This is a genomic window from Stenotrophomonas sp. RIT-551 (assembly GCF_026241915.1).
Lineage (GTDB): Bacteria > Pseudomonadota > Gammaproteobacteria > Xanthomonadales > Xanthomonadaceae > Stenotrophomonas > Stenotrophomonas bentonitica_A.
This window is the reverse complement of the sequence record NZ_JAPJIU010000005.1, coordinates 1-55,866: the sequence shown is the minus strand read 5'-3', so window position 1 is coordinate 55,866 and position 55,866 is coordinate 1. Positions and strand designations below refer to the sequence as shown.

54 protein-coding genes (1 of these 54 only partly in view) are annotated in these 55,866 nt (G+C 67.1%); 24 read left to right on the top strand and 30 right to left on the bottom strand.

Annotated features, from left to right (window positions below; all coding sequences use genetic code 11):
• The 10 genes from ORK51_RS08140 to rsgA all read right to left on the bottom strand — a co-directional run.
• A protein-coding gene (locus ORK51_RS08140) for a T6SS effector phospholipase Tle3 domain-containing protein (RefSeq protein WP_429000645.1) crosses the window boundary here: on the bottom strand, positions 1–459 show its beginning. The gene continues 1,164 nt to the left of window position 1, outside the view; only the first 459 of its 1,623 coding nucleotides appear in the window; its start codon is at positions 457–459; its stop codon lies off the left edge, out of view.
• Positions 460–475: 16 nt separating this feature from the next.
• Positions 476–1,246: a type VI secretion system lipoprotein TssJ gene (tssJ, locus tag ORK51_RS08135; RefSeq protein ID WP_266084701.1), complete on the bottom strand. Its 771-nt coding sequence runs from the start codon at positions 1,244–1,246 to the stop codon at positions 476–478.
• A gap of 70 nt (positions 1,247–1,316) precedes the next feature.
• Positions 1,317–2,603, bottom strand: coding sequence for a type VI secretion system-associated FHA domain protein TagH (gene tagH, locus ORK51_RS08130; protein WP_070425906.1), 1,287 nt, complete (start codon positions 2,601–2,603; stop codon positions 1,317–1,319).
• Entirely contained in the window at positions 2,600–3,622 is a 1,023-nt protein-coding gene (tssG, locus tag ORK51_RS08125) for a type VI secretion system baseplate subunit TssG (RefSeq protein WP_070425907.1), read from the bottom strand. Before tssG ends, tagH begins: the two co-directional genes overlap by 4 nt.
• A complete protein-coding gene (gene tssF / locus ORK51_RS08120) occupies positions 3,586–5,352 on the bottom strand; it encodes a type VI secretion system baseplate subunit TssF (protein WP_070425908.1) in 1,767 nt (588 codons plus the stop codon). The genes tssG and tssF overlap by 37 nt, the downstream gene beginning before the upstream one ends.
• A gap of 6 nt (positions 5,353–5,358) precedes the next feature.
• Positions 5,359–5,787 carry a type VI secretion system baseplate subunit TssE gene (gene tssE, locus ORK51_RS08115; RefSeq protein WP_070425909.1) on the bottom strand — a complete coding sequence of 143 codons (429 nt, stop codon included), beginning with the start codon at positions 5,785–5,787 and terminating at the stop codon, positions 5,359–5,361.
• Positions 5,788–5,799: 12 nt separating this feature from the next.
• Positions 5,800–7,278: a type VI secretion system contractile sheath large subunit gene (gene tssC / locus ORK51_RS08110; protein ID WP_266084700.1), complete on the bottom strand. Its 1,479-nt coding sequence runs from the start codon at positions 7,276–7,278 to the stop codon at positions 5,800–5,802.
• Positions 7,279–7,310: 32 nt separating this feature from the next.
• Positions 7,311–7,823, bottom strand: a complete 513-nt coding sequence (tssB, locus tag ORK51_RS08105; RefSeq protein WP_070425911.1) for a type VI secretion system contractile sheath small subunit — start codon at positions 7,821–7,823, stop codon at positions 7,311–7,313.
• Between the two features lie 549 nt (positions 7,824–8,372).
• Positions 8,373–9,614: a flavohemoglobin expression-modulating QEGLA motif protein gene (locus ORK51_RS08100; protein WP_019183773.1), complete on the bottom strand. Its 1,242-nt coding sequence runs from the start codon at positions 9,612–9,614 to the stop codon at positions 8,373–8,375.
• Between the two features lie 31 nt (positions 9,615–9,645).
• Positions 9,646–10,752, bottom strand: coding sequence for a ribosome small subunit-dependent GTPase A (gene rsgA, locus ORK51_RS08095; protein ID WP_019183772.1), 1,107 nt, complete (start codon positions 10,750–10,752; stop codon positions 9,646–9,648).
• 176 nt (positions 10,753–10,928) lie between these two features.
• Here rsgA and ORK51_RS08090 point away from each other — a divergent pair, with 176 nt between their 5' ends.
• The 5 genes from ORK51_RS08090 (at position 10,929) to ORK51_RS08070 (ending at position 14,323) form a co-directional block, all read left to right on the top strand.
• A complete protein-coding gene (locus ORK51_RS08090; protein ID WP_019183771.1) occupies positions 10,929–12,203 on the top strand; it encodes a pyridoxal phosphate-dependent aminotransferase in 1,275 nt (424 codons plus the stop codon).
• Positions 12,203–12,823, top strand: a complete 621-nt coding sequence (locus ORK51_RS08085) for an SGNH/GDSL hydrolase family protein (RefSeq protein WP_266084699.1) — start codon at positions 12,203–12,205, stop codon at positions 12,821–12,823. Before ORK51_RS08090 ends, ORK51_RS08085 begins: the two co-directional genes overlap by 1 nt.
• 17 nt (positions 12,824–12,840) lie before the next feature.
• The gene (locus ORK51_RS08080) at positions 12,841–13,524 is read left to right on the top strand and encodes a class I SAM-dependent methyltransferase (RefSeq protein WP_266084760.1); all 684 of its coding nucleotides are present in this window, start codon (positions 12,841–12,843) and stop codon (positions 13,522–13,524) included.
• A gap of 68 nt (positions 13,525–13,592) precedes the next feature.
• Positions 13,593–13,964: a hypothetical protein gene (locus tag ORK51_RS08075; protein ID WP_046273503.1), complete on the top strand. Its 372-nt coding sequence runs from the start codon at positions 13,593–13,595 to the stop codon at positions 13,962–13,964.
• A 35-nt stretch (positions 13,965–13,999) separates the two neighbouring features.
• The gene (locus tag ORK51_RS08070) at positions 14,000–14,323 is read left to right on the top strand and encodes a hypothetical protein (protein ID WP_266084698.1); all 324 of its coding nucleotides are present in this window, start codon (positions 14,000–14,002) and stop codon (positions 14,321–14,323) included.
• A 30-nt stretch (positions 14,324–14,353) separates the two neighbouring features.
• Here the strand turns inward: ORK51_RS08070 and ORK51_RS08065 are convergent, their stop codons facing one another.
• The gene (locus tag ORK51_RS08065; RefSeq protein WP_266084697.1) at positions 14,354–15,130 is read right to left on the bottom strand and encodes a polysaccharide deacetylase family protein; all 777 of its coding nucleotides are present in this window, start codon (positions 15,128–15,130) and stop codon (positions 14,354–14,356) included.
• A gap of 58 nt (positions 15,131–15,188) precedes the next feature.
• Here ORK51_RS08065 and grxD point away from each other — a divergent pair, with 58 nt between their 5' ends.
• Positions 15,189–16,115, top strand: a complete 927-nt coding sequence (grxD, locus tag ORK51_RS08060; RefSeq protein WP_046273500.1) for a Grx4 family monothiol glutaredoxin — start codon at positions 15,189–15,191, stop codon at positions 16,113–16,115.
• 76 nt (positions 16,116–16,191) lie between these two features.
• Here the strand turns inward: grxD and ORK51_RS08055 are convergent, their stop codons facing one another.
• From ORK51_RS08055 to ORK51_RS08040, 4 genes are all read right to left on the bottom strand, one after another.
• Positions 16,192–16,731, bottom strand: a complete 540-nt coding sequence (locus ORK51_RS08055; protein ID WP_019183764.1) for a DUF924 family protein — start codon at positions 16,729–16,731, stop codon at positions 16,192–16,194.
• A gap of 52 nt (positions 16,732–16,783) precedes the next feature.
• Entirely contained in the window at positions 16,784–17,560 is a 777-nt protein-coding gene (locus ORK51_RS08050) for an AMP nucleosidase (RefSeq protein WP_266084696.1), read from the bottom strand.
• 66 nt (positions 17,561–17,626) lie between these two features.
• Complete coding sequence (locus tag ORK51_RS08045; protein ID WP_261997277.1) at positions 17,627–18,001, bottom strand: hypothetical protein; 375 nt, start codon at positions 17,999–18,001, stop codon at positions 17,627–17,629.
• 166 nt (positions 18,002–18,167) lie between these two features.
• Positions 18,168–21,749 (bottom strand): autotransporter domain-containing protein, encoded by a 3,582-nt coding sequence (locus ORK51_RS08040; protein WP_266084695.1) that lies wholly within the window; start codon positions 21,747–21,749, stop codon positions 18,168–18,170.
• Between the two features lie 252 nt (positions 21,750–22,001).
• Between ORK51_RS08040 and ORK51_RS08035 the strand changes: the two genes are divergently transcribed.
• From ORK51_RS08035 to ORK51_RS08015, 5 genes are all read left to right on the top strand, one after another.
• Positions 22,002–23,408, top strand: coding sequence for an amidohydrolase (locus ORK51_RS08035; protein WP_070425916.1), 1,407 nt, complete (start codon positions 22,002–22,004; stop codon positions 23,406–23,408).
• Between the two features lie 14 nt (positions 23,409–23,422).
• Entirely contained in the window at positions 23,423–24,685 is a 1,263-nt protein-coding gene (locus ORK51_RS08030; RefSeq protein ID WP_429000643.1) for an amidohydrolase family protein, read from the top strand.
• A gap of 72 nt (positions 24,686–24,757) precedes the next feature.
• The gene (locus ORK51_RS08025; RefSeq protein WP_266084759.1) at positions 24,758–25,390 is read left to right on the top strand and encodes a 2-hydroxychromene-2-carboxylate isomerase; all 633 of its coding nucleotides are present in this window, start codon (positions 24,758–24,760) and stop codon (positions 25,388–25,390) included.
• Positions 25,391–25,480: 90 nt separating this feature from the next.
• The gene (locus tag ORK51_RS08020; RefSeq protein ID WP_046273496.1) at positions 25,481–26,425 is read left to right on the top strand and encodes a DegV family protein; all 945 of its coding nucleotides are present in this window, start codon (positions 25,481–25,483) and stop codon (positions 26,423–26,425) included.
• A gap of 112 nt (positions 26,426–26,537) precedes the next feature.
• Complete coding sequence (locus ORK51_RS08015; RefSeq protein WP_026069862.1) at positions 26,538–26,876, top strand: hypothetical protein; 339 nt, start codon at positions 26,538–26,540, stop codon at positions 26,874–26,876.
• Here ORK51_RS08015 and ORK51_RS08010 read toward each other — a convergent pair.
• From ORK51_RS08010 to ORK51_RS07995, 4 genes are all read right to left on the bottom strand, one after another.
• Entirely contained in the window at positions 26,849–28,354 is a 1,506-nt protein-coding gene (locus ORK51_RS08010; RefSeq protein WP_266084693.1) for an efflux transporter outer membrane subunit, read from the bottom strand. The two genes, ORK51_RS08015 and ORK51_RS08010, sit on opposite strands and share 28 nt — an antisense overlap.
• The gene (locus tag ORK51_RS08005; RefSeq protein WP_266084692.1) at positions 28,351–29,406 is read right to left on the bottom strand and encodes an HlyD family secretion protein; all 1,056 of its coding nucleotides are present in this window, start codon (positions 29,404–29,406) and stop codon (positions 28,351–28,353) included. The genes ORK51_RS08010 and ORK51_RS08005 overlap by 4 nt, the downstream gene beginning before the upstream one ends.
• A 17-nt stretch (positions 29,407–29,423) precedes the next feature.
• Entirely contained in the window at positions 29,424–30,965 is a 1,542-nt protein-coding gene (locus ORK51_RS08000) for an MFS transporter (RefSeq protein ID WP_266084691.1), read from the bottom strand.
• A 180-nt stretch (positions 30,966–31,145) separates the two neighbouring features.
• Positions 31,146–32,060, bottom strand: a complete 915-nt coding sequence (locus ORK51_RS07995) for a LysR family transcriptional regulator (RefSeq protein WP_046273490.1) — start codon at positions 32,058–32,060, stop codon at positions 31,146–31,148.
• Positions 32,061–32,208: 148 nt separating this feature from the next.
• Here ORK51_RS07995 and ORK51_RS07990 point away from each other — a divergent pair, with 148 nt between their 5' ends.
• Positions 32,209–32,655, top strand: coding sequence for a universal stress protein (locus ORK51_RS07990; RefSeq protein WP_266084690.1), 447 nt, complete (start codon positions 32,209–32,211; stop codon positions 32,653–32,655).
• A 120-nt stretch (positions 32,656–32,775) separates the two neighbouring features.
• Here ORK51_RS07990 and fghA read toward each other — a convergent pair whose 3' ends face one another.
• The 5 genes from fghA to ORK51_RS07965 form a co-directional block, all read right to left on the bottom strand.
• Entirely contained in the window at positions 32,776–33,606 is an 831-nt protein-coding gene (gene fghA, locus ORK51_RS07985) for an S-formylglutathione hydrolase (RefSeq protein ID WP_266084689.1), read from the bottom strand.
• Between the two features lie 48 nt (positions 33,607–33,654).
• On the bottom strand, positions 33,655–34,764 hold the full coding sequence (locus ORK51_RS07980) for an S-(hydroxymethyl)glutathione dehydrogenase/class III alcohol dehydrogenase (protein ID WP_019183748.1): 1,110 nt from the start codon (positions 34,762–34,764) through the stop codon (positions 33,655–33,657).
• 55 nt (positions 34,765–34,819) lie between these two features.
• Positions 34,820–35,095, bottom strand: a complete 276-nt coding sequence (locus ORK51_RS07975; protein ID WP_266084688.1) for a metal/formaldehyde-sensitive transcriptional repressor — start codon at positions 35,093–35,095, stop codon at positions 34,820–34,822.
• Positions 35,096–35,180: 85 nt separating this feature from the next.
• The gene (locus ORK51_RS07970; protein WP_266084687.1) at positions 35,181–35,537 is read right to left on the bottom strand and encodes a hypothetical protein; all 357 of its coding nucleotides are present in this window, start codon (positions 35,535–35,537) and stop codon (positions 35,181–35,183) included.
• A 160-nt stretch (positions 35,538–35,697) separates the two neighbouring features.
• A complete protein-coding gene (locus ORK51_RS07965) occupies positions 35,698–36,582 on the bottom strand; it encodes a LysR family transcriptional regulator (protein WP_019183745.1) in 885 nt (294 codons plus the stop codon).
• 106 nt (positions 36,583–36,688) lie between these two features.
• Here ORK51_RS07965 and ORK51_RS07960 point away from each other — a divergent pair, with 106 nt between their 5' ends.
• Positions 36,689–37,747 carry an NAD(P)-dependent alcohol dehydrogenase gene (locus ORK51_RS07960; protein ID WP_070473659.1) on the top strand — a complete coding sequence of 353 codons (1,059 nt, stop codon included), beginning with the start codon at positions 36,689–36,691 and terminating at the stop codon, positions 37,745–37,747.
• Positions 37,748–37,810: 63 nt separating this feature from the next.
• Here the strand turns inward: ORK51_RS07960 and ORK51_RS07955 are convergent, their stop codons facing one another.
• Positions 37,811–39,175 carry a glutamate--cysteine ligase gene (locus ORK51_RS07955; protein WP_046273486.1) on the bottom strand — a complete coding sequence of 455 codons (1,365 nt, stop codon included), beginning with the start codon at positions 39,173–39,175 and terminating at the stop codon, positions 37,811–37,813.
• 207 nt (positions 39,176–39,382) lie between these two features.
• Here ORK51_RS07955 and ORK51_RS07950 point away from each other — a divergent pair, with 207 nt between their 5' ends.
• The 3 genes from ORK51_RS07950 (at position 39,383) to ORK51_RS07940 (ending at position 41,991) form a co-directional block, all read left to right on the top strand.
• The gene (locus tag ORK51_RS07950) at positions 39,383–40,081 is read left to right on the top strand and encodes a VIT1/CCC1 transporter family protein (protein ID WP_266084686.1); all 699 of its coding nucleotides are present in this window, start codon (positions 39,383–39,385) and stop codon (positions 40,079–40,081) included.
• Positions 40,082–40,084: 3 nt separating this feature from the next.
• Complete coding sequence (locus ORK51_RS07945; protein WP_019183741.1) at positions 40,085–40,918, top strand: helix-turn-helix transcriptional regulator; 834 nt, start codon at positions 40,085–40,087, stop codon at positions 40,916–40,918.
• A gap of 95 nt (positions 40,919–41,013) precedes the next feature.
• Positions 41,014–41,991, top strand: a complete 978-nt coding sequence (locus tag ORK51_RS07940; protein ID WP_102789419.1) for an MBL fold metallo-hydrolase — start codon at positions 41,014–41,016, stop codon at positions 41,989–41,991.
• A gap of 153 nt (positions 41,992–42,144) precedes the next feature.
• Here the strand turns inward: ORK51_RS07940 and yihA are convergent, their stop codons facing one another.
• Complete coding sequence (yihA, locus tag ORK51_RS07935) at positions 42,145–42,768, bottom strand: ribosome biogenesis GTP-binding protein YihA/YsxC (protein WP_019183739.1); 624 nt, start codon at positions 42,766–42,768, stop codon at positions 42,145–42,147.
• A 155-nt stretch (positions 42,769–42,923) separates the two neighbouring features.
• Here yihA and ORK51_RS07930 point away from each other — a divergent pair, with 155 nt between their 5' ends.
• The 7 genes from ORK51_RS07930 (at position 42,924) to betA (ending at position 51,538) form a co-directional block, all read left to right on the top strand.
• Entirely contained in the window at positions 42,924–43,721 is a 798-nt protein-coding gene (locus ORK51_RS07930) for a c-type cytochrome (RefSeq protein ID WP_070473673.1), read from the top strand.
• 129 nt (positions 43,722–43,850) lie between these two features.
• Positions 43,851–44,495, top strand: coding sequence for a thiol:disulfide interchange protein DsbA/DsbL (locus ORK51_RS07925; protein ID WP_266084685.1), 645 nt, complete (start codon positions 43,851–43,853; stop codon positions 44,493–44,495).
• Between the two features lie 122 nt (positions 44,496–44,617).
• Positions 44,618–45,445, top strand: coding sequence for a thiol:disulfide interchange protein DsbA/DsbL (locus ORK51_RS07920; protein ID WP_019183736.1), 828 nt, complete (start codon positions 44,618–44,620; stop codon positions 45,443–45,445).
• 50 nt (positions 45,446–45,495) lie between these two features.
• On the top strand, positions 45,496–46,233 hold the full coding sequence (locus ORK51_RS07915) for an endonuclease/exonuclease/phosphatase family protein (protein ID WP_172838073.1): 738 nt from the start codon (positions 45,496–45,498) through the stop codon (positions 46,231–46,233).
• A 122-nt stretch (positions 46,234–46,355) separates the two neighbouring features.
• On the top strand, positions 46,356–48,335 hold the full coding sequence (gene betT, locus ORK51_RS07910; protein WP_019183734.1) for a choline BCCT transporter BetT: 1,980 nt from the start codon (positions 46,356–46,358) through the stop codon (positions 48,333–48,335).
• A gap of 34 nt (positions 48,336–48,369) precedes the next feature.
• Positions 48,370–49,842, top strand: a complete 1,473-nt coding sequence (gene betB, locus ORK51_RS07905; protein ID WP_266084684.1) for a betaine-aldehyde dehydrogenase — start codon at positions 48,370–48,372, stop codon at positions 49,840–49,842.
• Positions 49,843–49,867: 25 nt separating this feature from the next.
• Positions 49,868–51,538, top strand: coding sequence for a choline dehydrogenase (gene betA / locus ORK51_RS07900; RefSeq protein WP_266084683.1), 1,671 nt, complete (start codon positions 49,868–49,870; stop codon positions 51,536–51,538).
• Between the two features lie 164 nt (positions 51,539–51,702).
• On the opposite strand, the gene ORK51_RS07895 is transcribed toward betA, so the two are convergent.
• Positions 51,703–52,581 carry an EamA family transporter gene (locus ORK51_RS07895; RefSeq protein WP_261997290.1) on the bottom strand — a complete coding sequence of 293 codons (879 nt, stop codon included), beginning with the start codon at positions 52,579–52,581 and terminating at the stop codon, positions 51,703–51,705.
• A gap of 72 nt (positions 52,582–52,653) precedes the next feature.
• Here ORK51_RS07895 and ORK51_RS07890 point away from each other — a divergent pair, with 72 nt between their 5' ends.
• Entirely contained in the window at positions 52,654–53,133 is a 480-nt protein-coding gene (locus tag ORK51_RS07890; protein ID WP_266084682.1) for an Lrp/AsnC family transcriptional regulator, read from the top strand.
• Between the two features lie 6 nt (positions 53,134–53,139).
• Here ORK51_RS07890 and ORK51_RS07885 read toward each other — a convergent pair whose 3' ends face one another.
• The 3 genes from ORK51_RS07885 to ORK51_RS07875 all read right to left on the bottom strand — a co-directional run bounded on the left by ORK51_RS07885 (position 53,140) and on the right by ORK51_RS07875 (position 55,646).
• Positions 53,140–54,228: an alpha/beta hydrolase family protein gene (locus tag ORK51_RS07885; protein WP_429000635.1), complete on the bottom strand. Its 1,089-nt coding sequence runs from the start codon at positions 54,226–54,228 to the stop codon at positions 53,140–53,142.
• Positions 54,219–55,070, bottom strand: a complete 852-nt coding sequence (locus ORK51_RS07880) for an AraC family transcriptional regulator (protein WP_266084681.1) — start codon at positions 55,068–55,070, stop codon at positions 54,219–54,221. The genes ORK51_RS07885 and ORK51_RS07880 overlap by 10 nt, the downstream gene beginning before the upstream one ends.
• Positions 55,071–55,166: 96 nt before the next feature.
• Positions 55,167–55,646, bottom strand: a complete 480-nt coding sequence (locus ORK51_RS07875; RefSeq protein WP_266084680.1) for a VOC family protein — start codon at positions 55,644–55,646, stop codon at positions 55,167–55,169.
• Between the last annotated feature and the right edge of the window lie 220 nt (positions 55,647–55,866).

Genomic DNA, 55,866 nt, shown 5'->3' with positions numbered 1-55,866 from the left:
TAGCTTCGGAGCGTTGCCCTCACCCTGCGGGATCCTGAGCGCCCATGTTGGCTTCCAATGCTTGCCCGTCACCACAGCGTTGCCCGAACTGCCTTGGCCTGTCTCGGCCAAGGACTCGAACGCGGGTGTGTGATGTGGCGTCTCGGTCATGAACCGCACGATGCCGGTCAGTGTGTTCAGCCGTGCTTCCACCGTTTCCACTTGACCGCCCAGCGTGAGCTTGTCGGCCATCACCTCGCCCAGACCATAGGGCGGGTGGTTCATTACAAAGGTGTCGATCGGGCGGTCATTGGTTTCCTTGAGCAGTGCGTTGGCCAGCAGCGTGATCAGACAGCCCTGGCTGTGCGCCACCACATTGATCGTGTCGTCCGGGTGCTTGTCACGAATCATCCGCACCAGCATCGCCAGCCGCTGCGCGGCCAGCACCATGTAATTGGCCTTCGCGCCAGACCACTCTATTGCGTGATGACATCGTTCAGTCCTCTCCCTTGATCGTGACGCCGTGCTCGTCGAGCGAGACCAGCAATGGATATCTGCCGCCGGTCGGCTCTATGCGCCATATCGCCTTCCAGTTGACCGAATGAAGGTCCTGGTAGGCAGCCACAACGGCGATGAAGTGCGTGGTCGGCTTGACTGTGTGGAAGCGGACGAATTTGAATTCGTTGGGCCTGAGCACGTACTCGTCGTGGTCCACATAGGTCTTTCCCAAGGCTTTCTCGGGCTTGTCCATCAGCGCATCGGCGTCGGCAGCGAGAAACACCCCGTTGTCCTTGAGTTCGAAGACCTTGACCGCGATCGGGTTGGCTTGTCGGGCCTGCACCGTGGTCGCCGGTGAAACCGCCGGCTCACCGTCCGGCGTGGAGATGCCGTCACGGTATTGGCCCAGCTGCCGCGCGGCGCCGTCGCCCGCGTTGACGATGTGGCTGACCGGCTCCTGCTCCGACTGCCCCCCTCGCACAGCGATGGAGCCCGCGTCGCGCACGTGGCCATGCGTTGCCTCAAACTCACCCCGAAGAGCGTCTGTCGTTGCCTTCAGCTGGCCCAGCAGGCTGCCCAGGTCATCGCTGGACAGGTTCACCCGATATGGCACGCCCGCGTCGTGGCCGGAGAGCGGCTCCTCCTGTGCGAACGCATTGGGATTGACCCCGGCCGATGTCACCAGGCTGAGCGCCACCTGCGAGGGCTGGTCCCTCAGTTCACCCACGGCAATGCTGGGATCCTTGAGCACCTGCAGAGTCTTCTTCATGGCCGTGCAACCGCTCAGACCGATGAACATGGCCGGCAGGAATGCCCATGGCAGCGCACGCTTGAGCACTTCAACCCCCGGCCCGCATCGCGCGGTCGTAGGCCTGGTCGAACACTTCCCAGAACATACGATCGAACCCCTGCTGCCGCGAGGACATCAGCTCGTCGAAGTAGTGCCCGTACATCTCCCAGAGCCAGCCAGCATCCGGCTGGGCATCGGTGCCGCCGGCGTATCGCTGGAAGCGCGTGGTCAGCGCGTCGGGCGAAAATGCAGCCAACAGGGCACCCAGGGCCGCCTTGACGGCGACAGCGCTGGCGTCATTGTGGCGGGCGACCTGTTCAAGGCTCTCGGCGACGGCAGCCTGCGGGGCCAGATGAACCGGACTGCGGGTTCCAGCGAACAGGGCATGCGCGGTATCCGCATAACCCTGCTGCAGGCGCAGGGGGTTGTCCTCGATCGGCTGCAGGGTGCGATTAAGCAGCCCGGTGCCCTGCCCCTCCCTGCGCGTCTGTGCATAAAGGCCGGCAAGGCCTTGGATGGCAGCACGCAACGCACTGCCGGCGTCGTGCAGGACGCGGTGCGCCTGCTCGGAGTCCAGGTGGCCCAGTCCGATTCCCAGGCCCTGTCCAAACGGGATCATGGCCACATGCAGCCCCTCGGCGTGGGTCGCGGGGGAACTTGTGTGTGCATTGTTCATTGCTCGGTCGACTCCATGCGCCGGGGTACCATTGCTGATGACTTCACGGTTGGTGTCTGCCAGGTCGCTCTGCGTGACAGCGCTGCTCGACAAGCCATAGTGCGTGGCGTCCATGGGCGTGCTGAACTTGCGTTGGGCATTGATCCGCCTGACAGCGGCGTCCAGCGCCGCCATCGGCTCGATCGCGTCATGTCGCTGCACAGGCTCCACATCTGCTGGTTCCTGCGTGGACAGCCGCTCGAACTGTGCATCGTGCGTGTTGAGGATTTCGCCAAGGGATTGCTGCCCCAGATGGCGGCCCGGATCGTCGGTCGTGGGTGAGTCATCCCCCAGATTCACGTTGATCCGGTAGGGCCCGATGCGCACGACCTCGCCATGGTTGAGGGCGATGATGACATCCGGCCCGAGCGGGTCCTTTGCGTCGTTGATCCAGGTGGCACCGCCCCGCTGGACGAGGCAGTAGGCACGGTCGACCCAGGCGACCTCCGCGTGGATGGGGGCTACCCGGCCGGCGCTGTCGGCCAGCACCCAGTTGGCCCCACGGCTGCCGATGGTGCCGCCCGCGGCATCGAAAACGTGGATTGGCGTGCTCCCGACATCCAGGAACTCCGGATTGGCCACCACCAGATGGAGCCGTGGCGCAGGTGAGTGAGTAGTCATTGACGTACCTTTATTCTTACGACCGACTCCTGCCTCAACCGGTCGTCATTGCCAAAGAAGGTTGTCCAGCCAAGGTTGGCACCACGGCGGGAGTCCAGTTGCAGACGGGGTATTTCTTCCTGGCGCAGCCCCAACTCCAGGTCGTAGGCCAGTTGGTCGCGGAGAAGAAACTCGACAAGCCGATTCAACGGCAGGAAATGACGGCCGTTGGGCAGGAAATCGCGAAACCGGCGCTGGCTCAGGCCCCGGATGGCGATGACGAAGCTGTGTTCGTAGGTCTTGACCCGGTCGCCGATCATGAAGCTGTCGCCGAGCACGCCTCCCTGTCGCCCCAGGTGCGTCTTCTGCTCTTCGGGAATCTCCACCCGCAGTGGCTGAAACTCCCGGATCTCCACCTGCCCGAGGTCGAAGCAGTGCGCGACGATGCCACCGACCACGGCGGGGGACCGGCTGCGGCTGGCCACCAACCCCGCGTAGGTCAGCAGCCGACTCCACGGGAGCTGGGTCTGGCCACGGAGCTGTTCGTCATTGAGACCAATGAGAGAGAACACGTAGCGCGAGAAGCGGTCGCGTGCGCCATCCTGGAACCTGACGTGGTACCGGTACTTTCGCCAGGCGCGATGCAGCAGGGTGAGCAGGCGGTGGTTGAAAAAATCAAGGAATGCGGCGCGCAGGTCGTTGCCGTGCGCATGGTCACTGGCGACCCGCTCCAGGTAGTGACCCGGCAGGGGCGAATCCACCCCGTGCAGGCCCAGGAAGCTGACGACCAGACGATACGCGTTCTGCGAGCGACCCTCCAAGGCCGACGCGGCAAGCACGTCGGATACCGGAAAGCCGAGGCCGGGATCGCTTTCGAAACGAATCCGCTCGGTGGCCGGGTCGAGGTCAAGGAGGTACTCCAGGTTGTCGCCATGCAACCGGTACAGCTGCTCCACCAGGCTGAAGAACCCGTAGTCCTTTGCGTCGCGCAGCAACGGCAGGGCTAGATCACCGGCTGGTGACCGCGTTGCAGGGTCCATGTGTAGGTCTCGTTGTTGGTGAGGTTCTTGACTTCAAGAAGATGGAACGAGTTGATGCTTGCGTAGAGTCCGAAGAACTGCGAAAGGACGGTTCCGAACAGGTAAAGCTCGCCCTCGCAGAGGAAGGCATCCTGATCGAGCTCCAGCACGGTCTTCAGGCCGCGCACCGGCAGGCCCTTGATCAACGTGTTGACGGGCAGGGTGCGAGCGCCGCGAATGCCCTCGAGGCGCTTTCGGCTGCTGCGTTCAGACTGGATGTCATGCAGCGCTGCGAAATCGTAGGCGCGCAGTACCGCCTTGAGCGGTTCGGTCCCGAGCAGGGACAGATAGTTCAGCGAGAGATTGGAGATCAGGGTCCAGTGCAGGCTCCCGTCGAGTACCGGGCGATAGGGCTGCGTTGGCGGAGTGATGTTTGCGAACGTCAGGTAGGCGGGTGTCTCCTGCGTCGGGATGCACACATCCCCGGCTGCAAGGGCCGCGGGCAGGTCGCGATTGGTGCAGGTCAGATCCACGGAAATGGTTTCCCGCCTGCCGATGAAACTGCTGTCGTCGCTGCGCACGAACGAGATGCGCTGGCGGAGCCCGCCATCGGACGCATCGGCTTCGACGCGGGTGCGGAAGTACAGCGCCGCCCTGCCCTCCGATTTCTCGATCTCATGCTGGAAGGAGTTGAAGTCGTGATATTGGCGGCCCCGTCCGCCGGGATGTGGATTGGCCCCCTGGTCCCAGCCACTGACATGGTCGACACTGAACACTTCATGGGCATGCGGCAGGCCACCAGATGGCCGCAAGGGGTAGTCGCTGTCCTGACCATCCAGGCTCATCGGCTCGGCGTCATGGGCGAACAGGTTGATGGCCGGCACACAGTGAAGCGAGATATCTGCGGTGCGCACCTTGATGTCGGTCGGCATCGGCCGGGTATAGTGGAACTCGATGCGGACGTGCCGACCAATTGCGGCAGGCCAAACCGCTCGCAGCCTGGTCAGGCGGATGAAATAGAACCGGCGCGGAAACGAAAAATACTCCTGCAGCACCCTGTAGCCATCGAAAACGTTGCGCGGATAGGGCAGCAACGCCTCGTCCGCGCCGAACCCGGGGAAACCGACGTCAGCCGACCTCAGCGTGCGCACCTGGTCGCCGACGATGACCCTCACTTCATCCAGATAGCGCGCCGTCCAGAGGTAAAGCGTCAGTGCGGTGTAGTCATCCCCGCTGAGGTGCAGGTCCAACGCATCACAGTCGATTTCGTCCAGCCGCCGGTCCGACAGCGCCTGCAGCTCCAGGCAGACCACGGAGGTTTCACGGGTATGCGCGTCATGGACCGCATCGATGCGTAGCGGATCGATCTTCAGGTCCGTGCAGGTGCGGAACTGGCACGCTACGCCATCCACCGGAACCGAGGCCAGCCGCGCTCCCTGCGGAAGCGTCTGCCGCACGGCGATGGCACGATCAACAGGATCGAAGCGCATGATGGTCATGCTTGGAATGGGGCGCAGGTAATTCGGCCACAACAACTGCAGGAGCGAATGGGTCAGCTCCTCGAAATCGTCTTCCAGTTTGAGCCGCAGCTTGCCGGTAAGGAATGCGAAGCCCTCAAGCAGGCGTTCAACGTCAGGATCGGCGGCCTTCTCGCCCAGGAACCGGGCGAGCTGGGGATTATGGCGCGCGAACTCCTGCCCCTGCAGGCGCAGGAACGTGAGCTCATCGCGGTAGATCCTTCGGAATGGCATGCAGCCTCACGTGACGCGGTAGTGGCGGTTATGCCCGTTCATGACCAGGTCGACCTCGAGAACAGCATCCTTGCTGTCGACCGCCAGGACACAGTCCAGGCGGAAGTTGAGCTCAAGCGGCGCCTGCGGATTGGGGGTGAAGTGCACGTCCCGCACGACGACGCGCGGCTCGTAGGACTGGATGGCGTCGCGGATACCCGAGCTCGTCCGGATCAGCAGCTCTGACGACCCGGCGGTGGCATCGGTGAAGTCCGGCAACCCCACGTCAGGACTGCTCTGTGAGCAACCCTGACGTGTATTGAGCAGCAGTTCGATGTTCCGCTTGATGCTGCGGATCCGCTCCGGCATCTCGTTGTGCGACTGCAGGCTCCGCCGCTGGAGCAGGTCAGGCTCCAGTCGATCAAACAGGCTTCCTTTCCCTGATACCCGGGTCATCTGCGCTCCGTGTCAATCCTTGTCCAGCCGGCCTACAAGCGAGAGCTCGAAATTGGCGCCCATGTACTTGAAGTGCGGTCGCACGGCCATGGACACCTGGTACCAGCCAGGATCGCCTGCAACGTCGCTCACTTCGACCTTTGCCGCCCGGAGCGGACGCCGGCTGCGTACCTCTGCAGGTGGGTTTTCCTGATCGGCGATGTACTGCTTCAGCCAGGTATTGAGCTCCCGCTCAAGGTCCTGGCGTTCTTTCCAGGTGCCGATCTGCTCGCGCTGCAGCACTTTTATGTAGTGCGCCAGACGATTGATGATGAACATGTAGGGGAGCTGGGTACCCAGCTTGTAGTTGGTCTGCGCGTCCTGCCCTTCCCTGGTCTTCGGGAATATTTTGGGCTTCTGCACGGAGTTGGCCGAGAAGAACGCCGCGTTGTCGCTTCCCTTTCGCATGGTCAGCGGGATGAAGCCTTCCTCGGCAATCTCGAACTCCTTGCGGTCGGTGATCAGCACTTCAGTCGGAATCTTGGCCTGCAGCTGACCCAGGGCTTCGTAAAGGTGCACCGGAAGGTCCTCGACTGCGCCACCAGACTGCGGCCCGATGATGTTCGGGCACCAGCGGTATCGGGCGAAGCTGTCGGTGATCCGGCTTGCCATCAGGTAAGCCGCATTGCCCCACAGGTAGCTTTCATGGGTGGCACTGACGCCTTCGCGGTAATTGAACGTGCGCACCGGGTTCTCCAGCGGGTCGTACGGCTGGCGAAGCAGGAAGCGTGGCATTGCCAGGCCAAGGTAGCGTGCGTCTTCGGATTCGCGCAGGGAGCGCCATTTCGCATAGCGCGGTCCCTCGAAGATGTCCTTGACCTCTTTGAGGTTGGGCAGGTCCTGGTAGCTTTCGACGTTGAAGAACTCGTGCCCTGCAGCCGCGATGAACGGCGCGTGCGCCATCGCACCGACCGAGGCTACGTAGTTCAGCAGCTTGATGTCGGGCGCGGACGGGCCGAAGTAGAAATTGCCGATCATTGCAGCAACCGGTTCGCCGCCGAACTGGCCGTACTCGGCCGAGTAGACATGCTTGTACAGGCCGCTCTGCGTGACATCCGAGGCGCCGTCGAAGTCTTCGAGCAGCTCTTCCTTGGTGACATGCAAGAGCTGGATCCTGATGTTCTCGCGGAAGTCGGTGCGATCGACCAGAATCTTCAGGCCCCGCCATGCCGACTCCAGCTTCTGCAGCTCTGGATGATGCAGAACATCATCCATCTGCTTGCCGATCTTCTGGTCAAGTTCGACAATCATCTGGTCGACCAGGCGCTTGTTGACCGGTTCGGACTGCTCATCGCTCTTGAGCATCTCGGCGATGAACTCAGCCACGCCCTTTCTGGCGATCGAATAGCCCTCCTGGGTAGGCTCCATCTTGGTCTGCGCCATGATCTGGTCGAGCAGCCCCGTGCCTGCCACGACCGCTGCGCGGGTCGCACCCTGCTGTTTCGCTTCCATGGATTACTCCTGTACTAGTTGTGCGAAGGGGGTTAAGCCGGGCTGTCTTCCGGTGTGTTCAATGCGATGTCCAGTTCTCTGGCCAGGGTGTCGCGGGCATTCGGGTCGGCCAACAGTTCCTGCAGCTTGCTCCGGAAGGCGGGCACGTTGCCCAACGGGCCCTTCAGCGCAACCAGCGCCTCGCGCAGTTCAAGCAACTTGCGCATCTCCGGCACCTGGCGGGCAATGGCGTCGGGGGCGAAATCCGTGAGCGACGTGAAGCGCAGGTCCACCGCCATGCACGCGTCTTTTTCATCCGAAAGACGGTTTGGCACCTCCACGTTGAGCGAGAGCTCAGCCTTTTCCATGACCGCATCGAACGTATGTTTGTCAATGCAGATGGATTCGCGCTCTTCCAGAGGCTGGTCTTCGCCATGCCCCTTGAAGTCGCCCACGACCACCAGCTTCAGCGGCAGCTCAAGCTCCGCCTTCTGATCACCTGTTGCAGGCACGTACTTGATGCTGATTCGCTCCTTGGGAGCAACAGATCCTTCCTTGCTCGACATTGCGTCTTACCTCGGCGTTGGTGAGATGGTGTGGGTACGGCATCGGCGTGACGCCGGGTCATGCGCGGCGGAACGCTACGATCAGGCGTATGGACAAGTCAGGTTCGAAACTGTGGCTGGGCAGCGCGGAGGCGGCACACACACCGAGCCCGCAGCGCCTCGCGTCGGCGAGGTGATTGACACAATGATGGCGATCTCGTTCGCGCCTCGTCCTCGCATGGTCGTCAACGCTCTTCTTCCTGAGAGATCAAATCGGCAAAGGTCAACCCTTGCCCTCATTTGAATGAGAGATGACTCAAAGTTCAAAGGGCGTTTCCGACATCTGCCACTTCGGTTTACTGGAGAGTGACATCAGGCACGTTTCGACTGAGATTGCGCGCAATGCCGTGCCGTCCTGAGCGCTGTCAGGACAAGGCGTGTTGGCATCGCTCGCGCTGCGACGATGCGGCTGCCCCGCTGGGGAGCACTGGTTACTCCGCCGTGAGCTGGTCCATGCGGATGCGGGTTGGCGAACAGCGAGACCGCCAGCTTGCCGGCCAGCGGCCGGCCCTACTCGGGGGCGAGCTGATCCATGCGGATGCGGTTGGCGAACAGCGAGAAGGCGAGCATGCCGGCCAGCCCATTCGCGCGGCTGACCCAGTGCGGGAGCCAGCGCGGCGGGCGCAGGATGCCCTCTTCGAACAGCGGCGCGAACGCGATCGCATCGGTGAGCGACATCTTGCCGGCAAACAACCAGCGGCAGACCTGCAGGCGGTCTTCGGCCAGCATGTGGCGGAAGAAGGTGTGCACCGAGACCAGCCCACGCAGGTACACGGTGTCCTTGGTGAAGGCTGCGCCGCCGCTCGGCGGCACGCCGCGGAACACGCGCTGGGCCGAGGCAAAGCTCTCTTCGTTGTTCTGCCCCGCCGCGCAGAAATAGCGGAACACCTCGATGAAATCGGCGCCCTCGCGTGCCATCGCGATGGCTTCGGTACGCAGGCTGATGCGCTTGAGGCGCTCGATGTCGATGCTGCCGGTGATCTGTTCGGCGAACGTGGCCAGCCCCTCCTGGGTGGCGGTGACCCGCGGCGAGGACAGCGCCAGGCTGGGCAGGTGCGGCTGCTCGCGTCCGTTGAGTGCGGTCAGCGAGTGCACCAGTGCTTCATGGTGGAACAGCTGCGCGCGGTCGTAGGCGCTGAAGCGGGCACTGGTGCGCAGGCGGATCCGGTTGGGGCCGGCGGCGGCCTTGGAGATCAGCTCCGGATCCAGCTGCACGGTGATGATGCGCGACTCGAAGAACGCATCCAGATCGCTCTGCAACTGCAGCTGCAGCGCAGTGGCCGAGACCGGCACCTGCTCTTCGGGTGCGAGCAGTTCGTGGTCCAGCTCCTGCGCGATCTGGATGAAGTGGCGGGCAGCATCGCGGGTACTGGGTCCATTGCCTGGCAATGGCTGCTCCGGCGCGCCGAACAACTCCACCGAATATCGGTCGACCTCGGCGGTCCCCAGCGATTCGAGCAGTCCGGCGGCCTGGTCCCAGCTGTGCGCCGAGCGCTGCACGTACAGGCCGATGGGATGGTCGGGATCGCATTGGGCGCTGATCGCAGCCAGCCGGTGGCGGGTATCGCTGAAATCGAGCCGGGGGTAGTCGACCTGCGGCAGCACCGGCTGGCCGCGGGCGACGCTGGCCAGGAACGGGGCCTGCAGCGCTGCCGGCCAGCTGGTCAATCCCAGCAGTTTGATCCCGCCCACCGCCTCGACCAGTTGGGCATCGAGCGCGGTGTGGTGGGCAACGTCACGATCCACGGTCATTGGCGTGTCCATGGACGGACAGTAGCAAAAGCTATCGCCGGCCGCCCTTACCGCCCGGGCGCCACTGGGCGCCCTTGCCCACGTGCTTGCGTTCGATCGCCTGCTGCGCCTGGCGCACGGCCAGCTTGGCAGCGGCGGCAGCCACTTCTTCTTTCAGCTTGAAGTAGTTGAGCAGGCGCTCTTCATCCAGCGTGCCGTCCTCGATGGCCGCGCGGATCGCGCAGCCCGGCTCACGCTGGTGGGCGCAGTCGCGGAAACGGCATTGCGCCGACAGGGCTTCCACGTCGGAGAAGCCACCTTCGCTCAGGGCCTCCTCACCGGTCGGCTTGAGTTCGCGCATGCCGGGGGTATCGATCAGGCAGGCGCCGGCCGGCAGCGGGATCAGCGCGCGGTGGGTGGTGGTGTGGCGCCCGCGCGAGTCGTTGACGCGCACATCGGCGGTCTTCATCCGCTCCTCGCCCAGCAGCGTATTGGTCAGGGTCGACTTGCCGGCCCCGGAAGATCCCACCAGCACCACGGTCTGGCCAGCGGCCAGCCACGGCAGCAGGGCCGAGGCACTGGCCGGGTCCTTGCCGTTGATGGCCAGCAGCGGGATGTTCTGCGCGGCCAGTTCTTCCAGCACGTCCAGGGCGTCCTGGCTGTATTCGGTCTGGTCGGCCTTGGTCAGCACCACCACCGGCTGCGCGCCGCCCCCGCCGACCAGCAGCAGGTAGCGTTCGATCCGGCGCGGATTGAAGTCCGCATCCAGGCCACAGACGATGAACACCGTATCGATGTTGGCCGCGATCACCTGCTGGTGGTAATGCTCGCCGGCCGCGCCACGCTTGATCGCGGTGCGCCGCGGCAGCAGGGCCACGATCTTGATCCCCTCCAGCAGCACCCAGTCGCCCACCGCCGCGCGCTCGTGGCTGGGGAAGCGCGGGCGCTGCCACTCCGGCGGCGACTCGGTCTTGATCGCCGCGTCCGGCGCATCGGACACGATGTAGCCGGTGCGATGCTGCTCGATCACCCGGCCCGGGCGCGCCTGCGGGAACTGCTCGAACAGGGCCTGCCAGGCCGGCAGTTCAGGGCCGCCCGGCCAGGGCCAGCCGATGGTCTGCAGGGCACGGTAATCAGTGGGTTCGCTCATCGTGCCCATTCTAAAGGGTGTGGCGGCCGGGCGTCGCCGCGATGGGCCGGCGCCGCGGTGGAGCGGTGGAAATCCTTTCACTTGAAACCGCCTTGCCAGCGCAGGGAATGCGGCCGGAAACGCTTGCCCTGCAACGCAACAATTCCGCTACCATGCGGTTTCCATGCCTGAATGACGGCCCGTTCATGTCCACGCCCCCGCTGAAGCCGCTCGCCACCCGCGAGCGCCTGTCCGAAGTCCGCTACGAGATCCGGGGCGAACTGGCGCGACGAGCGCGGGAGCTGGAGGCCCAGGGCCGCAAGCTGATCAAGCTCAACATCGGCAACCCGGGCAATTTCGGGTTCCGTGCGCCGGAGCACCTGCAGCGCGCGATCGCCGACGACATGGGCCGCACCGATCCCTACACCCACCAGCAGGGCCTGCCGGAGGCGCGCGAAGCCATCGCCGCCGCGTACGCCCGGCGCGGCGCACCCGATGCGCACCCGGACCGGGTATTCATCGGCAATGGCGTCAGCGAGCTGATCGACCTGTCGCTGCGTGCCCTGCTCAACCCGGGCGACGAAGTGCTGGTGCCCTCCCCGGATTACCCGCTGTGGTCGGCGGCGACCATCCTCAACGATGGCCGCCCGGTCTATTACCGCTGCGCGCCGGAGAACGGCTTCCAGCCCGACCCGGTCGAGATCGAGGCCCTGGTCTCCTCGCGCACCCGCGCGATCGTGCTGATCAACCCGAACAACCCCAGCGGCGCCAGCTACTCGCGCGAGCTGCTTGAGCGCATCGTCGCCATCGCGGCCAAGCACAACCTGCTGCTGATGGTCGATGAAATCTACGATCAGATCCTCTACGACGATGCGCAGTTCCATGCCGTCGCGCCGCTGGCCGGCGAGCACCCGTGCATCACCTTCAGCGGCCTGAGCAAGGTGCATCGCGCCTGCGGCTGGCGGGTGGGCTGGGCGATGCTGTCCGGCGCGGCCGAGCGGCTGGGCGAGTTCCGCGCGGCGATGGACCTGCTCAGCGCGCTGCGCCTGTGCGCCAACGTGCCCGGCCAGTACGCCATCGACGCGGCGGTGAACGGGCCGGACACCATCTCGCCGCTGTGCGCGCCCGGTGGCCGCCTGTATGAAACCCGCCGCGCGGTGATCGAGGCCTGCGATGCCAGTGAGCATCTGTCGCTGGTGGCGCCGGCCGGCGCGCTGTATGCGTTCCCGGCGGTGGTCGGTGCGGCGGCACGCAGCTTCGACGACCATGATTTCGCGCTGGAACTGATGAACGAGGAAGGCGTGCTGGTGGTGCCGGGTTCGAGCTTCAACGTGCCCTACCGCCACCACTTCCGCGTGACCCTGCTGCCCGAGCCGGAGGTGATGCGCGATGTGTTCGCACGCATCGACCGCGCCCTGGCACGCCGTGCCGAGGCCAACACCAAGGTGGTGCCGCTCAAGCCGCGCAGCGCGGTGGCCTGATGGGCCTGCCGTATCTGGCGCTGGGCGACTCCTACACGATCGGCGAAGGCGTCGCGCCGGCCGGGCGCTGGCCGACGCAGCTGGCGGCAGCGCTGCGCGACATCGGCGTTGCGGTGGATGATCCGACGATCATCGCCACCACCGGCTGGACCACCGACGAACTTGAAGCCGGCATCGATGCAGGCGCACCGCAGGGGCCGTTCGAGCTGGTGAGCCTGCTGATCGGGGTCAATGATCAATACCGTGGGCGCAGCGTGGACGAGTACCGCCCGCGCTTCACCGCGCTGCTGCAGCGCGCGCTCGCCTTCGCCGGTGACCGTGCCGCGCGGGTGCTGGCGCTCTCGATCCCCGACTGGGGCGTGACCCCGTATGCCGTGGCATCCGGCCGCGACCGCGTGCGGATCGGGCAGGAACTGGATGCCTACAACGCGGCGGCGGCAGCGATCTGCGCCGAGCACGATGTAGCGTTTGTCGACATCACCGACCTGAGCCGCCAATGGGGGGGCGAGACGATGATGCTGGCCGACGATGGCCTGCACCCCTCCGCGGCGATGTACACGCTGTGGCACCAGCGCGCGTTTGAAGTCACGCGCGTGCTGTGGGCGGAGCCGAGCCGCTGAGCGAGGCCACGCTGCCGCTGGCCAGGGAGCAGGCCCGCCGGATCGCCACGGCGTTCCTGCCGGCACAGCGCTTCGGCAACCGCCGCGATTATTACTACAGCCGCGGCAAACTTGGCAGCGATCCGCTGTATCCCGGGGTGCTCGCCGCGCTGGAGGATGCACCTGCCGCGCCCTTGCTGGATATCGGCTGCGGTTTGGGCCTGCTGGCCCACGTGCTGCACCAGCACGGCAGTGCGCTGGCGTACCACGGCCTGGATATCGACGCCGACAAAGTTGCCCGCGCCGAGCGGGCCAGCGCACGCGCCGCGCTGCCGCACGCCCGGTTCACCTGCGTGGATGCCAGCGCCGCCCTGCCCGCACACCACGGCAACGTCGCGCTGCTGGACGTGTTGCAGTACCTGCCTGCCCCGGCCCAGACCCGGTTGCTGCACGAGGCCGCCGCACGCGTGGCGCCCGGTGCGCGGCTGGTGATCCGCACTGTGCTGGCCGACAACAGTGGACGCGATCGCACCACGCGCATCACCGACATGCTCGCGCACCTGGTCGGGTGGATGGGCACGCGGCCACGCCATTACCCCGATGCCGGGAGCCTGCGCGCCCCCCTGGAGCAGGCCGGGCTGCAGCTGCGGATGACACCGCTGTATGGCAACACCCCGTTCAACAACTGGCTGATCGTCGGCGATCGGGCGCGCGTCGCTTGACCGACGTGGCTCGCGCCACCGGCCGCACGCGCGCATACTCGCGCCCCCCTTCCGGCACGGAGCCACCCATGCCTCGACAGACCCGACATTCCGCGCTTGGCATCGCCGCGCTGATCGTCAGTGGCGTGGGCCTGGTGATGCTGCTGCTGAGCATGCATTACGCCCATGCGCCCGAACACGCGGCGATGCGCGAGCTGCCATGGTCGCTGGCCGCACTGCTGGGCAGCAGCGTCGGCCTGGCGATCCTGGCCCTGCTGCTCGGCCTGGGCAGCGTGCTGCAACCCCGCCGGCGCCGCCTGTTCGGCATCATCGCGCTGCTGGTGACCCTGGGCCTGCTGATCGCCCAGCTCTCGCTCGGGGGCTGGATCAGCGACCAGTGGCATGCGTCGCACCCGCCCGCAGGCGCCACGACCCCGACCACGCCCGCCCTGGCCCACTGACACCATCCGTTCCACCGCATCGACAAGGAGCCCTGATGCACACCCCTCATTCCGGCATGGGTATTGCCGCGTTCATTACCGCCGTGTGCGGCGCCGTGTTGATGCTGGGCCTGGTCGTCATCGCCGGCATCATCGAGACCACGACGCCGGGCGGCATGGAAGAAACCTCGATGTCGGCGATCCTGGTCGGTCTTGGCCTGATGCTCACCGCCCTGATGCAGCTGGTGGCCTTCGGCCTGGGCGTGGCCGGTGCAGTGCAGGCGGACCGCCGTCGCGTGTTCGCCGTGCTCGGCCTGGTGTTCTCGATCGGCAGCATGCTCGGCGTGGTGCTGCTGATGGTCATCGGCTCGCTGAGCTGAGCCCGGCCTGCGCCGGTCCCCCGGCTGGCGTCAGTCCGGCAGGCCGGCATGCAGGCCACGCGCCTGCACCGCCTGCAGCACCGCTTCGATGATGGCCAGGTTGTGGCCATGCGCGGCGCCCTCATGCAGCAGCACGATGCTGCCGGGCGCCAGATCACGGGTGATCCGCTCGACCACCTGGCCGGGCGTGCAATCGACACCGTCGAAACCACGGGCGCTCCAGCCGACCCGGGTCAGCTGCCACTGCTTCAATGCAGGGGCCACGAACGGATTGGTCATCCCCACCACCGAGCGATACCAGCGCGGCGGCGTGCCGGCAATCGCGGTGAGGGCCTGCTGGCACTGCGCGATTTCCTCCGCCATGGCCTGCCGCCCCAGCCGCCAGAAGCGGGCCTGGGGGTGGCGGTGGCTGTGGTTGCCCAGGCTGTGCCCGCGGGCCAGCATCGCCTGCACCAGCTCCGGCCGCGCCTGCGCGCGTTCACCGACCAGGAAGAAGGTCGCCTTGGCCTCGTAACGGTCCAGCAGCTCGAGCACCCCCGGGGTTTCTTCCGACGGCCCATCATCGATGGTCAGCCAGACCTTCCGCGCCTGGCCAGGCAGGCGGCTGAGCACCGGGGCATAGAAGCGGCTGTTGGGCAGGAACACCGGCACCATGAACAGGGCATGGGACGCCACCATCAGCGGCAGCCCGCAGCGCCAGCCCCAGGCGACCCAGGCCAGCACCACCAGCACCTGCGACAGCACCAGCCACGGCAGCCAGCGCCAGGGGCGCCGGGGAATGCGATACAACGTTTCCGGTACGGTCATGCCCCATGATGCCATGCCGCGTAGAATAGGCGGTTCGCATATCCGGACCCCGACCGTCATGTCCCTTGATCCCGCCCTGCGCTCGCGCATCGAATCCATTCTCAACGCCAACCGCGTCGTGCTGTTCATGAAGGGTCAGCCGAGCATGCCGCAGTGCGGTTTCTCGGCCAAGGCCGTCGGCGCCCTGCAGGACCTCGGCGTGGAGTTCGACCACGTCAACGTGCTGGCCGACGCGGAGATCCGCGAAGGCATCAAGGCCTACGGCGAGTGGCCGACCATCCCGCAGCTGTACATCGATGGCGAGCTGATCGGTGGCAGCGACATCATCCTGCAGATGGCCGGCAGCGGTGAGCTGAGCAGCGTGCTTGGGCTTGCCGCCCCGGACCGCACCCCGCCGCGCATCACCGTGACTCCGGCCGCGGTGGAAATGCTGCGTGGCGCGCTGGCCGATTCCCCGGGTGCTGCGCTGCAGCTGGGCATCGACGCGCGCTTCCAGCCGAACTTCCAGCTGGCCCCGCACGACGACAACGCGATCGCCGCCGAGTCCAACGGCCTGCGCGTGCAGTTCGACCTGGCCAGCGCCCGTCGCGCCGAAGGCATCACCATCGACTGGGTGGACGACATCCGCGGCAAGGGCCTGGCGATCGACAACCCGAACGCCCCCAAGGCGGTGCAGGAACTGAGCGTGCGCGACGCCGACGACCAGCTGCGTGCCGGCAGCATCACCGTGGTCGACGTGCGCCCGGCCGACGAGCGTGCGATCGCGGCGATCAACGCCCCGTTCGAAACGTTCGACGGCGACAACCGCGCCCGCCTGGAAGCCCTGCCCAAGGACACCGCGCTGGCCTTCCTGTGCCATCACGGTGGCCGCAGCGCACAGGCCGCCGAGCAGTTCCGTGCCCTGGGCTTCACCAAGGTGTCCAACATCACCGGCGGCATCGATGCCTGGTCGAACGAGGTGGACAACGGCGTGCCGAAGTACTGATCTTCAGCACGTCACTGCACAGAAAAACGCCGGCAATGCCGGCGTTTTTTGTGCGTGGCGCCCGGGCGTCCATCGGTTACCCCGCAAACCCGCCTTCGGCCAGGTAATCCAGTTCCTCCGGCGTCGGCATCCGGCCCAGCACCGCATTGCGATGCGGAAAGCGGCCGAACCGGCGGATGATGTCGCGGTGCAGTTCGGCGTACTGCAGGTATTCCTTGTCGCCGAGCGCATCGAACATCGCCACCGAGCGTTCCTGGTCCTGCGGATCCTCGGAGTGCTCGAACGGCAGATAGATGAAGGCCCGCAGCTTGGGCACCAGCTGCAGGTCCAGGCCTTCTTCCACCGCGCGCATGGCGTAATGACGCGCCAGGCCATCGGTGGCGTAGGAATGGGCCGTATCGCGGAAGCAGTTGCGCGGGAACTGGTCGAGCAGGATCATCAGTGCCAGCGCGCCATCGGCACTGCTGAGCCAATGCTCGCGGGCACGCCGGGCGGCGGCGAAATGCGCGTCCTGGAACTGCTGGCGAAACCGCGCATCGAACGCGTCATCGCGCGCGAACCACTTCTGCGGTCCGGCGTCGCGCCAGAACTCCACTACTTGTGCCGCCACGTCCATTCACTACCCCTGTGGATGGCCCGCCCCAAGACGCCCATCCGTTCCATTGCCGTTACTCGTCAAAACGCAGGTGGCGGACCGACTTGCCATTGCGCCGTATCAGCTTAAGTGCCTCGATACCGATCTGGATATGGTTCTCGACGAACTGTGAGCTGACCTTGGCATCGGAGACCTCGGTCTTCACGCCGTCGGGAATCATCGGCTGGTCGGACACCAACAGCAAGGCCCCGATCGGGATGTGGTTGGCAAAGCCGGCGGCGAACAGGGTTGCCGTCTCCATGTCGATGGCCATGCAGCGCATCACCCGCAGCTTTTCCTTGAAGGCTTCATCGTGCTCCCAGACCCGGCGGTTGGTCGTGTAGACGGTCCCGGTCCAGTAGTCGTGGCCGAGGTCGCGGACCATGGTCGAGACCGCCCGCTGGAGGGCAAAGGCCGGCAGGGCCGGGACTTCCGGTGGCAGGTAATCGCTGGAGGTGCCCTCGCCACGGATCGCGGCGATCGGCAGGATCAGGTCACCCAGCTGGTTCTTGCGCTTGAGCCCGCCGCACTTGCCCAGGAACAATACGGCCTTGGGCATCACCGCCGACAGCAGGTCCATGATGATGGCCGCGTTGGGGCTGCCCATGCCGAAGTTGATCAGGGTGATGTCGTCACTGGTGACGCTGGCCATCGGCCGGTCCGCACCCTGGGTGGGCGCCCCGGTGAGCTGGGAAAAGGTATGCAGGTAGCCACCGAAGTTGGTCAGCAGGATGTGCTGGCCGAAGTGTTCCAACGGCACGCCGGTGTAGCGCGGCAGCCAGTTTTCAACGATGTCCTGCTTGGTTTTCATGATGGATCCAACGAACGACAGGCGACAATTCTGCGAGACCCGCCGCGTGGCGTCGAGGGTGGGCACTCAATCCGGGTGGTCGATCCCATCGGCCTTGCCGTGGAGGATGAGCGAGGCCAGCGAAAGAAGGGCGGCGGGTATGGCCAGCAGCAGGACCAGCGCCATGGGCGCACCAAAGCCCCACAGCGACGCCGCAAAGGCGATGGAGGACATGCCAACCAACAGAAAGGGGTACTGGATCCGCTTGATGGCCAGGTAGCTGGCAGTGCACGACAACAGGGAGAGGGCGGCGAGGACGATGCGCACCTCGTTGGGTAGCCCGCTGGGCGAATGCTCCACGAAGCCGGCCACCAGCATCAGGCCAGACGCGAAGGCCAGCAGGACCAGCACCAGGTAGTAGTGCCTGGCATGCCTGCGATCAAAGCCTTCGGTTACCTTCATCGGCACCTCCTTGTGACTGTCCGGTTCTCTGCGGGCGCGGGTTGCCCGCCTGCTTAAACCTTCCACCTTGGATGACAGCGGCGCAAGTGGCGATCGCGACCTGGCGGCCGTGGGCAAGAAAAAGGCGGCCCATGGCCGCCTTTTCCCGTTTACCGGTACCGCTAGATCAGAACTGCACGGACCAGCGCGCGGTGACGCTGCGGTCGCGGGCGTCGTCACCGAAGGTGCCGTTGTAGCCCAGCTCCAGCTGGTTGCGCGGGCTCAACCAGGCCGACAGGCCCAGCTCGGCGACCACGGCGTTGTCGGCAATCGCCGCACCGCTGACCGCGAAGCTGTTGCCGCCGGTCCAGGCCAGATCGGCGACCTGGCTGCGGTCGCCGGAGGCACGGCGGTAGCCGACGCCACCGCGGACATGCAGCCAGCTTTCCTGCTGCCACGAGGTCTTCAGGCCCTTGTCGAACCGAACGCCGGCGGTCGCCACGTTGGTGCGGGTGTCGGCGACCTGGCCGTGCAGTGCCGCAGCCCCCCCCTGCTCGGTGATGCCGTCCACATCCACCTCGACCCGGGCGAACTGCAGGTACGGCTCCAGCCCGGCCTCGCGACCACCGAAGCGGTACGCGCCCTCGATGAAGCCCTGGCGGGTGGTGGCGTCGTACTTGGCCGACAGCGCGTCCTGGTAGCCGGCAAACGTCAGCTGACGCTTGCTGTCCACGTCATGACGGGAATAGCCCAGGCCGGCGCGCAGGCCAAATGCCCCCCACTGGTTGCCCACGTAGGCACCGAAGTGGGTGTTGTCGATCTCCGACCGGGCGCCGCGACCCGCGGCCTGCTTGATGTCGGTACGGCCGGTACCGACCAGCCCACCGACCTGCCAGCCACCACCGAACACATGATCGGCACCGACCAGCAGCCCGTTGCTGTTGGAATCGGTGCGCGCAGCGTTGGCATCGCCGTCGAGCTTGCCGCTGCCCCCGATCGCCTGCACCCATGCACCACCGGCAGCCTCATCCGCGGCACCCGGCGAACGCACGCCGACCGCACGGCTCAGGGCCGCATCACGCAGGTAGCGGCTGCTTTCCACCAGCGCCATCGGCGTGGCGGCGTGGAGTTCACCACTCAGCGCATCCAGTGCTGCACCGACCTGGGCCGGGAACAGCTGGGTCAGCGGCCTGGGCAGGCCCTGGTTGATGGCCAGGCCATCGGCGCTGGTGGCCACGGCGATCTGGTTCGGCGTGACCGCAGCGCTGGCCAGCGCGTTGCCGCGGGCGACGTCGATGCGCAGCCCATTGGCGCTGTAGCCCAGGCTGAACTTCAGGAACGGCGAGAAGGCCGAGAAGTCGGTCGTGGCGAACTGACCGTTGATGCCACCGGCGGCCTGCAGGAAGTTGAACTGCTCGCCGAGGTAGTACACGCCGGCCTCCGGCAGCGCCTTCAGCGTGCCGCCCAGCGTAGCCGTACCGGTGACACGCAGCAGATCGCTGCGGCTGCCCGGCGCCAGCTCGGCCTGGTAGATGCCGGTGGCGGTCTGCACGTAATCGCCGTTGACGGTCAGCGTGCCGATCGAGTTGCCCGGGGCGATGATGCCTTCCACGCGGGTGCTGCCCAGCGTGCCGACGCCCTTCAAGGTGCCCTTGGCACCGACCACCGTCGCGCCATCCTGCTGCACGCCGTTGAAGGACACGGTGCCGGCGGTGACGAACAGATCCGAGCCGTCCAGCAGGGCCCCGGCATTGACGCGGGTGGCGCCCGCAGAGGTCAGCGAGCTGTCGACCAGCCGGCCATTGAGCACAAAGCTGCCGCCGCTGCCGACCGTGGTGTCGCCCGCCTGCTGCAGGCCGTTGAAGGTGACCGAGCCGCCGGTCACGTTGAGTGCCGAGCCATCGAGCACGCCCGTGGTGGAGATCACGCTGCTGCCCCCCAGGCTGTTGAGCGTGGTGGACACCAGGCTGCCGTTGAGCAGGAACTGGCCGCCCTGCACATCGACCGAAGCGGTCAGTGCATTGGCACCGTCCAGTTCCAGCACGCCGTCGCGCACGATGGCGCCGTTGAAGCTGTTGTCACCGCTCAGGCGCAGCCAGCCGATGCCGGACTTGGTCAGCTTGCCCGGGCCGCCGATGTCATTGGTCCAGTCGTCCCACGCATCGCCTTCCCACACCTTCAGGCCACCGGCCTTCTGGTTCATGACCACGTCGGTGTCCACGCGCAGCAGGCCGTAGCCTTCGATGGCGGTCTTCAGATCGACCATGCCCCAGCCGTAGATCGCGTCGACGCCGGGCGCGCCCAGGTCGCGTGCCGTGGTCAACAACACATCGCGTACCTGTGCGTTGTCCAGGTACGGGAAGCGCTCCATCAGCAGACCGAGCGCACCGGTGATGTGCGGTGCCGCCATCGATGTGCCGGTCTTGTAGCCGTAGGTGTATTCAGGACTTTCGCTTTCGATGAGAAAACGCAGGTAATCCTCGGTCAGCTCCATGCGACCGTTGATCTCGCCGGCCACGATCGTGCTGGCGATGTTGGTGCCCGGTGCGGACAGGCACCAGTTGGCCGAAGCACCGCAGATGCTGGAACTGGCATCAATGACGTAGTCCGTTTCCCCTGCGGTGGGGAGGCGGACATTCGCGACGGCCAGCCAGTACGGCTCGATCTCCGGGTTCCAGCGCGGCAATGCCGCCGTGATGCCGGCCATCCCCCCGGCCGAGTTGCCTGCCGACCACACCTGGATCAGCTTGGAACCCGGTGCACCCTCGGTATCACCGTAAATGCTGCCGTAAACACCATAGTCCGCGCCGATCGCTGCGTACTGCGCGTCCAGACTGGCCACCGTGGCATGGCGGGTCGAGATACCCCAACTGTGATTGAGCACGCGCACGCCCTGTGCCTCGGCCTGTGCATACATGTCCAGCGTTGCTGCATCGTCCGGGTCAGTGCGATACAGCGCACGCGGCCGGTAGAAGTTGTCAGGATCCAGGCGCCACTCGTAATACGTGTCGCCAAAGACGCGGGCAGCGGTCAGGTTGGCGCCAAAGGCCACGCCATGCATCCCGGTGCCATCGCGGTTGGCGCCAACGGTACCCAACACGTGCGTGCCATGGTCGGCGTAGCTGAAACCGTACGGCTGGCCCGCCGCGATCAGTCGATCAGCAAGCGCTGGAGGCACACCGGGACCCAGACCGTAGTAGTTGTACCCGGGCTGGTCGCCGCGGGTACTGCCGCAGGCGCCTTCGCCCGCCACGATGCTCGGGTCGGCGCAGCCGCCGTTGCCGATGGAGATGCTGGAGGTGTTGCGTCCGGCGAATTCGTCGTGGGCAAGGGCAGAGCCCGAATCGAACACGCCCAAACGCACGCCCTGACCGGTAAGGCCGCGCGCATACGCGTAATCGGCCCCCATCGCGGCCAGACCCCAGTCGGCATTGAACTCATCGCTATGCCAGCTTTCCACATCACCCGGCTTGCCCAGAATGGGGCCGGCGGCCTCGGCGCTGGTGCGCGGGCTCGTGAAGGAAACGGTCTGGTCGTTGGCGCCGGTCGGCGCAACAAAGATCGCCGCCAGCGAAGCGCTGTGCAGGTCACGCGCGAACGCGACGGACTGCTCTGCGCGCTGCTGCTGGTAACGCTGCAGGACATCGGTGGTGGGGCTGGCCAGCGCCGGAACGGCGATGGCGGCAAGCAGGGTGCCGGTGATGGCCGAGGCCAGCAGGGACGGCGAAGGACGGCGGGACGCCGCGCGGGACAGGGAGTGCAGGGTCATGTACTGAGAACTTCCTTGATCTGGTTCGAGTGTCGGAATCTGGAACGGGAGGATCAGCAATGCTTCTGGAACCGGCATCGATCACGCCGATGCCGACCTGAGCGTAACCGAAAAATTCATGGAAAGTTCACAATTGTTTCTGATAACGATGCTAGATCCCATTTGATAAAAATATGCAAAAGGTCACTTGGCAAGGCGCCCCGCTCCCGGCTAGCGTCGGGTCATTGTGTCCATGCGGCTTCGGGGAGAACCATGCAGAAGTTGTTGAGCGTCGGCGTTGGCCTGGCGTTGATGTCGATCGTGTCCGCGCCGGCGCCCGCCGCGTCGCGTTTCCTCCAAGATCCCTACCCCAGCACCTATGCGCCGATCGCCTCGGCGCCGGTGTTGATCAGCAATGCCACTGTGCTCACCGGCACCGGCGTGCGCCTGGACAACGCCGATGTGCTGCTGCGCGACGGCCGCATCGCGGCGGTGGGTACCGGCCTGACGGCACCGGCCGATGCGGTGCGTGTCGATGGCCAGGGCAAGTGGGTCACGCCGGGCATCATCGATGTGCACTCGCACCTGGGCGTGTATCCCAGCCCGGGCGTCAGCGCGCACAGCGACGGCAACGAGATGACTGCCCCGGTCACCGCCAACGTCTGGGCCGAGCACTCGGTGTGGCCGCAGGATCCGGGCTTCGCCGCGGCACTGGCCGGTGGCGTGACCTCGATGCAGGTACTGCCCGGCTCGGCCAACCTGGTCGGCGGCCGCGGCGTGACCTTGAAGAACGTACCCGCGACGACCTACCAGTCCATGAAGTTCCCCGGTGCGCCGTGGGGCCTGAAGATGGCCTGCGGCGAGAACCCCAAGCGTGTCTACGGTGGCAAGGGCACCGCCCCGGGCACGCGCATGGGCAATGTCGCCGGTTACCGTGCAGCCTTCATCGATGCCAGCGAGTACATCGCCAAGAACACCCCGAAACAGCCGAAGAAGAAGCGCTGGTTCAGCGGTGACGACAAGGGCGACAGTGCCGGCGACAGCGGCGGCAAGCGCGACCTCAAGCTGGATACGCTGGCCGGCGCGATCCAGGGCGATATCCGCGTGCACATCCACTGCTACCGCGCCGATGAGATGGCCACGATGCTGGATCTCTCCAAGGAGTTCGGCTTCAAGATCGCCGCCTTCCATCACGCGGTGGAGGCCTACAAGCTGGCCGACCGGCTCGCCGAGGAAGGCGTGTGCGGTGCGCTGTGGGCCGACTGGTGGGGCTTCAAGATGGAAGCCTTCGATGGCATCCAGGAGAACATCGCGCTGGTCGACCGCCCGGCCAACAGCTGCGCGATCGTGCATTCCGATTCGCCCGAGGGCATCCAGCGCTTGAACCAGGAGGCGGCCAAGGTGATCGCCAACGCACGTCGTGCCGGCATCGAGATCGCCCCGGAGCGGGCCATGATGTGGCTGACCTCCAACGCAGCGCGCTCGCTCGGCGTGGAGACGCAGACCGGCAGCCTGGAGGCCGGCAAGATGGGCGATGTGGTGGTGTGGAACGGCAGTCCTTTCAGCTCCTATGCGCTGGCCGAGAAAGTCTACGTGGATGGCCACCAGGTCTATGACCGCCAGGACGTGAGGCGGCAGCCGCTGTCGGACTTCATGCTTGGCCAGGAGGCGCGCCCATGAGCCGCCGCGTCCCGATGCGCCTGCTGCCGCGCGCACTGCTGTTGCTTGCCGGTGCCTGCGCCGCCCCCGCATTGTTCGCGCAGGATCTGCTGATCCGCAATGCCACCGTGCATACCGCCGCCGCACGCGGCAGCCTGGAGCACAGCGACGTGCTGGTCCAGGGCGGCGTGATCCGCGCCGTCGGTCCGGGCCTGTCGGCGCCGGCCGGCGTGGCCGTGGTCGAAGCGGCAGGCAGGCCGCTCACTCCGGCGCTGTTCGGCGGCATCACCGATATCGGCATCGAAGAAGTCTCCGGCGAGTCAGCCACGGTGGACAGCACGCTGAAACTGGACGACCAGCCGCTGCGCCCGGAATTCGACGTGACCCTGGCCTTCAATCCGGACTCGGTGCTGATCCCGGTCGCGCGGCTGGACGGCATCGGCTTCACCCTGCTCGGGGCGAATACCGGCGGCGGCTTCATCGCCGGCCAGGGCGGGGTGGTGCGGCTGGACGGCAGTGCCGATCCGGTCGGCCCGCAGGCGTTATTCATTCGTCTCGGCGCGTCCGGTGCGGAGCTGACCGGCACCTCGCGCGCCGCGCAGTGGATGCTGCTGGAGCAGATGGTCAGCGAAGCACGGGGCCGCGTTCCGGCCGATTCGCCGCATGCCCTGCTGACACCGGCCGGGCGCGCCACGCTGGCGCGTTACCTGGCCGGCCAGGGGCGGATCGTGGTGCAGGTCGACCGCGCCGCCGACATCCGCCAGCTGCTGCGCTGGGCCGGCCGCGAGAAGGTCAGGATCGCCATCGCCGGCGGGGCCGAGGCGTGGCGCCTGGCGCCGCAGCTGGCCCAGGCCGGCGTGCCGGTGTTCGTGGATGGGCTGGGCAACCTGCCGACCAGCTTCGATCAACTCGGCGCGACCCTGCAGAACGCCGCGCGCCTGCAGGCGGCCGGTGTGCCGGTCAGCTTCGCCCAGCGCGACGATGCCTCGCACAACGCGCGCAAGATGCGCCAGCTGGCCGGCAATGCGGTCGCCAACGGGCTGCCCTGGGGGGATGGCCTGGCTGGCCTGACCCGGGTCCCGGCACAGGCGCTGGGCGTCGGCGACCGCCTCGGCACCATCGAGCCCGGCAAGCTGGCCGACCTGGTGCTGTGGGAGGGCGATCCGCTGGATGTCGGCCACTATGCAGAGCAGGTCTGGCTGGGGGGCCGCGCGATGCCGATGCGTTCACGCCAGACCGAACTGCGCGACCGCTACCAGGCCCCGGCGTCGAGCGAACCACGCGCATACTCGCGCTGAGCCCCTGCACAGGGCCGCTGCCTGCGGCGGCCCTGTTTGCGCACCCCTGTCGTCCTGCAACGTGAGCACCCGATCATGGCCCTGCGCTGGTACTTCGATTTCGTCTCACCGTTCGCCTATCTGCACTGGCAACAGCTCAAGGCGTTGCCGCAGGTCAAGAGCATCGCCCCGGTGCCGATCGCCTTGGGCGCGGTACTGCATCACCTGGGCAACCTGGGCCCGGCCGAGATTCCGGCCAAGCGGGTGTTCACCTACCGGCAGGCGTTGTGGCAGGCGCGCAGCGCCGGGGTGACACTGCGCTTTCCGCCGGGCCATCCGTTCAATCCGCTGGCGGCGCTGCGTCTGTGCCTGGCCGCCGGTGCCAGCCACGAGGCGGTCGAGATCCTGTTCAACTGGATCTGGCGCGATGGCCACGCCGGCGACAGTGCCGCCGCGCTCGCCCTGCCCGGCGCGATGCTGGACATCGCCGATGTCGCCGCGGCGATCGGCGCACCGTCGGTCAAAGAGGAACTGCGGCGCAACACGGATGCCGCGCTGGCCGCGGGGGTGTTCGGCGTGCCGACGCTGGCGATCGGCAGCGAACTGTTCTGGGGCAACGACGCCCACCCGCTGATGCAGGCGGTGCTGGCCGACCCGGGCCTGCTTGAGCAGGGGGAGTGGGCCCGGATCAAGGACCTGCCGGTGGCGGTGGAACGCAGCCGCTGACGCCCGGCCCCTCTCCCCGGTCAGGCAAGTCGAGCCGTTTTGCGATAGCGTTCACGTTTCCGAACCTACAACCTGCCGGAGGGGCACAGGATGCGCATCGGAATCGTGGTCGACTCTGCGTGCGATCTGCCGCAGGATTTCATTGAACAACACAACATCGTGCTGCTGCCGATCACCGTCCGCATCGGCGAAGCCATGCTGGCCGACCATCGCGACGAACAGGCCACGCTGAGTTTCCTGCATGCCCACGTGGCCGAGCACGGCGCCGAGGCGGAGACCATTCCGTTCACCGTCAACCAGATCCGGGACCTGTTCCTGGGCAAGCTGGTGATCGACTACGACCATGTCTTCTGCATGACGATCACCAAGACCCGCAGCCCGATCCATGACAACGCGATGCAGGCGAGCTTCGCGATCCTCAACGACTACAAGCCGGTACGGCAGGCGGCAGGGTTCAACTCACCGTTCGCGCTGCGCGTGCTCGATACCCAGAACCTGTTCGCCGCCCAGGGCGTGACCGCGGTGGAAGCGGTGCGGCTGCGCGACAGCGGCGCGAGCGTGCAGCAGATCCGCGAGCGGCTGGAACTGCTGGCGCACAACGTGCACGGCTACATGATCACCCGCGATCTGTACTACATGCGCGCCCGCGCACGTCACAAGGGCGATCGCAGCGTGGGGCTGATCAGCGCCGCGCTGGGCAGTGCGCTGGACATCAAGCCGGTGCTGCATGGCTACCGCGGCGAGACCGGGCCGGTGGCCAAGATCAAGGGCTTCGACAACGCCGTGCAGAAGCTGTTCGATTTCGTCGGGCAACGGGTCAAGGCCGGCCTGATGACGCCCACGGTGTGCATCAGCTACGGCGGCGAGCTGGCCGACCTGCGGGCCCTGCCCGGTTATGCCGCGCTGCGTGAGACCTGCCAGGCGCAGGGCGTGGATGTGTTCGAGGCGGTCATGAGCCTGACCGGGATGGTCAACGTGGGCAAGGGCGCGGTAACGATCGGCTTCGCCGACGGCCCGCATGTCTTCAGCGGCTGAGCACACTGGCCAGCCCTGCAGCGGCCATGCCACGATCCGGGCACGGCCGCCGGTTCTGCACGCGGATTGCACCGCGTCTCTGCCAGCCTTGCCGCATTCAATGGAGGTCACCATGCCAGTTAGTTACGACATCAGCCTGCCGGATCCGGCCAAGGCGCGCGGCAACGATCCGGACCTGTCCTTCCGCGCCCAGGGTGCGGCCGGGCTGGCCGAAGAACTCGAGAACGCCCTGCGCACCACGGTGCTGTTCGACCGTTGGCGCGCCAAGCAGGACGATCCCGATGCGGTCGATCCGCAGTGGGGCGCGACCGATCCGGCCGCGACCGTGACCGGCGCGCAGGATGATCTGCGCATCAACCTGTGCGCCACCACCAGCATCGACAGCGAGGTGTTCAAGCAGCGCCTGCGCATGCTGGCCGGCAGTCACTGGGAACTGCGCAACGTGCGTTGATCGGCGTTGCCTGCCCCGCGGGCAGCCGACGCGCTGCCAGCGCGGGTCACGCCTTCCCCCACCTCGCGCCAGCCGCCACCCAGCGCGCGATACAGATCCACCCGTGCGATCGCAGCCGCCGCCTGGCTGTCAGCCAGCGCTGCCTGGTTGTCCAGCGCGATGCGCTGGGTGGTCAGCACGTCGAGCATATCGATCACCCCCGCCTGGTACTGGCGGCGCGCCGCGGCCAACGCACGCTCACTTTCCTGCACGGCCACCTGCAGCGCCTGCCCACGCTGCTGCGCTGCGCCGTAGCCGCCGATCGCATCATCCACCTCGTGCCAGGCCTGCAGCACGGTCTTCTGGAACTGCAGCCCGGCCTGGCGTTCCTGCAACCGGCTCAGGGCCAGGTTCGCCTTGAGCCGGCCGCCCTGGAAGATCGGCAGACTGATCGCCGGGCCGATGCTGAAGCGATGTGCATTCCACCCGTCCAGGTCGTCGAGCTGCCTGGCCTGGAAACCGGCATCGCCAGTGAGGGTGATGCGTGGCAGGAAGCTGGTCTTGGCCACGCCGATGCCAGCCGTCGCCGCGTGCAGGGCCGCTTCGGCGCGGCGGATGTCCGGGCGGCGTTCGACCAGATCGCTGGGCAGGCCGGTTGCCAGCGCCGGCAGCGCCGGCCAGTCATGCCGCGCCGCGTCCAACTGTTCATCCAAGGTCCGTGGCGAACGTGCCAACAGCATGGCCAACGCATTGCGCAGCTGCGATTGCCGGTGCTGCAGCGGTGCCAGCCGCGCCTCCAGCGCGGCCACCTGCGCGGCCGCGCTGGCGACCTGCAGCGTGGTCGCCACGCCCTGCTGCTGGCGGGCCAGGGTCAGCCGCTGCACGTCGCGTGCGATGTGCAGATTGTCCTCGGTGATGGTCAGCAACTGTCGCGTGGCACGCAGTTGCAGGTACGTATGGGCGGTTTCGGCCATCACCGCGGTCTGCACCGCGTGCCAGTCTTCGTTGGCGATCTGCACGCGGGCATCGGCGATCTCGACCTGGCGGCGCACACGCCCCCATAGATCCAGTTCCCACCCAAGGCCGATACCGGCCTGGAACAGCCCGTAGTCCTCGCGCCCGGCATTGCCGGACGGATCGTTCAGGCCGACCTCGCTGTTGCGGGCACGGGTGGCACCGACCGTCGCACTGACGGCCGGCGCGCGGTCGGCGGCACTGATACCGCGCAGCGCGCGGCTCTGGGCGACCCGGTTGGCGGCCAGCTGCACATCCAGATTGGCCTGCATGGCCTGGCCTGCCAGCGCCGCCAGCAGCGGATCCTCGAAGCCGTTCCACCACGCCGCGTCATCGGCAAAGGCCGCCGAGGTGATCACGCTGCCCTCCCATTGCATCGGCAGGCTCGCCTCGGGCCGCACGAAATCCGGGCCGAGGGTGCAGGCGGCCAGTGCGGTACACAGCGCGCTGCCCGCCATCACACGCAACGTCTGCCGGATCATCATGCGCCCTCCCCCGGCAGCCCACGCCCGCCGCTGTCCAGGTCCACGCGCGCTTCCACCGACATGCCCGCGCGCAGCTTGTTCGCCAGCGGCTGGCCTTTGTCGAGCACGATCTTGACCGGAATCCGCTGCACCACCTTGGTGAAGTTGCCGGTGGCGTTCTCCGGCGCGATCGCGGCGAAGGTCACGCCGGTGGCCGGGGCGATGCTGTCGATCCGGCCGTGCAGCGGCTGGCCGGGGAACACATCCACCTGCACATCCACACGTTGCCCGGCATACATGCGGGTCATCTGCGTTTCCTGGAAGTTGGCCACCACGAACGCCTGTTGCAGCGGCACCACCGCCAGCACCGCCGTGCCCGGGGTGAGGTAGGCGCCCACGCGGATCGCGCGACGGCCGACCACGCCGTCGATCGGCGCGCGCAGTTCGGTGTGCGACAGGTCCAGTTCGGCCCGCGCCTGCGCCGCTTCGGCGCGTTGCACCGCCGCCTGCGCGGCTTGCACGCCAGCAGTGAGAATGCCGGTGCGCTGGCGTGCGGTCAGCAGCGCCGCCCGCCCCTGGTGCAGGTGCGCGCTGGCCACGGCCTGGCGCGACTGTGCCTGCTGCGCGTTCTGCACGGTACCGGCGCCGTCGCGGGCCAACGCGCCGTACCGCTGCTGGTCGGCCTGGGCCAGGGTCAGTTCGGACTGGCTCACATCCAGCGTGGCGCGCGCCTGGTCGATCAGCGAATCCTGCTGGGCCAGCGCGGCCTGTGCATTGGCCAGCTGCGCACGGGCATTGGCCAGGTCGGCACGCGCGGCGGTCAGGGCCACCTGGTAGTCGCGGTCATCGATGCGTGCGAGCACATCGCCCGCCTTGACTCTCTGGTTGTCCTGCACGCGCACCTCGCTGACGAAGCCAGCGATCTTCGGCGCGACCACGGTGAAGTCCGCGGTGACATAGGCATTGTTGGTGGTTTGATGGCGGCCGTCGCGCAGCAGCCACCAGGCACCGCCAGCGAACAGCAGCAGGCCGGCGGCGATGACGAAGGGAACGGAGTTGCGATGCAGGGACACAGGGGAGTTCCTTGGATTCAAGCCACGGCACGTGGCGGATGGATGCGTGTGGGCAACCACGGAATCAGCGCGATCAGCGCCACCGCCACCCACGCCACGATGAGATAGAGATCGGCCGAGGTCAGCGCCACCACCTGCGCGTGCAGGCGTGCACCCAGCCCTGGCGCGGCGCTGGCGTCGAGCCAGGGCGCGTTGCCGATCCGGTCGACCAGCACGGTCGAATGCAGGTGGCTGCGCACGGTGGTGACCGCCTCGAGTACGCCACCGGCAAGCACCGCGGCAAATCCTTTGACCGTGTTGAACCACGCCGAGGCGAACGGGCCATCGGTCGGCGCCAGGCTGCCGGTGGCCAGCAGCAGCAACGGCAGCACCGCCATCGGCTGGGCGATGATCTGGATCACCTGCAGCCATGCGAAGTTGTCGCGGTGCCACTCGGTGGTCAGCTGCGCACCGAGGCCGCAGGCCAGTGCCAGCAGGCCCAGGCCGATCGCCTGCACCCAGCGGCTGTCCACCCGGCGCTGGTTGAGCACGGTGGCCACCAGCGGCAATGCAATCAGCTGCGGCAGCGCGACCCACAGCAGCATCGGCGCGGTCTGCAGCGGTCGGTATCCCTGCACTTTGGCAAGGAAGCTGGAGGGAATCATGATCACCGCCAGCAGCACGAACAGCACGCCACCCAGCGTGATCAGGGCGTAGGTCAGATTGCGGTTGGCCAGCAACTGCAGCTTGAAGAACGGCAGCGGGTGCGACCATTCGTTGTAGAGGAACAACGCCAGCAGTCCGCTGCCGCCACCGAGCAGCAGGCAGATCAACGGCGAGGCGAACCACTCCAGGCGCGGGCCCTGCACCAGCCCGATCACCAGCATCACCAGCGCCGGAAACCCGAGTGCCAGGCCGACACCGTTGAACTGCGCGAACCGTTCAAGACGCAGTGGATCCTGTGGCAGCCCCCAGGCCACCATGCCCAGCGCGGCCAGGCACCACGGCACGATCTGCCAGAACGCCCACTGCCAGCCCACGTACTCCACCCACAGGGCCGCCATCGGCGTGCCCAGGCTCGGCCCGAAGGTCGCGGTCAGTGCGTAACCGGCCAGGCCGTACAACTTGATGTCCGGCGGCAGGAAACGCAGCGCCACGCTCATCAGCAGCGGCGGCAGCGCCCCACCGGCCAGGCCCTGCAGCGCACGCAGGATCAGGAACGAGGGCAGGTCCGGCGCGAACGGGCACGTCACGCCCAGCACCATGAAGGCGCCGATCATCACCATCGCAAAGCGGCGCAGCGAGAAGGTCACCGCACACCACGGTGCGAACGCCATCGCACTGACCGACATCGCCGTGTACAGCGCGATGATCCAGCTGCCGTCATCGACGCTGAAGCCCATCGCACCCCGGATGTCGGCCAGCGCTACCTTGGTGACGTTTTCGTTGATGCCCGAGATCAGCACGGCCAACAACACACCGCACAGGCCAACCACCAGGCGCAGGCCGAACGCCGTCTGCGCCGGCGGTGCAGCCGGTGCAGCAGGCGCCATCGGCAGCGGCGCGGGCACGGCAGTCATCGTGCACCGCCGGCGGGCGGATGGGGCAGTGGGAACAACAGGGACATGGGGCCACTCCACGACGGGGAGCGGCAGTCTAGGCAGGGCCGATGTTGCGAAAAATGCTGCGTCGGCCATCGCTGGCGTGCGTCACGCGCACGCCTCGCCGGTCGCCTTGCGGGTGGACCTGGCCGTTGCCGGTCAGGCCTGCGTGGGCTCCGCGTCGCACATCGCCTTGATGCTGCGGCGCAGCCAGCGATGCGCCAGGTCGCTGTCCAGGCGGGGATGCCATGCCTGCACGACAATCGCGCTACGCACCGGAATCGGCAGCTCGAACAGGCGCAGCGGAACCCCGAGGCGTTCAAGCCGGGCCAGCATCACGCTGGGCATCTGCGGCAGGATCAGGTCCGAATCGGCTGCGGCGAAGATCGCCGAGTGGAAGGTCGGCATGATCTGCGCGACCCGCCGGCTCAGGCCCAGCGCCTCCAGATCCTCATCGATCGGGCCATACCAACGGCCACGACGCGATACGGCAATGTGGTCGAAGGCCACGAAGCGCTCGGCGGTGATCTCCCCGGCGAAGATCGGGTGGGCCTCGTGCGCGGCACCGAAGAACGAGGTGCTGAACAGGTTCTGCACCTTGGTATCGGCACTGAGTTTGCCGGCGGCGCTGATGTGCAGATCGATCCGGCCCTGCTCCATTGCGTCGTCATCGCCATCGCCTTCGGGAACGAAGCGCAGCACCGAACACGGTGCCTGCGCCTTGAACAGTTCGCGCATCCGCCCACCGTAGGTGCCGACGAACACATCATTGGCGCGGATGCTGAAAGTGCGTTCCAGCGTCATCATGTCGACCTCGCGGCCGGCGTTGAACACCAGGTGTGCCTGCTCGATCACCCCGCGCACCTGCTCGCGCAGCTGCAGCGCGCGCGGGGTCGGGGCCAACCCGCGGCCGGCACGGACCAGCACCGGATCGCCGAGCGCCTCGCGGATGCGGCCCAGGGTGCGGCTCATCGCCGGGGCACTGAGGTTCATCCGCCGCGCCGCCCCCACGACGCTGCCCTCCTCGATCAGGGCATCCAGGGCGATGAGCAGGTTCAGATCGGGCATGGTCACGGCAGTATCACCTTCAACGTGTGGCGGTGACTTTACTGCAATCCAAACCCCCTATTCGTGCGTTGCACGCACTACTCGCCTGCGGCACACGGCATGGGTCCAGTGCGGGCAGTAGGCGACCCTAGCGGCCCCTCTTCCGAGAATGCCGATGTTCACCAAGATCCTCGTTGCCCTGGATGGCGGCCCCCAGCATGCGCAGGTACTGGAGCTGGCGGCCTCATTGGCCGGCCCTGCCTCGCGCCTGCACCTGTTGTGCGTGCTGGACCCGGCCTTCGCGCTGGCCGACGACGCGCCCCGTGCCGAGCACGCCGAGTATCCGGCCGCCGACGCCCAGGTCCACCAGGCCGAACAGCTCCTTGCCACCGCGCTGGGCCGCCTGCGCGAGCGCGGCATCGATGGCCTCGGGCATCACCCGGCCGGCGAACCGGCGCAGGTGATCTGCGACCATGCCCGCCAGCACGGCTGCGACCTGATCGTCATCGGCCACCGCCACCTGTCGCGGCTGGAGCGCCTGCTGGATCGCTCGGTCGGGCAATGGACGGTGGACCATGCGCCGTGCCCGGTGCTGGTGGAAGTGCGCGGTGGCGAGACCTGAGCGAGGCACGCCGAGTGAGGTGCCACGCCCAGGCGCGCGCTCCCGGGCCGTGCCGGGCCCCTTGCCCGGCCCGGTTCGGCGCGCGTTGCCGCCGCCCAGCGGCGGGTCCACCGGTGTGCCTCAGGCGTACAGCGCCTTGGCGTGGTGCGCGATGTGCTCGCCGATGAAGCTGCTGATGAAGTAGTAGCTGTGGTCGTAACCGGGCTGCAGGCGCAACGCCAGCGGATGACCGGTGGCGGTGCAGGCGGCCTGCAGCCATTGCGGCTGCAGCTGGCTGTCGAGGAACTCATCGCCACCGCCCTGGTCGACCAGCAATGGCAGGCGCTCGGTGGCCGTGGCCACCAGCTCGCTGGCATCCCAGGCCGCCCAGCTGGCGCGGTCCTCGCCCAGGTAGGCAGTGAACGCTTTCTGGCCCCACGGCACGCGCGTCGGCGCGACGATCGGCGAAAACGCCGACACGCTTTTGTAGCGGCCGGGATTCTTCAATGCGATCACCAGCGCACCGTGGCCCCCCATCGAGTGGCCGCTGATGCTGCGCGCGCCGGTGGTCGGGAAATGCGCGTCGATCAGGGCCGGCAGTTCCTCCACCACGTAGTCGTACATGCGGTAGTGCGCCGCCCACGGCTGCTCGGTGGCGTTCAGATAGAAACCAGCGCCCTTGCCCAGGTCATAGCCTTCGGCATCGGCGACGTCATCGCCGCGCGGGCTGGTGTCCGGCGCGACCAGGATCACGCCGTGCTCGGCGGCATAGCGCTGCGCGCCGGCTTTGGTGATGAAGTTCTGTTCGTTGCAGGTCAGCCCGCTCAGCCAGTACAGCACCGGCAGCTTCTGCGTGGCCGCCTGCGGCGGCAGGTAGACGGCGACATTCATCTCGCAGCCCAGCACCTGCGAGGCATGGCGGTACACGTCCTGCCAACCGCCGGAGGCGGCGCGGTGTTCGATGCGTTCCATGGGGATTCTCCGTAGGGGCGGCGCGGATCGCGCGCCGCCCGTGGTAGCTCAGAAATGCACGACCGAGCGGATCGACTTGCCTTCGTGCATCAGGTCGAACGCATCGTTGATCTCGTCCAGGCCCATCGTGTGGGTCACGAACGGCGCCAGTTCGATATCGCCCTTCATGGCGTCTTCGACCATGCCCGGCAGCTGGCTGCGGCCCTTGACACCACCGAAGGCGGTGCCCTTCCACGAGCGGCCGGTAACCAGCTGAAACGGACGGGTCGAGATTTCCTGGCCCGAGCCGGCCACACCGATCACCACCGACTGGCCCCAGCCACGGTGCGCGCATTCCAGCGCCGCGCGCATCACGTTGACGTTGCCGATGCATTCAAAGGTATGGTCCACGCCCCACGTGGTCATCTCCACGATGACCTGCTGGATCGGCTTGTCATGGTCCTTCGGGTTGATGCAATCGGTCGCGCCGAACTGCTTGGCCAGTTCGAACTTGGAGGGGTTGGTATCGATCGCGAAGATGCGGCCGGCCTTGGCCTGGCGCGCGCCCTGGATCACCGCCAGGCCGATGCCGCCCAGCCCGAACACCGCCACCGAATCGCCTTCCTGCACCTTGGCGGTGTTGTGCACCGCGCCGATGCCGGTGGTCACGCCGCAGCCGAGCAGGCAGACGTGTTCCGGGTTGGCTTCCGGATTGATCTTGGCCAGCGAGACTTCGGCCACCACGGTGTACTCACTGAAGGTGGAGCAGCCCATGTAGTGGTAGATCGGCTCGCCGTTGTAGCTGAAGCGGGTAGTGCCATCGGGCATCACGCCCTTGCCCTGGGTGGCGCGCACGGCCACGCACAGGTTGGTCTTTCCGCTCTGGCAGAACAAGCACTCACCACACTCGGCGGTGTACAGCGGGATCACGTGGTCGCCCGGCTTGACGCTGGTGACGCCCTCGCCCACTTCCACCACGATGCCCGCGCCTTCATGGCCGAGCACCGCCGGGAACAGACCTTCCGGATCATCGCCGGACAGCGTGAACGCATCGGTGTGGCAGACACCGGTGTGGGTGATCTTGACCAGCACTTCGCCCTTCTGCGGCGGCGCGACATCGATCTCGACGATCTTCAACGGTTCGCCAGCGGCGAAGGCAACGGCGGCACGGGATTTCATGGGAAGCACTCCAAGGCAGGGAACAAAGATGGGCAGTACGCGGGCACCCGCGCACTCATTTCAGATAGGAACGGATCAGCATGCTCATCTCGCGCACGCGCTCATCGCGCTGCGCATCGGAGTGGGCCGGTTGCCCGAACTCTTCGCGCAGATGCGCCTCCATCACTTCGGACATCAGCCCGTTGACGGCACCACGGATCGCGGCGATCTGCTGCAGCACCGGCCCGCACTCGGCCCCGGCTTCCAGCGCGCGGTCGAGTGCATCGCACTGGCCGCGGATCCGACGGACCCGGGCGAGAACGCGCTTTTTTTCCTGCGGTGAATGGGGCATGGAGGCAAGGCCGGTTAACTATACTGGGGGTGAGTATACAGCATCCACGGAATTCCCTTCGCGGTGGGTTCGGCAGCAGGGCTGATCAGGGCTGATGACCCGAGGGTCGGCGGCGTACCAGATAGATGCGACCGGCAACCAACACCGCAAACGCCACTACCGCCGTCCGAACGAGCGGATCAGGCGAGATGGTCGGCTGGGGCCAGAACGCGAGCCAGCCCGCGAGCACTGCGAAACTGACCAACGCCAGCAGCGCGAGCGCCCTTGCTAAACGCGGGAAGAATGGCAGGGCCAGCAACGGCGCCGCGACAAGCAGCAGCCCTGCCCCGCCACACGCCAGTGCTGCGCGACCCTGCGTAACATTTCCCGTCGTTGCGATCGTCAGGATCAGCACCGCGTACAGCGCAAGGACGGCACCGCCGACCATCGCCAGAATGTTCACGAATCGTCGGTTACGCATCCATTTCACCGTTGATGAGGACAGGCCGTGGGTCTGCACTACTCGACGCCAGATACGTCCCAGCAGATGCGAGGTGCATGCGCAGAATGCAGGATCTGCCTTTGAAGAACGAGCATCCAGGGCAGATGCCGCCCGCGCCCCGCTACCCCCGCAGCAGATCAATGAACGCCCGCAGCGCAGACGACATCTGCCGCTGCCGTGGGTAATACACCGCAAAGCCTGCGAACGGCTCGCTCCAGTCCTCCAGCACGGCAACCAGCCGGCCGTCGTCGAGATACGGGCGTGCGGAATCTTCCAGCACGTAGGCCAGCCCCAACCCATCGACCACCGCCTGCAGGATCGTGTTCTGATCACCCAACGTGAGGCGCCCGGGCACGTCGATCTCCAGTGCCTGGCCATCGCGTTCGAACTGCCACTTATAGAGATGGCCACTGGCGAAGCGGAACCGCACACACTCGTGGCGATGCAGATCACGGGGGTGCTGCGGTATCTCCCGCCCCGCCAGATAGGAGGGCGCACCCACGATCAGGCCGCGCAGCGCCGGCCCCAGTGGCACGGCCACCATGTCTTCCGGCACCGATTCGTGCAGGCGCACGCCAGCGTCGTAACCGCCGGCGACGATATCCACCAGGCCATCGTCCTGGGCCAACTCTAAACGCACATCCGGGTGCGCAAGCAGGAACTTCGCCAGGCGTGGGCCGAGCTGGGTCTGGACGGCGGCGCGGGTGGCGTTGATGCGCAGCAGGCCGGCCGGTGCCGCGCGGAAGTGGTTCATCTCTTCCAATGCGTCATGCACCTGCCCCAGCGCGGGCTGCAGGCGCTCGAGCAGGCGCTGGCCGGCTTCGGTGAGGGCGACGCTGCGGGTCGTGCGATGGAACAGACCCACGCCCAGGCGTTCTTCCAGCGCGCGGATCGCGTAGCTGACCGCCGAGGTGGACAGCGCCAGCTCCGCCCCGGCCTTGCGGAAGCTGCGGTGGCGGGCCACGGCGGCGAAGGCGGCGAGGTGGGTCAGGTTGTCAGTGGCCATGATTATCCCGTTTCACTTGATGAATCATGCCGATATCCTGACTTTTTGTGCACGGGATCGGGGCGTATTGTAAAGCGCCTTTCTACAAACCTGCCAAGGATTCCCCATGTCCCTCGCCCATGGTTATGCGGTGCACGACCAGACCGCGCCGCTGGTGCCGTTCTCCTTCGAACGTCGCCCGGCCGGTCCCGATGACGTCCGCATCGAGATTCTCTTCAGTGGCATCTGCCACTCCGACCTGCACCAGGCCCGCGACGATTGGGGTGGTTCCAAGTTCCCGATGGTGCCCGGCCACGAGATCATCGGCCGCGTGACCGAGGTCGGTGCCAACGTCACCCGCTTCAAGGTCGGTGACTTCGCCGGCGTCGGCTGCATGGTCGATTCCTGCCGCCACTGCGCCGCCTGCGACGAAGATCTGGAGCAGTACTGCGAGAAGGGCGCCACCTTCACCTACAACAGCACCGAGCGCGAGAGCGGCCAGCCGACCTTCGGCGGATATTCGGACCACATCGTGGTCGAGCAGCGCTTCGTGGTGAAGGTGTCCGAGACGCTCGACCTCAAGGCCGCCGCACCGCTGCTGTGCGCCGGCATCACCACCTACTCCCCGCTGCGCCACTGGAAGGTCGGCCCCGGCCAGAAGGTCGGCGTCATCGGCCTGGGCGGCCTGGGCCACATGGGCGTGAAGTTCGCCAAGGCGATGGGCGCCACCGTGGTGATGATCACCACCACTCCGGAGAAGGGTGCCGATGCCAAGCGCCTCGGCGCCGATGAAGTACTGGTCTCGCGTGATCCGGCGCAGATGAAGGCCCACGCCGGCAGCTTCGATTTCCTGCTCAACACCATCCCGGTCAGCCACGACACCAACCCGTACATGGGCCTGCTCAAGCGCGATGCGACGATGTGCCTGGTCGGCGTGTTGACCGAGCTGGATCCGCCGCTGATGGGCGCTGCGATGATGTTCGGCCGCAAGCACATCACCGGCTCGGCGATCGGCGGAATGGCCGAAACGCAGGAGATGATGGACTTCTGTGCCGAGCACAACATCGTCAGCGATGTGGAAGTGATCGACATCAAGACCGTCAACGAGGCCTGGGAGCGCATGGCGAAGAACGACGTTCGCTACCGCTTCGTGATCGACATGGCCACGCTGGAAAAGGCGGCCTGATCTTTACGCACAGGCATGAAAAAACCCCGGCAATGCCGGGGTTTTTTGTTGATCAATGCGAACTCAGTACGCAAATTCCTTGAACACCGGATCGATGTTGCCGCCCCACTCGCCGTGGAACAGCGCCAGCTTGCGGTCGGCCGGAGTCAACCCGGAGTCGACGATCTCCTGCAGCACCTCCAGGAACTTGCTTTCGTCCTGGCCATCGGCATTGCGCGCGGCGCGGCGCTTGAGGCCGGCCACGGCGATCTTCAGGGCCTCGCGCGACAGGTCCAGCACGGTGCCGTTGCGGAACGGCAGCTTCAGCCCATGGCGCGGCACGCCATCACGCAGGACGTTGCGTTCGACCAGGCTGAAATCACGCACCAGGTCCCAGGCGGCATCCAACGCGGCGTCGTCGTACAGCAGGCCCACCCAGAACGCGGGCAGCGCGCACAGACGGCTCCACGGGCCGGCATCGGCGCCGCGCATTTCCAGGTACTTCTTCAACCGCACCTCGGGGAAGGCGGTGGTCATGTGGTCGGACCAGTCGCGCAGCGTGGGCAGCTGGCCCGGCAGCACCGGCAGCTTGCCGACCATGAAATCGCGGAAGCTCTGGCCGCTGGCATCGTGGTACCTGCCATCGCGGTAGGAGAAGTACATCGGCACATCAAGCAGATAATCCACGTAACGCTCGTAACCGAAGCCGTCTTCGAAGACGAAGTCGAGCATGCCGGTGCGATCGTTGTCGGTGTCGGTCCAGATGTGCGAGCGGTAGCTCTGGTAGCCGTTCGGCGCGCCTTCGGTGAACGGCGAATCGGCGAACAGCGCGGTGGCGATCGGCTGCAGCGCCAGCGACACCCGGAACTTCTTCACCATGTCCGCTTCGGTGGCGTAGTCCAGGTTGACCTGCACCGTGCAGGTGCGGGTCATCATGTCCAGGCCGAGCGTGCCGACCTTGGGCATGTACTCGCGCATGATCTTGTAGCGGCCCTTGGGCATCCACGGCATTTCATCGCGGGTCCACTTCGGCTGGAAGCCCATGCCGAGGAAGCCCAGCTGCAGTTCGCCGGCGACCTGCGCCACCTCGTTGAGGTGGGTGCCGGTTTCCACGCAGGTCTGGTGGATGGTTTCCAGCGCCGCGCCGGAGAGCTCCAGCTGGCCCGCCGGCTCCAGCGTCACCGAGGCGTTGTCGCGCAGCAGTGCGATGGTGCGTCCGTCTTCCTGCACCGGGTCCCAGCCGAAGCGGGTCAGGCCGTTGAGCAGCGCTTCGATGCCGCGGTCGCCATCGAAGGTGGGCGGGCGCAGATCGTCCAGGCGGAAGCCGAACTTCTCGTGCTCGGTGCCGATGCGCCACTGCGCCTGGGGCTTTTCGCCGGAGGCCAACGTGGCGACCAGTTCATTACGGTCGGTGATCGGCGTCTCGGCGACGTGGCTGGGGCTCGACAAGGGGAGGCTCGCAGAATTCTGGTCAGGGCGGGGATGTGGGGTTCGCGCCCCCGCATCGCAAGGGCGCACTATATCGTGGCGTCCCCTGCCGTCGTGTCACCGTGACGGTTTTCAGCATCCTATTGGCATGGGCTTGACGCTGCGTCGCCCCCGCCGCGGCTGCGAGTCATTCCGCCGCGGGCCGTCGCGACCCTCTAAACTGATCCAATGAGTCGATCCCGACATCCGGAAGTCCATCGCTCCGACCGCGTCGGCTGGCTGCGTGCCGCCGTGCTTGGCGCCAATGACGGCATCGTCTCGGTGGCCGGGCTGGTGGTCGGCATCGCGGCCAGTGGTGCCACGGCGTCGACCATCCTGGCCACCGGCATCGCCGGGACCGTGGCCGGTGCGATGTCGATGGCGGCTGGCGAGTATGTTTCGGTGCAGTCGCAGGCCGATACCGAGCTGGCCGACCTGGCGGTGGAAAAGCGCGAGCTGCACGAAGACCCGCACAGCGAGCTGGAAGAGCTGGCGGCCATCTACCGGCAGCGTGGGCTGAGCCCCGCGCTGGCGCACGAGGTAGCCACCCAGCTGACGGCGCACGACGCGCTGGGCGCCCACGCCCGCGATGAGCTGGGCATCACCGACGAGCTGCGCGCGCGCCCGATGCAGGCGGCGATGGCCTCGGCCGGCGCCTTCGTCAGCGGCGCGGCGTTGCCGGTGCTGACCGCCCTGCTCGCCCCGCATGCCTACGTCGGCCAGGCAACCACCATGGTGACGCTGCTGGGGCTGTGCCTGACCGGCACCCTGGCCGCGCACGCCGGCGGTGCCCCGCGCCTGCGCGGTGCGTTGCGCGTGACGTTCTGGGGTGCCATTGCGATGGCTGCGGCGGCGCTGGTCGGACACCTGTTCAACGTGGCAGGCTGAGCCATGTCCATCCCGATCGATACCACCGCTTCGCTGCTGGCGAGACTGGCCAGCCTGGCCGACTGCCAGCGCGCCGATGGCTACGCCTGCATCACCGCACGCCGCGAGCATGGCGCCTCCTCGGTGGACATCCCGCAGCCACAGTTCGCCATCCTCCTGCAGGGACGCAAGCAGGTACGCACCGCGCAGCAATCCCTGGAATTCGCCCCGGGCGATCTGTTCCTGATCACCCGTCGCTGCCGCATCGATGTGGTCAACATTCCCGATCCGCACAGCGGCCTGTACCTCAGTGCGATCGTGCCGCTGTGCGCCGAAGCGCTCACGGCCGCCCGGGCGCTGTGGAACGAGCCCCTGCCCGACGCCGGCGACGCGCTGGCACGGCTGCCGCTGGCCGAGCATGGCGCGACGCTGCTGCAATGGCGGCAGGCGCTGGAGCAGGGCCACTACACCGAAGCGCGGTTGGCGCTGGCCGGGCTGGCCGTGGCGTTCTGCCGGCGCGGACATGGCAGCCTGCTGATTCCACCCGAGCCCAGCGTGGCTGATCGCATCCGCGATCTGATCGCGGCCCAGCCCGAGCGCGACTGGCAGTCACGCGATTTCGAAGCGCAGCTCGGGCTCAGCGGTGCGACCCTGCGGCGGCGCTTGGCCAGCGAGCAGTCCAGCGTGCGCGAGCTGATCACCGATGCGCGGCTGGCGCATGCCATGAGCCTGCTCTACACCACCCGGTTGCCGCTGAAAACGGTGGCCGCGCGCGTGGGCTACCGCTCGCTGGGCAGCTTCAACAAGCGCTTCGCCGAACGTTACGGGTTGGAACCGGCGGCGATCGGCAACAGCTGAGGCGAGCGGATCGCGCGGCATTCTGAGCGGAACGCAGCAGGCGGCACGCGCAGCATGGAGACACCGCGGTACTGCCGCTCCGTTCGGATCCTGACATGTCGTTTCCCCGCATTCGCACGCTCGCCACGGCGCTGCTGCTGGCCGTTGCCGCCAGCCCGGCACTGGCCACCACCACACACACCCCGCGCGGGCAGGTGCCCGGCGTCTACCACCAGCAGATCGGCACGTTGCAGGTCACTGCCCTGTTCGACGGCACGGTCGCACTGGGCCGACAGGAACTCGTCGGGATCGCTCCCGGCGCGGTCACCCGCCTGCTCGATCACCGCTACGTGCCCGAGGATGGCAAAGGCCTGCAGACCGCGGTCAACGCCTACCTGGTGCAGCAGGGCGATCACCTGACGTTGGTCGATACCGGCACCGCGCAGTGCTTCGGCCCCGGGCTGGGCCAGGTGCTGGGCAACCTGCGCAAGGCCGGCTATGACCCGGCCGAGGTAGATGATGTCGTGCTGACCCACGCCCACCCCGACCACCTGTGTGGCCTGCTGGATGCGCAGGACACGCTGGCCTACCCGAATGCCACGGTGTGGCTGTCCGCCGCCGATGCGGCGTTCTGGCTGGATCCGGCCAGTGAAGCCACCGCGCCGCAGGGCGTCCGGTTTGCCTTCGCATTGGCACGCAAGGCGGTGGCACCGTATGAAGCGAGCGGGAAATTGAAGCGCTTTGCCCCTGGCGACACGTTGCCGACCGGGATCACCGCATTGGACAGCCACGGCCACACGGTCGGGCATGTGTCTTACCGGATCGATGGTGGCGCCGGCCAGCAGCTGCTGGTGTGGGGCGACATCGTGCATTTCCATGCCGTGCAGTTCGCCCAGCCGCAGGCCTCCTATGAAGCCGACAGCGACCGCACGGCTGCGATCGCCAGTCGGCGCCGGATGATGGCGCAGGCTGCGGATCAGGGCTGGTGGGTGGCCGGCGCGCACCTGCCGTTCCCAGGGCTGGGCCATGTCCGGCGTGAAGGAGAGGCGTTCGCCTGGGTGCCGGGCGAATTCGCGCCGTTACCGGCGAAATGAGGGGACGCGACCGCGCCGTGCACGAGGCGTCAGGCGCACTCGGGTAGTGCCGGCCGCTGGCCGGCTCCCGATACATCTGATGGAAAGAGCAGCCGGCCAGCGGCCGGCACTACCCGGCGCCGCGCGGCCCGTTGGACCGCGGCAACGCCCGGATCAGGCCGCTTCGGGCGCCGGCTTGTTCAGGCCCAGCCAGCCGCCGATGATCCCGCGGGCTTCATCCACGCCCTGACGGGCGGGGCCGGAGAAGGTCTGCACGCTGACGGTGTCGCCGAACGAGGAATGCAGTTCCTTGCGCACCTTCTGCAGGGCGATGCCCTGCTGGCCACGGCCAAGCTTGTCGGCCTTGGTCAGCAGCGCGTGCGCGGGCAGGCCGCGCTGCACCGCATACGCCAGCATCTGGCGATCGTAGTCCTTCAGCGGGTGACGGATGTCCATCACCACCACCAGGCCACGCAGGGCCTCGCGGGTACGGAAGTACTGGTCGATGAAGGCCTGCCAGTGCGCCTGCAGGTCCAGCGGGACCTTGGCGTAGCCGTAACCGGGCAGATCGACCAGCTTGGCCTCCGGGGTGACCTCGAAGAACACCAGCTGCTGGGTGCGGCCGGGGGTCTTGGAGACCCGGGCCAGGCTGTTCTGGCGGGTGAGGGCGTTGAGGGCACTGGATTTGCCGGCGTTGGAGCGACCGGCAAAGGCGACTTCCGCGCCCACGTCTTCCGGCAATTGCCGAGTGTTGTGGGCCGAAAGCAGGTATTGGGCGCGTTCGAGGAGCAATGACATGGGCATAGGATCGCATGTCCGGGGCTCCTCCGCGCTGTCTGCCCCCGGTTTTGCTGCACCCTGCGTTGACCGTGGCGTGAAACGGCGTTGATAATCGGGCGATCCCCGTGGTTGCGGTCCCGCAACCGCCAGGCCGGTCCACACGGAGCTTCCGCATGCGCCATGCTCGCGTTCTTGCCGTTTCCGCACTTGCTGTCTCGCTGCTCGCCGCCGTTGCCGTTGCCCAGACCTCGATCACCCCGTTGCCGGACAACGGGCCGATCAGGACCGCCTCGCTGGAGGTCGATTTCAGCAAAACCACCTGGGGCGATCCCAAGGCCGGGCAGACCAAGGCCGCGGCCTGCGCAGCCTGCCACTCGGCCGATGGCAACTCCACGGTGGAGATGTACCCGAGCATCGCCGGCCAGAGCGAGCGCTACAGCGCCCAGCAGATGGCCCTGATCGCCAATGGCCAGCGCACCTCCGGCGCCTCGGCGGCCATGGTGCCGTTCGTGCAGGACCTTACCCCGCAGGACATGCGCGACATCGGCGCCTATTTCGCCACGCAGAAGGCCACGGCCGGCATCGCCGACGATGGCGCGGTCACCGAAGGCCCGTATGCCGGCAGGAAGTTCTATGAGATCGGCCAGCAGCTGTATCGCGGCGGCGATGCCGAGCGTGGCATCCCGGCCTGCATGGCCTGCCATGGCCCGACCGGCGCCGGCAACCCGGGCCCGGCCTACCCGCATATCAGCGGCCAGCACGCGGCCTATGTCGCGCGTCGCCTGCAGGAGTACCAGGCCGGGACCACCCAGGAGACCGACAAGGCCCACTTCCAGATCATGGCCACGATCGCCAAGTCGTTGACCGAGCAGGAAATCCAGGCCTTGGCCAGTTACCTGCAGGGCCTGCACAACCGGGCCGATGACGTGGCCGCGGCAACGCCGGTCGCGGGGGGCGCGCAGGCACCCTGACCACCGCCCACACCGCAGCGCATCCCCTTGGTCGGATGACAGATGCGGCCGCCTTGGCTGGCGGGGTATGTTCACTGCCACGCCGGCGACTGGGCCGGCGTCGTTTTTTCTGTATGGAGATGGATGTAGATGACGTTGATGCCCCGCCTGATGCTGTTGCTGCTGGCCCTGAGCCCGTTGAGCACCCTCGCTGCCGCCCCGGCCCCGCTGGTGGAGGGCAAGGATTACGACCGCATCGCCGACGCCGGACCGTTCGCGCCGCTGGCCGGCAAGATCGAAGTCGTGGAGATGTTCGGCTACACCTGCCCGCACTGCGCGCATTTCGAGCCGCAGTTGGAAGCCTGGGCCGCCAAGCTGCCCAAGGACGTCCGTTTCACCCCGGTGCCGGCCGCCTTCGGCGGTGTGTGGGATTCGTTTGCCCGCGCCTACTACGCCGCCGATCAGCTGGGCGTGGCCAAGCGCAGCCACCGCGCGATGTTCGATGCCCTGCATGAGAAGGGCTCGCTGCCGATGCAGAACGTCTCGCCGGACGAACTGGCCGCGTTCTACCAGGGCTTCGGCGTGGCACCGCCGCAGTACATCGCCGCGCTCAGGAGCGATGCGGTGGATGCCAAGGTCAAGGCCGCCCGCGCCTTCGCCCTGCGCACCAAGGTGCCGGGTACGCCGACGCTGATCGTCAACGGCGTGTACCTGGTCAAAGGCGACTCGTTCGAGTCCATGCTGCGCAATGCAGATGCCCTGATCGCCCGCGCGCGCAGCGGCAAGGCGCTCTGACAGCGCTCGCTGAACCATCACGCACCGTGCACGCGGGACGCTCGTTTCCGCGTGTCATCATGCTTCCCTGGCCGACGCTCCCAGCGTCGGCCCCAACATGCTCATCCGCTGGAGATGCTTCGATGAAGACCCGTTTCGCCATTACGCTCATGGCCCTGCTGCCGATCCTGGCCGCCTGCAAGGCCCAGGACGGTACCGCCAACACCACCGCCCCGGCCGAACCGGCCGCCCCGAGCAGCACCCCGGCTACCGAAACGGCCGCGCCGACCGAGCAGGCCCCGGCCGCCAGCGGTGAAACCGCCGCCGCCGAGACCGCCGCTGCCGACGCCACCACCCCGGCGCCCGCCCCGGCCTCCTCGCGCCCGACCGGCCCGGAACCGGTCGCCGGCACCGACTACGTGGTGATCGAAAACGGCCAGCCGTTCCAGCCGGCCACCGGCAAGATCGAAGTCGCCGAGATCTTCGGTTACGTGTGCCCGGCCTGCGCCGCGTTCCAGCCGCTGATCGGACCGTGGAAGGCCGGCCTGCCGAGCGACGTCAGCTTCGTCTACGTGCCGGCCATGTTCGGCGGTACCTGGGATGACTACGGCCGTGCGTTCTATGCCGCGCAGGCCATGGGCCTGCAGGAAAAGACCCACGAAGCCATGTACGCGGCGATCCACGCCGAGCAGAGCCTGAAGGGCGAGCGCGGCCGTGATTCGGTCGAAGACATCGCCAACTTCTACGGCAAGCACGGCGCCGACCCGAAGCAGTTCGCCGCGATGATGGGCAGCTTCGCCATCAACGCCAAGACCAACTCGGCCAAGCAGTTCGCCCAGCGCAGCAAGATCAGCGGCACCCCGTCGGTGATCGTCAATGGCAAGTACCTGGTCAAGGGCAAGGGCTTCCCGGACATGCTGCGCATCGCCGATCACCTGATCGCGCGCGAACGCGCGGCCAAGGCCAACTGATCCTGCGATAGCCAACCGTCGTGACCTCCCCCCACACGCGGACCCTGCGCCTGCTGACGGCCAACATCCAGGCCGGTTCGAGCACCCGCCGTTACAGTGATTACGTGACCCGCAGCTGGTCGCACGCACTGCCGGCCGGGCGCAAGCGAACCAGCCTGGATGCCATCGCGCAGATGGCCCGCGAACACGACATCGTCGGCCTGCAGGAGGCCGACCCCGGCAGCCTGCGCTCGGGCTTCACCAACCAGACCCACTATCTGGCCGAGCGTGCCGGCTTCAATTACTGGAGCCACCAGCCCAACCGCCGCATGGGCGGGGTGGCCTCCAGCGCCAACGGCCTGCTCAGCAAGCTGGAGCCGGTCGAGGTCCAGGACCATGCCCTGCCCGGCCGGATCGGTGGGCGCGGCGTGTTGCTGGCCAAGTTCGGCGAAGGCAGCCAGGGCCTGGCGGTGGCGGTGGCGCATCTATCCCTGGGGACCAATTCGCGAATGTCGCAATTGGCCTTCATTGCCGATTTGCTGTCCGACCACCCCAACGCCGTGCTGATGGGCGATTTCAACTGCCTGGCCGAGCGACCGGAAATGCAGGTGCTGTACCAGAAGACGACGCTGCAGCCGCCGGGCTGCGTGGTGCCGACCTTCCCCAGCTGGCGCCCGGACCGGGCGATCGACCACATCCTGCTCAGCGACGGCCTGCAGCAACGCAGTGCCGAAGCCGTGCCGGCCGCGTTCTCCGATCACCTCGCGCTGGCGATGTCGATCGATGTACCGAGCAGCGCGCTGCGCTGACCCCCTGGTCACCCGCCGCCCTTGCGCGGCGGGCATCGTGAGCGTGTAAACAGGCTGTCCACAGCGCCTGTGCGATAAATCCCGCCGTCTGCCGCTCCGGCACCGGGAGTATCCCCCACCCCATGAGTACCGTGGAGCCGCCTCTGTCCGAGGTGCGCACGCTTCGACCCGTGTTCCTGCTTGCCGCCACGATCGTGGCGGCATTCGCCATTCTGGTCACCGTGTTTCCCATCGATGCCGGCGTGATGCTGCTCGATGCCCAGACCTGGGCCTCGCGCAATGTCGGCTGGTATTACCTGCTGGCGATGACCGTGTACCTGGTGTTCGTGGTCGGCGTGGCGTTGTCCGGCTATGGCAGCGTCAAGCTGGGCGCGGACCATGACGAACCGGAGTTCAGCTATCTGTCCTGGGCCGGCATGCTGTTCGCCGCCGGCATCAGCATCACCCTGTTCTTCTTCTGCGTCTCCGAGCCGCTGACCCATTACCTGCTGCCGCCGCAGGGCGGCACCGGCAGTGGCGAGGCCAGCGCGCGCCAGGCGATGCAGCTGCTGTTCCTGCACTGGGGCCTGCATGGCTGGGGCGTGTTCGCGCTGGCGGCGATGGCGCTGGCCTACTTCGCGTATCGCCACAACCTGCCGCTGGCACTGCGCTCGGCGCTGTATCCGCTGATCGGCAAGCGCATCAACGGGCCGATCGGCTACACCGTGGATGCCCTGGGGATCGTGGCCACCGTGTTCGGCCTCGGCGCGGACATGGGCTTTGGCGTGCTGCACCTCAACGCCGGCCTGAACACCTTGTTCCCGGTGCCGCACGCGGCCTGGGTGCAGGTCGGGCTGATCGTGCTGATGATGGGCGCGGCCATCACGGTGGCCGTCTCCGGGGTGGAGAAAGGCGTGCGCTGGATGTCCAACATCAACATGCTGCTGGCGATCTCGCTGCTGCTGTTCATGCTGTTCGCCGGACCCACCCAGTACCTGCTCAACGCCTTCATCCAGAACATGGGCGACTACCTGGGCAACGTGGTCGGCAAGAGTTTCGATGTGTACGCCTACGGCGGGCGCCCGGACTGGCTGGGCAACTGGACGGTGTTCTACTGGGCCTGGTGGATTGGCTGGGCGCCGTTCGTGGGCCTGTTCATCGCGCGCATCTCGCGCGGGCGCACCATCCGTGAGTTCGTGCTGGGCGTGCTGCTGATCCCGCTGGGGTTCACCCTGGCCTGGCTGTCGATCTTCGGCAACAGCGCGCTGGACCAGATCCTGCACCATGACCAGGTGCACCTGGCGCAGATGGCGGTGGAGAACCCACCGACCGTGCTGTACGCGCTGCTGGAAAGCTACCCGTGGAGCCGCGCCGTCATCGCCGTCACGGTGATCGTCAGCTTCATCTTCTTCGTCACCTCGGCCGATTCCGGCACGGTCGTGCTGTCCACGCTGTCCTCGCAGGGCGGCAATCCCGAAGACGACGGACCACGCTGGCTGCGCGTGTTCTGGGGCGTGATGACCGGCCTGGTCACCGCCGGGCTGCTGCTGGCCGGCAGCATGGATGCGCTCAAATCCGCCGTGGTGCTGGCTTCGCTGCCGTTCTCGGTGGTGCTGCTGCTGATGCTGTGGGGGCTGACCCGTGCGCTGGGCGAAGAGTCGCAGCGCAAGAAGGCCTCGCAGTACTCCCCGATCCCGTTGATCGGGCAATCGCGGCATCAGCGCGGCTGGCGCCAGCGCATCACCCAGGCGGTGCATTTCCCGGTGCGCGACGAGGTGTACCGGTTCATGGATACCGATGTGAAGCCGGCGATCGAAGCGGTTGCCGCGCAGCTGCTCGAACAGGGCCTGGACGTGCAGACGAAGTTCGAGCCGGGCCACATGGAACTGCTGGTGGACCATGGCGAACAGCAGGTGTTCACCTACCAGGTGATCATGCGCGGCTACCTCACGCCTTCGTTCGCCGCGCAGCGCTTCCGCAACCAGCGTTACTACCGCGCCGAAGTGCACCTCTATGAAGGTGGACAGGACTACGAGCTGTTCGGCTACAGCCGCCAGCAGATCATCAACGACATCATCGATCAGTACGAGCGTCACCTGCAGTTCCTGCATCTCACGCGTTGACGCACTGATCTCCCGCTGCAAAGGAGTCATCGACATGCCTACCCTCCCCGACCAGCTGCTGTACATCGGCGGCCGCTACGTTCCCTCCCAGGGCGGAAAGACCTTCGAGGTCATCAACCCGGCCAATGGCGAGCTGCTCGCCAACGTCCACAGCGCCAACAGCGACGATCTCGACGCTGCCGTGGAGAGCGCCCAGGCCGGCCAGAAAGTGTGGGCCGCGCTGACCACGGTGGAGCGCTCACGCGTCCTGCTGCGTGCGGTGGCGCTGCTGCGCGAGCGCAACGATGCGCTGGCCGAGCTGGAATCGCGCAACACCGGCAAGGCCCTGAGCGAGACGCTCAGCGTGGACGTGGTCACCGGCGCGGACGTGCTGGAGTACTACGCCGGCGTCATGCACGGGCTGGAAGGCAGCCAGGTGCCGCTGCGCGAGAGCAGCTTCTTCTACACCCGCCAGGAGCCGCTGGGCGTGGTCGGTGCGATCGGCGCCTGGAACTATCCGATCCAGATCGCGCTGTGGAAGGCCGCCCCCGCGTTGGCCGCGGGCAATGCGATGATCTTCAAGCCCAGCGAAGTCACCCCGCTGACCGCGCTGAAGCTGGCGGAAATCTTCACCGAAGCAGGCCTGCCCGACGGCGTGTTCAACGTGTTGCCGGGCGATGGCGCCGGCGTCGGCTCGGCGCTGACCGAGCATCCCCTGATCGAGAAGATCTCCTTCACCGGCGGCACCGCCACCGGCCGCAAGGTCATGGCCAGTGCCTCCAGCTCCACGCTCAAGGACGTCACCATGGAGCTGGGAGGCAAGTCGCCGCTGATCATCTGCGCCGACGCCGATCTGGACCTGGCCGCCGACGTGGCGATGATGGCCAACTTCTACAGCTCCGGCCAGGTGTGCACCAACGGCACCCGCGTGTTCGTGCCACGCAGCACCCTGGCCGCGTTCGAAGCCAAGCTGTTGGAACGGGTCAAGCGCATCCGCATCGGCGACCCACTGGCCAAGGACACCAACTTCGGCCCGCTGGTCAGCGCCGCGCACATGCAGCGCGTGCTTGAGCACATCGCCAGCGGCAAGGCGGAGGGTGCACGGCTGGTCTGCGGCGGCGAACGGCTGACCGACGGCGCGCTGGGCAAGGGCTGCTATGTGGCACCGACCATCTTCAGCGATTGCCGCGATGACATGCGCATCGTGCGCGAAGAGATTTTCGGACCGGTGATGAGCCTGTTGGCGTACGACGACGAAGACGAGGCCGTGCGCCGCGCCAACGACACCGATTACGGTTTGGCCGCCGGTGTGGTGACGCCGGATCTGGCGCGCGCGCATCGCCTGATCCATCAGCTCGAGGCCGGCATCTGCTGGGTCAACAGCTGGGGCGAATCGCCTGCACAGATGCCGGTGGGCGGCTACAAGCAGTCCGGTGTCGGCCGCGAAAACGGGCTGGCCACGCTGCGTGCCTACACCCGCACCAAATCCATCCAGATCGAACTGGACCGCTACGCGTCGGTGTTCTGAACCGGCCTTACCAGGAGACACCGCGATGAAGCGCGAGTACGACTACATCATCATCGGCGCCGGGTCGGCCGGCAACACGCTGGCCGCGCGCCTGACCGAAGACGCCGGCGTCAGCGTGCTGCTGCTGGAAGCCGGTGGGCCGGATTACCGGATGGATTTCCGCACCCAGATGCCGGCCGCACTGGCTTATCCGCTGCAAGGCCGGCGCTACAACTGGGCGTATGAAACCGAGCCGGAACCCTACATGGACAACCGGCGCATGGAGTGCGGCCGCGGCAAGGGCCTGGGCGGTTCCTCGCTGATCAACGGCATGTGCTACATCCGCGGCAACGCGATGGACTTCGACCAGTGGGCCAGCTTCGACGGCCTGGAAGACTGGAGCTACCACGACGTGCTGCCCTACTTCCGCAAGGCGGAAACGCGCGACATCGGCGCCAACGATTATCACGGCGGCGACGGCCCGGTCAGCGTGGCCACGCCGAAGAACGGCAACAACGTGCTGTTCCACGCGATGGTCGAGGCCGCGGTGCAGGCGGGCTACCCGCGCACCGACGACCTCAACGGCTACCAGCAGGAAGGCTTCGGCCCGATGGACCGCACGGTGACCCCGCGCGGGCGCCGCTCAAGTACCGCACGCGGTTACCTGGACATGGCCAAGGACCGCGAGGGGCTGGAGATCGTGGTGCATGCCACCACCGACCGCATCCTGTTCGCCGGCAAGCGCGCGGTCGGTGTGCGCTACCTGGCCGGCAACAGCGCCGAGCCGATCGACGCCACCGCCCGCCGCGAGGTGCTGCTGTGCGCCGGTGCGATCGCCTCGCCGCAGATCCTGCAGCGCTCCGGCGTGGGCGCGCCGGCGTTGCTGGCCGCCCTCGGCGTACCGCTGGTGCACGACCTGCCCGGCGTCGGCGAGAACCTGCAGGATCACCTCGAGGTGTACATGCAGTACGCCTGCAAGAAGCCGGTCTCGCTGTACCCGGCTTTGCAGTGGTGGAACCAGCCGGCGATCGGTGCGGAGTGGTTGTTCGCCGGCACCGGGATCGGTGCCAGCAACCAGTTCGAAGCCGGCGGCTTCATCCGTACCCGGGAGGAGTTCGACTGGCCGAACATCCAGTACCACTTCCTGCCGGTGGCGATCAATTACAACGGCACCAACGCGGTCAAGGAGCACGGCTTCCAGGCGCACGTCGGTTCGATGCGCACGCCCAGCCGCGGCCGCGTGCATGCGAAGTCGCTGGACCCGCGCGAGCACCCTTCCATCCTGTTCAACTACCAGTCCACCGACCAGGACTGGCAGGAGTTCCGCGACGCGATCCGCATCACCCGCGAGATCATCGCCCAGCCCGCGCTGGACGAATACCGTGGCCGCGAGATCAGCCCGAGCGCCGCGTGCCAGACCGATGCGGAACTCGACGCGTTCGTGCGCGCGCATGCCGAAACCGCCTACCACCCCTCCTGTTCGTGCGCGATGGGCACCGATGCGATGAGCGTGGTCGATGGCCAGGGCCGCGTACATGGCATGGAAAGCCTGCGCGTGGTGGATGCTTCGATCATGCCGCGCATCATCACCGGCAACCTCAACGCCACCACGATCATGATCGCCGAGAAGATCGCCGACCGGATCCGCGGGCGTGCCCCGCTGCCGCGCAGCACCGCGGCGTATTATGTCGCCGGGGATGCACCGGCACGGCGCTGAGGGCGCGGCGATCCATGGGTAGCGCCGACCGTTGGTCGGCGCGCGATTCCCGGCAATGCCGGCTCCTCGCATCCTGGTAGTGCCGGCCGCTGGCCGGCTCCTCACGATCCAACGGTAACCGCGGAGCCGGCCAGCGGCCGGCACTACCGGTCACGGCATCATGTTTACGCTGGCGCGCCCGGCACCACAGGCACGACCCGTTTCGCGGTCAACGTACTGCCCACCGACGCCACCACCGTGCAGCCGATCGCCGCCCATTGCAGCGGGGTCAGATGTTCGGCCAGCAGCCCCATCGCCAGCAGCGCGGCGACCGCCGGTTCCATGCTGATCAGGATGCCGAAGGTCTCTTTCGGCAGCCGCTTGAGCGCCATCATCTCCAGCGACATCGGGATCGCGCTGGAGACGATCGCCACCCCCAGGCCGAACAGCAGGATCCTCGGCTCCAGCAGCGCCATGCCCGCGTGCGCCACGCCGACCGGCACCACCACCAGCGCGGCCGCGCACAGCCCCAGCGAGACCGTATGCCCGGCCGGCAGATGCCCGGCGCGCTTGCCGAAGATGATGTACAGCGCCCAGCACACCGCCGCGCCCAGCGCGAACATCACCCCCACCGGGTCCAGCGGCTCGCCATGGCCCAGCGGCAGCAGCAGCAACAGACCGACCAGCGCGCAGCCGACCCACACAAAATCGACCGGCCGCCGCGACGACCACATCGCCACCGCCAGCGGCCCGCAGAATTCGATCGCCACGGCGATACCGAACGGGATCGTGCGCAGCGCCATGTAGAACAGCAGGTTCATTACCCCCAGCGTGATGCCATAGCGGAAGATCGCCCCCGCATCGGCGCGCGAGGTGGTCCAGCGCCACGGCCGGAACACCATCAGCAGCACCAGCGCTGAAAAGCCCACGCGCAACGCGCTGGTGCCCTGCGCGCCGATCAGCGGAAACAGCTGTTTGGCATACGAGGTGCCCACGGCCAGCGAGGTGACCGAGCCGAGCACGGCCAGGGCGGGAAAGAAGCTGGAGAGGCGGGAAGTCGACATCCGCACAGGATATTGCGCAACGACCGAAGGAGATGCTCAATTGCGGGGACCTTCCTGCATGTTTCACTCGCCATGTCCGCCACGCTTTACCTCCCCGACAGCTTCGACCGCGCGATCCTGGCGATCCTGCAGCGCGACAACGCCACCCCGCAGCGCGAGATTGCCGAGGCGGTCAGCCTGTCCGCCCCGGCCGTGCAACGGCGGATCAAGCGTCTGGAAGACACGGGCGTGATCCGCGCCAACGTCGCCGTGCTGGACCAGGCACGGCTGGGACGGCCACTGACGATCATGGTCGAGGTCCGCGTCGCCAGCGAGCAGCCGCACCGGGTCGCGCCGTTCCGCCGGCGCGTGCAGGAAGACCCGGCCGTGCAGCAGTGCTACGCGATTACCGGCGACGCCGATTTCCTGTTGATCCTCACCGCCGCCTCGATGGAGGAATACGAGACGATCAGCGAGCGGCTGTTCGGCAACGACGACAACATCGAGCGTTTCCGCACCGCGGTGGCGCTGAGCACGCTCAAGCGCGGCCTGGACGTTCCTCTCGCGGAGTGATCCGCGTCAGCGCGTGGCCGACAACGCCGCGTCGAACAGCGCTTTCGCTTCCGTGATCGCAGCGCCGTGCGTGGCCTGCTGGTCTGCCGCCACCTGGCACAGTGCACCGATGCGCTTGCGGCCCAGTGCGGTACAGCTGGACAGGAAGTCGTAGTGGCCGACGGCCGGCAGGGTGGTCAACGTCGCCTTGGGCAGGGCCGCCGCCGCGATGTCGCTGTTGGTGGCCGGCGAGGCCACCGTGTCGGCCGCACCAACGATGATCGATACCGGCTGCGCCACCTTCTCCAGCGCCTCCGGCGCGAAGGCCTGGATCATGGCCGGCGCGATCAGGAAGACGGCGCGCACCCCGGCAATGGCGCGGTCGTCACCGGCCTGTGCGACCCACGGTGCCAGTGCCGGCGTCTGCGCGGCGGTCATGCGCTGCGCCAGGGCCAGTGTCGGGTTCTCCGCCTGCGGGACGCAGACCCCATCCGCGGGATGCGCGCGGCAGAACGCCAGCAGGCGCTGCAGTTGCGGGTCGGCCCCGGCCGCGACCAGGGCGGTGAACCCGCCGGCCGAGTAGCCCGCCACGCCCAGCCGCGTGGCATCCATCGCCTTGGCCAGCACGGGATCGGCCTGCACCGCGGCCAGCGCCGCCGCCAGATCGTCCGCGCGGTTCCACATCAGGATGCTGCCGGCCTCGGTCATCGGGTCCACGCCGTTGTTGCCCGGGTGATCCACCGCGATGACCACGTACCCGGCCCGCGCCATGGCGATGCCGAACCAGCCCATCATCCGCGCACTGCCGCCATTGCCATGTGAGAGCAGCAGCACCGGCCAGTGTCCCTCCGCGATGGCCGCATCGGCGGCGGCGGTGCCGACCTCGAACAGCGGCGCACCGGGTGGCCCGATCGTCAGCGCAGCTTCCCGTGCGCCGGCCTGGGCCGGATACCACACGGTGTACCGCACGCTGTCGCGGTGCCCGGCATCGCGAACGGCGGCACTGGGTGTGTGCGCAACGCCGTGCCGCTCGCCAACGGGCGGCACCGCCCCAATGGCAAACATCGGCAGGCACAGCGCGAGCAGCGCAGCACAACAACGGGCGGTCATTCGCATGGGTCAGTCTCCTTGAGGTGCAGCATGTCGGTCAGCGGCAGCCAGATCTCCACCCCACCGTGGCCGCTGCGGTCATCGAAGCGCGCATCGTAGCGCTCCAGGTCCGGCGCATCGGCCAGGGTCAGGCCGGAGGCCGGCAGATAGTCGTTCAACAACCAGAGCCAGGTGGAGCGGATCGCCGAGATGTGCCCGGCATGCCACGCCACCAGGTACTCGCGCGGCGGGATCGTGATCGCCTGCCAGCCTGGGGGCACGGGCGCGGAGGCACTGATCTCCACGCCGGCGATGTAATCAAAGCCTCCCTCGGCATCACTGTTGCCGCACACGCCATAGGCGATCTCCGCGCCGAGGCCATGCGCCTCCTCCAGGCGCTGCCATTGCGAGGGAATCGAGGCGACGCTTGCAGACGTGTGGCGCGCACCGATCCCGGCCACGCGCAGGCCGCCGCGGTGCTCGCGCCGGGTTTGGATCGTGCAGGGCGTCGAGGTGTCGATGAGTTTCAGCGCCTCGACCAGCACCACCCCCGCCAGCCCCCGCTCGCGCACCTGCTCGGGCGATCGCCCGAACTGCTCCGTGAACGCGCGGGTGAATGCGGCGTGCGATGCGTAGCCGGCGGACAGTGCGACATCGAGAATGTCACCGGCGCCGCCCGCCAGTTGGCGCGCGGCCTCGGTCAGCCGGCGGCCGCGCAGATAACGCACCACCGAGGTACCGGTGCTGAGCTGGAACAGCCGCGAGAGATGGAACGGCGAGAGCCCCACCACGCCGGCGATATCGGCCAGCGACGGATTCCCGGCGAAGTGGCTTTCGATGTACCAGAGCGCCCTGCGTGCCGCACCCATACCGCCAGATCCATGCCGAAGAACGGGTGCGCAGCGTAACCCAGCCTGCAGCACGTCATTTGATCGTTCTTGCTGTCCGCAGTCGCGCCCGGCGCCTCAGCCCTTCACCGCCGCCTCGATCGCGGCCACGTCGATCCTGCGCATGGTCATCATCGCCTCGAACGCGCGCCGGGCCACGGCGGGGTCCTTGCTGGTCACCGCCTCGGTCAGCACCCGGGGGGTGATCTGCCAGGACAGGCCCCACTTGTCGCGACACCAGCCGCAGGCGCTTTCCTCGCCCCCATTGCCGACGATCGCATTCCACAGCCGGTCCGTTTCGGCCTGGTCTTCGGTGGCGATCTGGAAGGAAAACGCTTCGCTGTGCTTGAACGCGGGGCCGCCATTGAGCCCGATGCAGTCAATGCCGGCCACGGTGAAGTCCACCGTCAGCACATCGCCCTGCTTGCCCGAGGGGAAGTCACCCGGGGCATGGTGGACGGCGCGTACCGCACTGTCCGGGAAGGTGGCGGCATAGAAGGTTGCCGCGTCCAGTGCGGTGCCATTGAACCAGAGGCAGACCGTGTTTTTGCTGGCCATGAGCGTCTCCTGCAAGGGATGGATAGCGCCTGCTAACGGTAGGCGCGGAGGTGTTAAGCCTGCGCGCGGGCATCGCGAGGGTGGCCGGCACGCCGCCGTGCGGCCACGCGCCGTCAGGTACTGAAGCTGAATACGCAGTTGCCTTGCGCGGCATGGGGTACGGCCCGGACGCCTCGCAGGATGCGGTTGATGATGCGAATCATTGCCATTACCATAGTGT

Bases quoted from the DNA above. Each gene is read 5' to 3' on its own strand.
- tssJ (WP_266084701.1), bottom strand. From the start codon at position 1,246: ATGAAGAAGACTCTGCAGGTGCTCAAGGATCCCAGCATTGCCGTGGGT.
- tagH (WP_070425906.1), bottom strand. From the start codon at position 2,603: ATGACTACTCACTCACCTGCGCCACGGCTCCATCTGGTGGTGGCCAAT.
- tssG (WP_070425907.1), bottom strand. From the start codon at position 3,622: ATGGACCCTGCAACGCGGTCACCAGCCGGTGATCTAGCCCTGCCGTTG.
- tssF (WP_070425908.1), bottom strand. From the start codon at position 5,352: ATGCCATTCCGAAGGATCTACCGCGATGAGCTCACGTTCCTGCGCCTG.
- tssE (WP_070425909.1), bottom strand. From the start codon at position 5,787: ATGACCCGGGTATCAGGGAAAGGAAGCCTGTTTGATCGACTGGAGCCT.
- tssC (WP_266084700.1), bottom strand. From the start codon at position 7,278: ATGGAAGCGAAACAGCAGGGTGCGACCCGCGCAGCGGTCGTGGCAGGC.
- tssB (WP_070425911.1), bottom strand. From the start codon at position 7,823: ATGTCGAGCAAGGAAGGATCTGTTGCTCCCAAGGAGCGAATCAGCATC.
- ORK51_RS08100 (WP_019183773.1), bottom strand. From the start codon at position 9,614: ATGACCGTGGATCGTGACGTTGCCCACCACACCGCGCTCGATGCCCAA.
- rsgA (WP_019183772.1), bottom strand. From the start codon at position 10,752: ATGGGCACGATGAGCGAACCCACTGATTACCGTGCCCTGCAGACCATC.
- ORK51_RS08090 (WP_019183771.1), top strand. From the start codon at position 10,929: ATGTCCACGCCCCCGCTGAAGCCGCTCGCCACCCGCGAGCGCCTGTCC.
- ORK51_RS08085 (WP_266084699.1), top strand. From the start codon at position 12,203: ATGGGCCTGCCGTATCTGGCGCTGGGCGACTCCTACACGATCGGCGAA.
- ORK51_RS08075 (WP_046273503.1), top strand. From the start codon at position 13,593: ATGCCTCGACAGACCCGACATTCCGCGCTTGGCATCGCCGCGCTGATC.
- ORK51_RS08070 (WP_266084698.1), top strand. From the start codon at position 14,000: ATGCACACCCCTCATTCCGGCATGGGTATTGCCGCGTTCATTACCGCC.
- ORK51_RS08065 (WP_266084697.1), bottom strand. From the start codon at position 15,130: ATGACCGTACCGGAAACGTTGTATCGCATTCCCCGGCGCCCCTGGCGC.
- grxD (WP_046273500.1), top strand. From the start codon at position 15,189: ATGTCCCTTGATCCCGCCCTGCGCTCGCGCATCGAATCCATTCTCAAC.
- ORK51_RS08055 (WP_019183764.1), bottom strand. From the start codon at position 16,731: ATGGACGTGGCGGCACAAGTAGTGGAGTTCTGGCGCGACGCCGGACCG.
- ORK51_RS08050 (WP_266084696.1), bottom strand. From the start codon at position 17,560: ATGAAAACCAAGCAGGACATCGTTGAAAACTGGCTGCCGCGCTACACC.
- ORK51_RS08045 (WP_261997277.1), bottom strand. From the start codon at position 18,001: ATGAAGGTAACCGAAGGCTTTGATCGCAGGCATGCCAGGCACTACTAC.
- ORK51_RS08040 (WP_266084695.1), bottom strand. From the start codon at position 21,749: ATGACCCTGCACTCCCTGTCCCGCGCGGCGTCCCGCCGTCCTTCGCCG.
- ORK51_RS08035 (WP_070425916.1), top strand. From the start codon at position 22,002: ATGCAGAAGTTGTTGAGCGTCGGCGTTGGCCTGGCGTTGATGTCGATC.
- ORK51_RS08030 (WP_429000643.1), top strand. From the start codon at position 23,423: ATGCGCCTGCTGCCGCGCGCACTGCTGTTGCTTGCCGGTGCCTGCGCC.
- ORK51_RS08020 (WP_046273496.1), top strand. From the start codon at position 25,481: ATGCGCATCGGAATCGTGGTCGACTCTGCGTGCGATCTGCCGCAGGAT.
- ORK51_RS08015 (WP_026069862.1), top strand. From the start codon at position 26,538: ATGCCAGTTAGTTACGACATCAGCCTGCCGGATCCGGCCAAGGCGCGC.
- ORK51_RS08010 (WP_266084693.1), bottom strand. From the start codon at position 28,354: ATGATGATCCGGCAGACGTTGCGTGTGATGGCGGGCAGCGCGCTGTGT.
- ORK51_RS08000 (WP_266084691.1), bottom strand. From the start codon at position 30,965: ATGACTGCCGTGCCCGCGCCGCTGCCGATGGCGCCTGCTGCACCGGCT.
- ORK51_RS07990 (WP_266084690.1), top strand. From the start codon at position 32,209: ATGTTCACCAAGATCCTCGTTGCCCTGGATGGCGGCCCCCAGCATGCG.
- fghA (WP_266084689.1), bottom strand. From the start codon at position 33,606: ATGGAACGCATCGAACACCGCGCCGCCTCCGGCGGTTGGCAGGACGTG.
- ORK51_RS07980 (WP_019183748.1), bottom strand. From the start codon at position 34,764: ATGAAATCCCGTGCCGCCGTTGCCTTCGCCGCTGGCGAACCGTTGAAG.
- ORK51_RS07975 (WP_266084688.1), bottom strand. From the start codon at position 35,095: ATGCCCCATTCACCGCAGGAAAAAAAGCGCGTTCTCGCCCGGGTCCGT.
- ORK51_RS07965 (WP_019183745.1), bottom strand. From the start codon at position 36,582: ATGGCCACTGACAACCTGACCCACCTCGCCGCCTTCGCCGCCGTGGCC.
- ORK51_RS07960 (WP_070473659.1), top strand. From the start codon at position 36,689: ATGTCCCTCGCCCATGGTTATGCGGTGCACGACCAGACCGCGCCGCTG.
- ORK51_RS07950 (WP_266084686.1), top strand. From the start codon at position 39,383: ATGAGTCGATCCCGACATCCGGAAGTCCATCGCTCCGACCGCGTCGGC.
- ORK51_RS07945 (WP_019183741.1), top strand. From the start codon at position 40,085: ATGTCCATCCCGATCGATACCACCGCTTCGCTGCTGGCGAGACTGGCC.
- ORK51_RS07940 (WP_102789419.1), top strand. From the start codon at position 41,014: ATGTCGTTTCCCCGCATTCGCACGCTCGCCACGGCGCTGCTGCTGGCC.
- yihA (WP_019183739.1), bottom strand. From the start codon at position 42,768: ATGTCATTGCTCCTCGAACGCGCCCAATACCTGCTTTCGGCCCACAAC.
- ORK51_RS07930 (WP_070473673.1), top strand. From the start codon at position 42,924: ATGCGCCATGCTCGCGTTCTTGCCGTTTCCGCACTTGCTGTCTCGCTG.
- ORK51_RS07925 (WP_266084685.1), top strand. From the start codon at position 43,851: ATGACGTTGATGCCCCGCCTGATGCTGTTGCTGCTGGCCCTGAGCCCG.
- ORK51_RS07920 (WP_019183736.1), top strand. From the start codon at position 44,618: ATGAAGACCCGTTTCGCCATTACGCTCATGGCCCTGCTGCCGATCCTG.
- betT (WP_019183734.1), top strand. From the start codon at position 46,356: ATGAGTACCGTGGAGCCGCCTCTGTCCGAGGTGCGCACGCTTCGACCC.
- betB (WP_266084684.1), top strand. From the start codon at position 48,370: ATGCCTACCCTCCCCGACCAGCTGCTGTACATCGGCGGCCGCTACGTT.
- betA (WP_266084683.1), top strand. From the start codon at position 49,868: ATGAAGCGCGAGTACGACTACATCATCATCGGCGCCGGGTCGGCCGGC.
- ORK51_RS07895 (WP_261997290.1), bottom strand. From the start codon at position 52,581: ATGTCGACTTCCCGCCTCTCCAGCTTCTTTCCCGCCCTGGCCGTGCTC.
- ORK51_RS07890 (WP_266084682.1), top strand. From the start codon at position 52,654: ATGTCCGCCACGCTTTACCTCCCCGACAGCTTCGACCGCGCGATCCTG.
- ORK51_RS07885 (WP_429000635.1), bottom strand. From the start codon at position 54,228: ATGCGAATGACCGCCCGTTGTTGTGCTGCGCTGCTCGCGCTGTGCCTG.
- ORK51_RS07880 (WP_266084681.1), bottom strand. From the start codon at position 55,070: ATGGGTGCGGCACGCAGGGCGCTCTGGTACATCGAAAGCCACTTCGCC.
- ORK51_RS07875 (WP_266084680.1), bottom strand. From the start codon at position 55,646: ATGGCCAGCAAAAACACGGTCTGCCTCTGGTTCAATGGCACCGCACTG.